At 59.5% G+C, this 55,804-nt stretch carries 56 protein-coding genes and 2 tRNA genes (2 of these 58 cut by a window edge); 40 read left to right on the plus strand and 18 right to left on the minus strand.

Annotated elements, in window-relative coordinates:
* Window positions 1-2,040 carry the 3' portion of a translocation/assembly module TamB domain-containing protein gene (locus HK26_RS04060; RefSeq protein WP_086638568.1) on the plus strand. Its footprint begins 2,172 nt before the window's first position, so the window shows 2,040 of its 4,212 coding nt (coding positions 2,173-4,212); the start codon falls outside the window, past its left edge; it ends in the stop codon at window positions 2,038-2,040.
* Window positions 2,041-2,061: 21 nt separating this feature from the next.
* Here HK26_RS04060 and HK26_RS04065 read toward each other — a convergent pair whose 3' ends face one another.
* The gene (locus HK26_RS04065; RefSeq protein ID WP_086638569.1) at window positions 2,062-2,862 is read right to left on the minus strand and encodes an exodeoxyribonuclease III; all 801 of its coding nucleotides are present in this window, start codon (window positions 2,860-2,862) and stop codon (window positions 2,062-2,064) included.
* A 116-nt stretch (window positions 2,863-2,978) separates the two neighbouring features.
* Here HK26_RS04065 and HK26_RS04070 point away from each other — a divergent pair, with 116 nt between their 5' ends.
* From HK26_RS04070 to HK26_RS04095, 6 genes are all read left to right on the plus strand, one after another.
* Complete coding sequence (locus HK26_RS04070; protein ID WP_086638734.1) at window positions 2,979-4,061, plus strand: dipeptidase; 1,083 nt, start codon at window positions 2,979-2,981, stop codon at window positions 4,059-4,061.
* 295 nt (window positions 4,062-4,356) lie between these two features.
* Complete coding sequence (gene uvrC, locus HK26_RS04075; protein ID WP_257640858.1) at window positions 4,357-6,222, plus strand: excinuclease ABC subunit UvrC; 1,866 nt, start codon at window positions 4,357-4,359, stop codon at window positions 6,220-6,222.
* A gap of 124 nt (window positions 6,223-6,346) precedes the next feature.
* A complete protein-coding gene (pgsA, locus tag HK26_RS04080) occupies window positions 6,347-6,916 on the plus strand; it encodes a CDP-diacylglycerol--glycerol-3-phosphate 3-phosphatidyltransferase (RefSeq protein WP_086638571.1) in 570 nt (189 codons plus the stop codon).
* Between the two features lie 139 nt (window positions 6,917-7,055).
* On the plus strand, window positions 7,056-7,589 hold the full coding sequence (locus HK26_RS04085; RefSeq protein ID WP_086638572.1) for a hypothetical protein: 534 nt from the start codon (window positions 7,056-7,058) through the stop codon (window positions 7,587-7,589).
* Between the two features lie 79 nt (window positions 7,590-7,668).
* The gene (moaD, locus tag HK26_RS04090; protein WP_086638573.1) at window positions 7,669-7,932 is read left to right on the plus strand and encodes a molybdopterin converting factor subunit 1; all 264 of its coding nucleotides are present in this window, start codon (window positions 7,669-7,671) and stop codon (window positions 7,930-7,932) included.
* A gap of 7 nt (window positions 7,933-7,939) precedes the next feature.
* Window positions 7,940-8,401, plus strand: a complete 462-nt coding sequence (locus HK26_RS04095; RefSeq protein ID WP_086638574.1) for a molybdenum cofactor biosynthesis protein MoaE — start codon at window positions 7,940-7,942, stop codon at window positions 8,399-8,401.
* A gap of 90 nt (window positions 8,402-8,491) precedes the next feature.
* On the opposite strand, the gene HK26_RS04100 is transcribed toward HK26_RS04095, so the two are convergent.
* A complete protein-coding gene (locus tag HK26_RS04100) occupies window positions 8,492-9,769 on the minus strand; it encodes an adenosylmethionine--8-amino-7-oxononanoate transaminase (protein ID WP_086638735.1) in 1,278 nt (425 codons plus the stop codon).
* A gap of 58 nt (window positions 9,770-9,827) precedes the next feature.
* Here HK26_RS04100 and HK26_RS04105 point away from each other — a divergent pair, with 58 nt between their 5' ends.
* From HK26_RS04105 to bioD, 3 genes are read left to right on the plus strand one after another with little or no spacing between them, the layout of a single operon-like run.
* Window positions 9,828-11,027, plus strand: coding sequence for an aminotransferase class I/II-fold pyridoxal phosphate-dependent enzyme (locus HK26_RS04105; RefSeq protein ID WP_086638575.1), 1,200 nt, complete (start codon window positions 9,828-9,830; stop codon window positions 11,025-11,027).
* A gap of 5 nt (window positions 11,028-11,032) precedes the next feature.
* Window positions 11,033-11,719, plus strand: a complete 687-nt coding sequence (locus tag HK26_RS04110; RefSeq protein ID WP_374188213.1) for an alpha/beta fold hydrolase — start codon at window positions 11,033-11,035, stop codon at window positions 11,717-11,719.
* A complete protein-coding gene (gene bioD / locus HK26_RS04115; RefSeq protein ID WP_086638577.1) occupies window positions 11,716-13,134 on the plus strand; it encodes a dethiobiotin synthase in 1,419 nt (472 codons plus the stop codon). Before HK26_RS04110 ends, bioD begins: the two co-directional genes overlap by 4 nt.
* A gap of 57 nt (window positions 13,135-13,191) precedes the next feature.
* On the opposite strand, the gene lexA is transcribed toward bioD, so the two are convergent.
* Together lexA and HK26_RS04125 are read right to left on the minus strand one after the other, a co-directional pair.
* Window positions 13,192-13,845 carry a transcriptional repressor LexA gene (gene lexA / locus HK26_RS04120; RefSeq protein ID WP_086638578.1) on the minus strand — a complete coding sequence of 218 codons (654 nt, stop codon included), beginning with the start codon at window positions 13,843-13,845 and terminating at the stop codon, window positions 13,192-13,194.
* 85 nt (window positions 13,846-13,930) lie between these two features.
* Window positions 13,931-15,202 (minus strand): molybdopterin molybdotransferase MoeA, encoded by a 1,272-nt coding sequence (locus tag HK26_RS04125; protein WP_086638579.1) that lies wholly within the window; start codon window positions 15,200-15,202, stop codon window positions 13,931-13,933.
* Window positions 15,203-15,271: 69 nt separating this feature from the next.
* Here HK26_RS04125 and rpmG point away from each other — a divergent pair, with 69 nt between their 5' ends.
* Entirely contained in the window at window positions 15,272-15,439 is a 168-nt protein-coding gene (rpmG, locus tag HK26_RS04130; protein WP_003623017.1) for a 50S ribosomal protein L33, read from the plus strand.
* Between the two features lie 109 nt (window positions 15,440-15,548).
* Here rpmG and HK26_RS04135 read toward each other — a convergent pair whose 3' ends face one another.
* Both HK26_RS04135 and eno read right to left on the minus strand, forming a co-directional pair.
* Window positions 15,549-15,878, minus strand: a complete 330-nt coding sequence (locus tag HK26_RS04135; protein WP_086638580.1) for an FtsB family cell division protein — start codon at window positions 15,876-15,878, stop codon at window positions 15,549-15,551.
* A 183-nt stretch (window positions 15,879-16,061) separates the two neighbouring features.
* On the minus strand, window positions 16,062-17,342 hold the full coding sequence (gene eno, locus HK26_RS04140; RefSeq protein ID WP_086638581.1) for a phosphopyruvate hydratase: 1,281 nt from the start codon (window positions 17,340-17,342) through the stop codon (window positions 16,062-16,064).
* Between the two features lie 183 nt (window positions 17,343-17,525).
* On the opposite strand from eno, the gene HK26_RS04145 reads away from it, so the two are divergent.
* The 5 genes from HK26_RS04145 to HK26_RS04165 all read left to right on the plus strand — a co-directional run bounded on the left by HK26_RS04145 (window position 17,526) and on the right by HK26_RS04165 (window position 20,678).
* On the plus strand, window positions 17,526-18,002 hold the full coding sequence (locus HK26_RS04145) for a DUF3429 domain-containing protein (RefSeq protein WP_086638582.1): 477 nt from the start codon (window positions 17,526-17,528) through the stop codon (window positions 18,000-18,002).
* 104 nt (window positions 18,003-18,106) lie between these two features.
* Entirely contained in the window at window positions 18,107-19,090 is a 984-nt protein-coding gene (locus HK26_RS04150) for an FAD-dependent oxidoreductase (protein ID WP_086638583.1), read from the plus strand.
* Window positions 19,091-19,096: 6 nt separating this feature from the next.
* A complete protein-coding gene (gene thiS, locus HK26_RS04155) occupies window positions 19,097-19,294 on the plus strand; it encodes a sulfur carrier protein ThiS (RefSeq protein ID WP_086638584.1) in 198 nt (65 codons plus the stop codon).
* A 5-nt stretch (window positions 19,295-19,299) separates the two neighbouring features.
* Complete coding sequence (locus tag HK26_RS04160; protein WP_086638585.1) at window positions 19,300-20,076, plus strand: thiazole synthase; 777 nt, start codon at window positions 19,300-19,302, stop codon at window positions 20,074-20,076.
* A complete protein-coding gene (locus tag HK26_RS04165; protein WP_086638586.1) occupies window positions 20,073-20,678 on the plus strand; it encodes a thiamine phosphate synthase in 606 nt (201 codons plus the stop codon). The genes HK26_RS04160 and HK26_RS04165 overlap by 4 nt, the downstream gene beginning before the upstream one ends.
* A 27-nt stretch (window positions 20,679-20,705) precedes the next feature.
* Here the strand turns inward: HK26_RS04165 and recG are convergent, their stop codons facing one another.
* The gene (recG, locus tag HK26_RS04170; protein ID WP_086638736.1) at window positions 20,706-22,853 is read right to left on the minus strand and encodes an ATP-dependent DNA helicase RecG; all 2,148 of its coding nucleotides are present in this window, start codon (window positions 22,851-22,853) and stop codon (window positions 20,706-20,708) included.
* 68 nt (window positions 22,854-22,921) lie between these two features.
* On the opposite strand from recG, the gene HK26_RS04175 reads away from it, so the two are divergent.
* Together HK26_RS04175 and mfd are read left to right on the plus strand one after the other, a co-directional pair.
* Complete coding sequence (locus HK26_RS04175; RefSeq protein WP_086638587.1) at window positions 22,922-23,251, plus strand: FAD assembly factor SdhE; 330 nt, start codon at window positions 22,922-22,924, stop codon at window positions 23,249-23,251.
* Between the two features lie 49 nt (window positions 23,252-23,300).
* Window positions 23,301-26,777, plus strand: coding sequence for a transcription-repair coupling factor (gene mfd, locus HK26_RS04180; RefSeq protein ID WP_086638588.1), 3,477 nt, complete (start codon window positions 23,301-23,303; stop codon window positions 26,775-26,777).
* Window positions 26,778-26,854: 77 nt separating this feature from the next.
* Here the strand turns inward: mfd and HK26_RS04185 are convergent, their stop codons facing one another.
* Window positions 26,855-27,781 (minus strand): hypothetical protein, encoded by a 927-nt coding sequence (locus HK26_RS04185; RefSeq protein ID WP_180539305.1) that lies wholly within the window; start codon window positions 27,779-27,781, stop codon window positions 26,855-26,857.
* 67 nt (window positions 27,782-27,848) lie between these two features.
* Between HK26_RS04185 and HK26_RS04190 the strand changes: the two genes are divergently transcribed.
* Together HK26_RS04190 and HK26_RS04195 are read left to right on the plus strand one after the other, a co-directional pair.
* Complete coding sequence (locus HK26_RS04190; RefSeq protein WP_086638590.1) at window positions 27,849-28,841, plus strand: bile acid:sodium symporter family protein; 993 nt, start codon at window positions 27,849-27,851, stop codon at window positions 28,839-28,841.
* A 40-nt stretch (window positions 28,842-28,881) separates the two neighbouring features.
* A complete protein-coding gene (locus HK26_RS04195; protein ID WP_180539307.1) occupies window positions 28,882-30,357 on the plus strand; it encodes a pyridoxal phosphate-dependent decarboxylase family protein in 1,476 nt (491 codons plus the stop codon).
* Here the strand turns inward: HK26_RS04195 and HK26_RS04200 are convergent.
* The 3 genes from HK26_RS04200 to HK26_RS04210 all read right to left on the minus strand — a co-directional run bounded on the left by HK26_RS04200 (window position 30,354) and on the right by HK26_RS04210 (window position 33,980).
* Complete coding sequence (locus HK26_RS04200) at window positions 30,354-32,264, minus strand: cobaltochelatase CobT-related protein (protein ID WP_086638591.1); 1,911 nt, start codon at window positions 32,262-32,264, stop codon at window positions 30,354-30,356. The two genes, HK26_RS04195 and HK26_RS04200, sit on opposite strands and share 4 nt — an antisense overlap.
* 29 nt (window positions 32,265-32,293) lie before the next feature.
* Window positions 32,294-33,301, minus strand: coding sequence for an AAA family ATPase (locus tag HK26_RS04205; RefSeq protein WP_025825065.1), 1,008 nt, complete (start codon window positions 33,299-33,301; stop codon window positions 32,294-32,296).
* A gap of 67 nt (window positions 33,302-33,368) precedes the next feature.
* Window positions 33,369-33,980 (minus strand): J domain-containing protein, encoded by a 612-nt coding sequence (locus tag HK26_RS04210; protein ID WP_086638592.1) that lies wholly within the window; start codon window positions 33,978-33,980, stop codon window positions 33,369-33,371.
* A gap of 51 nt (window positions 33,981-34,031) precedes the next feature.
* Between HK26_RS04210 and HK26_RS04215 the strand changes: the two genes are divergently transcribed.
* Both HK26_RS04215 and HK26_RS04220 read left to right on the plus strand, forming a co-directional pair.
* Window positions 34,032-34,370, plus strand: a complete 339-nt coding sequence (locus tag HK26_RS04215; protein ID WP_086638593.1) for a BolA family protein — start codon at window positions 34,032-34,034, stop codon at window positions 34,368-34,370.
* Window positions 34,367-34,933, plus strand: a complete 567-nt coding sequence (locus HK26_RS04220; RefSeq protein WP_086638594.1) for a LolA family protein — start codon at window positions 34,367-34,369, stop codon at window positions 34,931-34,933. Before HK26_RS04215 ends, HK26_RS04220 begins: the two co-directional genes overlap by 4 nt.
* On the opposite strand, the gene lipB is transcribed toward HK26_RS04220, so the two are convergent.
* Complete coding sequence (gene lipB / locus HK26_RS04225) at window positions 34,905-35,615, minus strand: lipoyl(octanoyl) transferase LipB (protein ID WP_086638595.1); 711 nt, start codon at window positions 35,613-35,615, stop codon at window positions 34,905-34,907. The genes HK26_RS04220 and lipB overlap by 29 nt on opposite strands.
* Before the next feature lie 74 nt (window positions 35,616-35,689).
* Between lipB and HK26_RS04230 the strand changes: the two genes are divergently transcribed.
* From HK26_RS04230 to moaA, 4 genes are all read left to right on the plus strand, one after another.
* Window positions 35,690-35,775, plus strand: a tRNA-Leu gene (locus HK26_RS04230).
* Between the two features lie 332 nt (window positions 35,776-36,107).
* Entirely contained in the window at window positions 36,108-36,992 is an 885-nt protein-coding gene (galU, locus tag HK26_RS04235; protein WP_086638596.1) for a UTP--glucose-1-phosphate uridylyltransferase GalU, read from the plus strand.
* Entirely contained in the window at window positions 36,992-38,401 is a 1,410-nt protein-coding gene (gene pgmG / locus HK26_RS04240) for a phosphoglucomutase/phosphomannomutase PgmG (RefSeq protein ID WP_086638597.1), read from the plus strand. The genes galU and pgmG overlap by 1 nt, the downstream gene beginning before the upstream one ends.
* A gap of 140 nt (window positions 38,402-38,541) precedes the next feature.
* The gene (moaA, locus tag HK26_RS04245) at window positions 38,542-39,558 is read left to right on the plus strand and encodes a GTP 3',8-cyclase MoaA (protein ID WP_086638598.1); all 1,017 of its coding nucleotides are present in this window, start codon (window positions 38,542-38,544) and stop codon (window positions 39,556-39,558) included.
* A gap of 33 nt (window positions 39,559-39,591) precedes the next feature.
* On the opposite strand, the gene HK26_RS04250 is transcribed toward moaA, so the two are convergent.
* Window positions 39,592-40,458 (minus strand): class I SAM-dependent methyltransferase, encoded by an 867-nt coding sequence (locus tag HK26_RS04250; protein WP_086638738.1) that lies wholly within the window; start codon window positions 40,456-40,458, stop codon window positions 39,592-39,594.
* 57 nt (window positions 40,459-40,515) lie between these two features.
* On the opposite strand from HK26_RS04250, the gene HK26_RS04255 reads away from it, so the two are divergent.
* The 4 genes from HK26_RS04255 to HK26_RS04270 all read left to right on the plus strand — a co-directional run bounded on the left by HK26_RS04255 (window position 40,516) and on the right by HK26_RS04270 (window position 42,796).
* Window positions 40,516-41,304: a ComF family protein gene (locus HK26_RS04255; RefSeq protein WP_257640846.1), complete on the plus strand. Its 789-nt coding sequence runs from the start codon at window positions 40,516-40,518 to the stop codon at window positions 41,302-41,304.
* 78 nt (window positions 41,305-41,382) lie between these two features.
* A complete protein-coding gene (gene grxC, locus HK26_RS04260) occupies window positions 41,383-41,643 on the plus strand; it encodes a glutaredoxin 3 (protein ID WP_086638600.1) in 261 nt (86 codons plus the stop codon).
* Window positions 41,644-41,685: 42 nt separating this feature from the next.
* On the plus strand, window positions 41,686-42,168 hold the full coding sequence (locus HK26_RS04265) for a DUF1178 family protein (protein ID WP_086638601.1): 483 nt from the start codon (window positions 41,686-41,688) through the stop codon (window positions 42,166-42,168).
* A gap of 115 nt (window positions 42,169-42,283) precedes the next feature.
* The gene (locus HK26_RS04270) at window positions 42,284-42,796 is read left to right on the plus strand and encodes a DUF2147 domain-containing protein (RefSeq protein WP_257640847.1); all 513 of its coding nucleotides are present in this window, start codon (window positions 42,284-42,286) and stop codon (window positions 42,794-42,796) included.
* 56 nt (window positions 42,797-42,852) lie between these two features.
* On the opposite strand, the gene ubiG is transcribed toward HK26_RS04270, so the two are convergent.
* A complete protein-coding gene (gene ubiG / locus HK26_RS04275) occupies window positions 42,853-43,593 on the minus strand; it encodes a bifunctional 2-polyprenyl-6-hydroxyphenol methylase/3-demethylubiquinol 3-O-methyltransferase UbiG (RefSeq protein ID WP_086638603.1) in 741 nt (246 codons plus the stop codon).
* Between the two features lie 168 nt (window positions 43,594-43,761).
* Here ubiG and HK26_RS04280 point away from each other — a divergent pair, with 168 nt between their 5' ends.
* The 6 genes from HK26_RS04280 to prfA all read left to right on the plus strand — a co-directional run bounded on the left by HK26_RS04280 (window position 43,762) and on the right by prfA (window position 51,140).
* Entirely contained in the window at window positions 43,762-45,015 is a 1,254-nt protein-coding gene (locus HK26_RS04280) for an aspartate kinase (RefSeq protein ID WP_025825090.1), read from the plus strand.
* The gene (locus HK26_RS04285) at window positions 45,008-46,096 is read left to right on the plus strand and encodes an NAD(P)H-dependent flavin oxidoreductase (protein WP_086638604.1); all 1,089 of its coding nucleotides are present in this window, start codon (window positions 45,008-45,010) and stop codon (window positions 46,094-46,096) included. The genes HK26_RS04280 and HK26_RS04285 overlap by 8 nt, the downstream gene beginning before the upstream one ends.
* Window positions 46,089-47,405: a helix-turn-helix domain-containing protein gene (locus tag HK26_RS04290; RefSeq protein WP_180539309.1), complete on the plus strand. Its 1,317-nt coding sequence runs from the start codon at window positions 46,089-46,091 to the stop codon at window positions 47,403-47,405. The genes HK26_RS04285 and HK26_RS04290 overlap by 8 nt, the downstream gene beginning before the upstream one ends.
* Window positions 47,406-47,543: 138 nt before the next feature.
* Window positions 47,544-48,704 (plus strand): flavodoxin-dependent (E)-4-hydroxy-3-methylbut-2-enyl-diphosphate synthase, encoded by a 1,161-nt coding sequence (gene ispG / locus HK26_RS04295; RefSeq protein ID WP_086638606.1) that lies wholly within the window; start codon window positions 47,544-47,546, stop codon window positions 48,702-48,704.
* 130 nt (window positions 48,705-48,834) lie between these two features.
* Complete coding sequence (gene hisS / locus HK26_RS04300; RefSeq protein ID WP_086638739.1) at window positions 48,835-50,085, plus strand: histidine--tRNA ligase; 1,251 nt, start codon at window positions 48,835-48,837, stop codon at window positions 50,083-50,085.
* Window positions 50,082-51,140 (plus strand): peptide chain release factor 1, encoded by a 1,059-nt coding sequence (prfA, locus tag HK26_RS04305; RefSeq protein ID WP_086638607.1) that lies wholly within the window; start codon window positions 50,082-50,084, stop codon window positions 51,138-51,140. The genes hisS and prfA overlap by 4 nt, the downstream gene beginning before the upstream one ends.
* A 5-nt stretch (window positions 51,141-51,145) precedes the next feature.
* Here the strand turns inward: prfA and HK26_RS04310 are convergent, their stop codons facing one another.
* Complete coding sequence (locus tag HK26_RS04310; protein ID WP_307772205.1) at window positions 51,146-51,529, minus strand: hypothetical protein; 384 nt, start codon at window positions 51,527-51,529, stop codon at window positions 51,146-51,148.
* A 115-nt stretch (window positions 51,530-51,644) separates the two neighbouring features.
* On the opposite strand from HK26_RS04310, the gene prmC reads away from it, so the two are divergent.
* Window positions 51,645-52,547 (plus strand): peptide chain release factor N(5)-glutamine methyltransferase, encoded by a 903-nt coding sequence (prmC, locus tag HK26_RS04315; RefSeq protein WP_086638608.1) that lies wholly within the window; start codon window positions 51,645-51,647, stop codon window positions 52,545-52,547.
* A gap of 69 nt (window positions 52,548-52,616) precedes the next feature.
* Here prmC and HK26_RS13415 read toward each other — a convergent pair whose 3' ends face one another.
* A complete protein-coding gene (locus tag HK26_RS13415) occupies window positions 52,617-52,757 on the minus strand; it encodes a hypothetical protein (RefSeq protein ID WP_180539312.1) in 141 nt (46 codons plus the stop codon).
* Window positions 52,758-52,795: 38 nt separating this feature from the next.
* On the opposite strand from HK26_RS13415, the gene HK26_RS04320 reads away from it, so the two are divergent.
* Window positions 52,796-53,239: a DUF4167 domain-containing protein gene (locus tag HK26_RS04320; protein ID WP_086638609.1), complete on the plus strand. Its 444-nt coding sequence runs from the start codon at window positions 52,796-52,798 to the stop codon at window positions 53,237-53,239.
* A gap of 155 nt (window positions 53,240-53,394) precedes the next feature.
* Here the strand turns inward: HK26_RS04320 and HK26_RS04325 are convergent.
* Window positions 53,395-53,469 (minus strand) — tRNA-Met (locus tag HK26_RS04325).
* 95 nt (window positions 53,470-53,564) lie between these two features.
* Window positions 53,565-54,023 carry an MlaD family protein gene (locus HK26_RS04330; RefSeq protein WP_086638610.1) on the minus strand — a complete coding sequence of 153 codons (459 nt, stop codon included), beginning with the start codon at window positions 54,021-54,023 and terminating at the stop codon, window positions 53,565-53,567.
* Window positions 54,024-54,154: 131 nt separating this feature from the next.
* Between HK26_RS04330 and HK26_RS04335 the strand changes: the two genes are divergently transcribed.
* Window positions 54,155-55,003 carry an undecaprenyl-diphosphate phosphatase gene (locus HK26_RS04335; RefSeq protein WP_086638611.1) on the plus strand — a complete coding sequence of 283 codons (849 nt, stop codon included), beginning with the start codon at window positions 54,155-54,157 and terminating at the stop codon, window positions 55,001-55,003.
* Between the two features lie 12 nt (window positions 55,004-55,015).
* On the plus strand, window positions 55,016-55,804 hold the 5' portion of the coding sequence (locus tag HK26_RS04340; protein ID WP_086638612.1) for an APC family permease. Its footprint extends 756 nt past the window's final position; 789 of the gene's 1,545 nt are visible here — the first part of the coding sequence; it begins with the start codon at window positions 55,016-55,018; its stop codon lies beyond the right edge, outside the window.

Genomic DNA, 55,804 nt, shown 5'->3' on the forward strand with positions numbered 1-55,804 from the left:
CTGGCGGGCACGATTACAGACCCTGCGGCCCACCCCACGCCAGACCTGAGCCTGCGCCTTGGTGGTCTTTCGGTCGCCGGGGTTGGCGGGCAGGCGCTCCTGAGTGCCAAAGGGCCGGATACAGCTATGGTGCTGAACGCGCAGGTAGGGCCTGCAAGCTGGTCGGGCAGCCCCCTGATGCTGAATACGCAGGCTGTCCTGAACCTGCCGGACAAACAGCTCAGACTCCAGAAGCTGACAGTCACGGCAAAGCAGGAAACCTTGCGTTTGCAGGCACCTGTGCTGTTTTCGTTTGGGGATACGCTGGGCATGGACCGGCTGCGCGCCGTGCTGAGCACACCGGGCAGCCAGCCTGCTACGCTGGATGTGGCAGGGCGGCTGAAGCCAAGCCTGTCGGTTACGGCTGATATCCGTAACGTAACACCGGCGCTGGCGCACCCGTTTATGCCAGACCTGCACGCCACGGGGGTTGTGTCGCTGGCTGCCAAACTCTCTGGCACGCTGGATAATCCTGAAGGCCGGGTGCAGATCAATGGTAACAACCTGCGTATGGCCGACAGTTCCGCCGTGGCGTCTGTTCCGCCATTGCAGGTGGCTGCCACAGCCAATCTGGCCCATACCCGCGCGCAGGTGCAGGTGGATGCGTCAGCAGGGGAAAGGCTGGGGCTACAACTGCGCGGCAGTGCCCCCCTCTCCCGTACCGGAGCACTGGACCTGCGCAGCAATGGTCACCTTGACCTGAGCATTGCCAATGGTGTGCTCGGCGCGCAGGCACGGCAGGCGCAGGGGCAGGTGCGGATGCTCGTGCAGATCAAAGGTACGCCTGCGGCCCCAGCCGTTACCGGTGGGATAGACCTGATCGATGCGGATTTTCAGGATTTTGCTCAGGGTTTGCACATCAGCGCGATCAACGGTCGTGTGGTGGGCGCGCAGGACCGGATTGTTATCCAGAACCTGAGCGCCAAGGCCGGGGCAGGCACACTCGGTGTGGCCGGGTTTGTGGGGGTGGCCATGCCCGGCATGCCCATTGACCTGCACGTGGTGGCCAAGGATGCACGCCCCGTGACCAGCGACCTGCTGACTGCCGTGCTCAATGCCGACATAGCCGTGCGTGGGCAGGTGCAGACCCGCATGGACGTAACTGGCGGCATTGACTTGCGGCGGGTGGAAATCAACATTCCCAATTCGCTCCCGGCTTCTGTCGCGCGTCTTGATGTTATTCGACCGGGGGAGGAAAAACAACGCGCGGAGGAGGCAAAGGCCGCCAGTGCGCATCAGTCTGTTATCGGACTGGACCTCCGTCTGGTCTCCCCCGGCAAATTTTTTGTGCGTGGGCATGGGCTTGATGCGGAAATGGCAGGCCGGCTGAATGTAACAGGGACCACACAGGCCCCTGTGGTTATGGGTGGGTTTGACCTCAAGCGCGGGAACTTTGATCTGGCGGGTATTTCGCTCAACTTCACCAAGGGGCGGGTGGGCTTTAATGGCTCGGGTGTTGGGCACAAGCTTGATCCAACACTGGATTTTGAGGCCGACCGTGCAGTGGACGGGCAGACGGCCATGCTCAAGGTCGGGGGGTATGCCAGTGCCCCCAAGATCAGTTTTGATTCCATTCCCGCGCTGCCGCAGGATCAGGTTCTGGCCATGCTGCTGTTTGGTACCGATGCGCGCTCCCTGTCCTCCACCCAGATGGTGGAGGTCGGTGCGGCTCTGGCGACCCTGACAGGCCTAACCTCCTTTGACCCAATGGGCACCTTACGCAAAACCCTGCATCTGGACAGGCTGGCCGTAGGGGGCGGCTCGGGGGTCGGTAATGGGGGCACCAGTGTGGAAGCGGGCAAGTATGTCATGAAAGGGGTTTATGTGGGGGCCAAGCAGGCCACCTCGGGCTCCGGCACGCAAGCGCAGGTTCAGGTTGACCTGACCAGCCACCTCAAACTCAACACAACAGTGGGCACGGGTGGCTCTGTGACCGGCTTTACCACGCCGGAAAATGATCCGGGGAGCAGTGTCGGGCTTGTCTGGCAGTATCGCTACTAGCTCTTCGCTGCCAGAGTGTGCTCAGTCCTGCTGGCCTATGTCCATGACCACGGGCACATGGTCGGAGGGGGAGGGCCAGTCCCGCATATCTTCCAGCACGGACATGCTGGCAAGGTCAGGCACCAGGTCGGGGGTGACCCATATGTGGTCCAGCCTGCGGCCCCGGTTGGACTTGCGCCAGTCCCGGTTACGGTAAGACCACCACGTATAAAGCTTGTCCGCAGGCGGCACAAAATGGCGCATGGCGTCCACAAAGCCGGTCTGCTGCCAGCGGTTCAGGCGCTCGGTCTCTGGTGGTGTGTGGCTGACAATCTTGAGCAGTTGTTTGTGGTTCCACACATCATGCTCAAGAGGTGCGATGTTAAAGTCCCCGACCAGCACCGTTCGCGCGGGTTTCTGCCCGGCAAACCACGTGGTCACTTCTTCCACAAAGGCAAGTTTGTGGGCAAATTTGGGGTTGATGGCAGGGTCTGGCTCGTCCCCTCCGGCGGGGACGTAAAAATCATGCACGGCTATATCCCCCCCCGGAGCATGAATGGTGGCGGCCACATGGCGGCAATCTTCCTGCCCATACCAGACCGGGGTATTCACGGCAGGTGTGAGTGGCAGGCGGGATAGAATGGCCACGCCGTTATAGCCCTTCATCCCCTTGTAGTGCAGGTGCTCAAAACCGAGCGCACGCACGCCGTCTTGCGGAAAAAGCGCATCAGGCACCTTTGTTTCCTGCAGGCAGACAACGTCTGGCTGCACGGTGGCACACAGCTTTTCCAGCAGTGGCAGACGCAGGCGGAGGGAATTGATGTTCCATGTCACAAGTCGCATGCGCAGGGCATGGCGTATTGCACCGGGCAGGGCAAGTAAAAAGAGGGCCCACTTCCCTGATGGAAACGGGGGAGGAGTCTTGCAATTTTCTGCGCCGCCCCCATGATATTAAAAGAATGGATACCCAACGCACCCCGCCCGCCCCACCGCAGGCTGCCATAGACCTGCACCGTGCTCTCCTGACGCTGGATAGCCATATTGACATTCCATGGCCCGACAGGGCCGATGCGTTTGAAGATACGCCCCTACGCAAGGTGGATATGCCCAAAATGCAGCGCGGCGGCATGTCTGCCGGCTGCTTTGTGGCTTATACCGCACAGGGGGCGGTTACGGCGCAGGCGCATGCACAGGTCCAGCAGGAGTGTCTGGCCATGCTGGACGCCATTAACACCATGCAGGGTACGCATAACGGGGTAACAGCGGCCGTGTGTTCGCGCGTTGCCGATATACGTGCAGCCCATGCAAAGGGCGTGATTGCAGTTATTCCCGCAGTGGAAAATGGCTATGGCATGGGGGATGACCCGGCCATGCTGGACGCGTTTGCACAGCGCGGGGCGCGGTATGTCACGCTGACCCATAACGGCCATAATGCGCTGGCCGATGCAGCCATCCATCGCCCCAGCCTTGGGGATACGCCACAAAAACACGGTGGCCTTTCCGCCCTTGGGCGGGAGGCGGTGCAAAGGATGAACCGGCTGGGCCTGCTGGTGGATGTGTCCCACGCATCCAAACAGACCATGTTGCAGGCGGTTGCCGCATCCGCCACGCCAATTGTCGCCAGTCATTCCTGCGTGCGCACATTGTGCGACCATCCGCGTAATCTGGATGATGAGCAGCTGGACGCGCTGGGGGCCAGCGGCGGGTTGATCCAGATTACCGCCATGCCCGCATTCCTCAAACCAAAACCCGAGGAGGGTAGGCGCTCAGCCGGGGTGGCCGACCTTGTGGACCACATAGACTACGTTGTGCGCAGGCTGGGGCCTGCTTACGTGGGCATATCCTCCGACTTTGATGGCGGTGGCGCTCTGGAGGACTGGCAGGATGCCACGCAGGGGGCGAACATTACGGCCGAGCTGCTCCGCCGGGGGTATGACAGAAGCGAGATTGCAGCCTTTTGGGGAGAAAACTTTTTGCGGCTTCTGCAAAAGGCGGAGCAGGTTGCAGAACAAAGCGAGATTGCAGCCCATGTCGCGGACTGAAAATTTTGTCCACTATTCCTCTTGACACGCCCTATTTTTAACAAAGAGTTCGAAAAAGCAAAGATGGGTTTAGAGTGCTAAAGAGTAAAACCCTTTTAAATCAAGGGCCTGGGTTGTTTGATTAAAAACTATGCAATCCGTTGGAAGGGCTGAAAATCTGCGGTTTGCACCCTTTCGGCCCCCCATCGTCCACAGAGTTATCCACAAAAACGGTGGATGAAATTGATCGCCCCCCACAGAGCGCCAGATGACTGCACAAAATTCGACACAGGATAACACGCCCGCACAGCCCGGCATGCCCTTGGATGCGCCGCTCAAGGGGGTGGAGGTCATACGCTTTGCCCTGCGCACAATGCCTTTTGCCCCCGGTGTTTACCGTATGCTCGGCAGCAAGGGGGAGGTGCTCTACGTCGGCAAGGCGCTCTCGCTCAAAAAGCGGGTGACATCCTACACGCAGGTCGCCCGCCTGCCCGAGCGCCTGCGCCGCATGGTGTCGGAAACGGCTTCCATGGAAATCGTGACCACCCACACAGAGGCCGAGGCCCTGCTGCTGGAGGCCAACTACATCAAGCGGATGAAGCCCCGCTTCAATATTCTGCTACGTGATGACAAGAGCTACCCGTGGCTGATGCTGACCGATGGGCAGGCCTTCCCCCAGATTGCCAAGCACCGTGGCAAGGCGATCAAAGGAGCCAGCCTGTGGGGGCCTTTTGCCTCCGCATGGGCGGTTAACCAGACGCTTAACCTGATCCAGCGCGTGTTTTTGCTCCGCTCGTGCGCGGACTCCGTTTTTAACAGCCGTACGCGCCCGTGCCTTCTGTTCCAGATCAAACGCTGCTCCGCCCCCTGTGTGGAGCGTATAAGCCAGCAGGACTACGGGCAACTGGTTGAACAGGCGCGGGATTTTCTCTCAGGCAAGGATTCGGCCCTGCGGGAGACATTGGGGGCCGATATGAACCGGGCGTCCGAGGCGCTGGATTTTGAGCGTGCGGCTGTCCTGCGTGACCGTATTCGCGCACTGGCGCAAATGCAGGAGTCCAGTGTGATCAACCCGGCCTCTTTGCCCGAGGCAGATGTGTTTGGCCTGTGGCAGGAGGCGGGGCAGACCTGCATTCAGGTCTTTTTTGTGCGTGGCGGGCGTAACAATGGCAGCCGCTCGTTTTTTCCCGCTCATGCGCAGGATGAGACGCCGGGGGATATTCTGGGTGCGTTTATTGCCCAGTTTTATGACGACAAACCCTGTCCTGCCCAGATTCTGGTGAACCATGCCCTGACCGAAAGCCCGTTGATGGCCGAAGCGCTTACGCTCAGGCGGGGCAGAAAGGTGGAAATTCTCAACCCCCAGCGGGGGGAGAAAAAGCAGGTGGTGGACCACGCCGTAAGCAATGCGCGCGATGCGCTCAACCGCAGGCTGGCCGAAACGGCAGGACAGGCCAGGCTGCTCCAGGGTGTTGCAGATGTGTTGGGCCTGGACCTCCCACCCGAGCGGATAGAAGTTTACGATAACAGCCACATTCAGGGTGCTCACGCCTACGGGGTCATGATTGTGGGCGGACCAGAGGGTTTTAACCGCAAGGCATACCGTAAATTCCGCATTAAAGGCCCCATTACGCCGGGGGATGACTTTGCCATGATGCGTGAGGTGCTGGAGCGTCGCTTTGGCCGCGCCCTGCGCGAGGCAGAGGAGGGGGATACCTCCAACTGGCCCGATGTACTGCTGATTGATGGTGGGGCAGGGCAGTATTCCGCCGTGCGCGCGGTTCTGGATGATCTGGGTGTCACCGGCGTCAAACTTGTGGGGATTGCCAAAGGGCCAGACCGGGACGCAGGGCGGGAGTGGTTCCATACCGACCACAGGGAGCCTTTTCAGCTCGAACCGCGTGATCCGGTTCTGTATTACCTGCAAAGGCTGCGTGATGAGGCACACCGTTTTGCCATTACCACCCACCGTTCAGGCCGCTCCAAGGCACTGGTTACGTCTGAGCTGGATGATATTCCCGGTATTGGGCCAGCACGCAAAAAAATGCTGCTCAATACGTTTGGTTCAGCCCGCGCAGTCAAGCAGGCCGGGCTGGAGGCGCTGGAGGCTGCACCGGGCGTAAGCCGCGAGATTGCACGGGCGGTTTATGGGCATTTTCATCCCGACTGGACGGCTGACTGAGTGCCGCCATTTTTTGTGTGTTGCAGATGGATGGCAGCCCTGCAGCGGAATTGTGCGCCAGTGACGACTTTGCGATAGGTCAAACCATTTCAGTCTGGCGGGAAATGCGCTAGAATGCGTGGCAATGTTAACAGACCTGCCCAACGTCCTGACCCTTTCGCGCATTGTGGCTATTCCCATTGTGGTTGGATTTGCCGCATGGGGAACGCCGCAAACAGACGCGCTTGCGTGTTTTTTGTTCATACTGGCAGGTATTACCGATTATTTTGATGGCAAGCTGGCGCGTTCACGCCACCAGCTATCCGACTTCGGGCGTATGTTTGACTCCATAGCCGACAAGCTGCTGGTCGGGGCCTGCCTTATGGTGCTGGCGGGCTTTGTGCGCCTTCCGTACCAGAGTTTATGGCCCGCCATTATCATCCTGTGCCGGGAAATTCTGGTGTCGGGCATGCGCGAGTATCTGGCCGAGCGGCGTGCAAGCCTGCCCGTAACCCGACTGGCAAAGTGGAAAACCGGGTTCCAGATGACTGCCATCGGCTTTTTGCTGGCAGGGGATGGTACAAGTGCTCTGCTGGGTATTGGCTGGTTGCCCGTTGCCCTGATCGGGGCTGTGCTGCTCTGGATTGCAGGCGTGCTGACAATCATTACCGGGTGGGACTACCTGAGCAAGGGTTTGCAGCACGTCGATCTTTAGCCACATCTGCCTTGAGCCGCATACCCTGCGCGACTGACCGGTTCCTCCGTGCTATGGGCGTACCCATACTGGTGGTGGGGCATGGGGCCAGCGTCATGGCTGGGCTTGCAGCACCTGTGGCGTAATGCGGAGTCTGGGTATGAGAAAAGCCGCTCTTCTTGGAGTGTGCGTGCTGATGAGCGGATGCGCAGGCTTTGAGAAAGTCCTGTCCGACACACACACCTTCCCCGGAGAAAACCCCAACGCTCCAACTGGTGCGGACCTGAACATGCGGCGCGTACAGGGGCAGGCTGTCAGGGAGGTGCCCATATTGCCCCAAGGTGGCAACATATGGCCCGGCCCGCCCGACCCGCTACCAACGCTGGAAGATGTGGCCAGAGGCCGCGCTGGCAAACCAGCAGATGCGCAACTCCCCCCCACAGGGCCGCAACTCCCCGATGGGCAGGAAATGAGTATTGGCGAGCGCGCGAACATTCACAAAGGCGTTGTGGGCAACGGCCTGTATGGCGCGCCAGAACCGGGCCACGCCAGCACCCTGCCCACAGGGGGCGGCAAGCTTGCTGCCGCACCCATTGAAATTCCCAATGGTGATGGCACCACAACGCTGGTCAATGCGGATGGCTCGCTCAGCACCATAGGCACCCCCAACCGCCGGCCTCTGCCATCGCATTAACATGCGACAGAACCATAGGGCGTATTCTATAAGGCAGGCTCCATAAGGGGCGCGTTAAGTCGGGGGTGATGGGGCGATTATGGCAGAGCAGGTCACAGTCTTGTTTTTTGCAGCATTGCGCGAGCAGATCGGTCAGGAGAGCCTGAGCGTGAGCATTGCTCCGGGCGGTTTGTCCGTTAGGGCTCTACGTGCGCAGATTGAAGGGGCAAACCCCGCCATAGCGCAGGCGCTGGCCGAACAGCCCCGGTTGCGTGTTGCGGTCAACCAGACGCTCAGCACCTTTGAACATATGGTCAAACCGGGGGACGAAGTGGCTTTCTTCCCTCCCATGACGGGGGGGTGAGCGGGTTATGCCAGTCCATGTCCGTGTACAGGCCGCCCCTTTTGACGTGGGGCAGCAGACTGAACGCCTGAGTACCCTGTCTCCCCATACAGGTGGTGTTGGGGTGTTTGTGGGGCAGGTCCGTGGCGGGCAGGGCCTTCGGGCGATGACCTTGGAGCACTACCCGGGCATGACCGAGGCCAGCTTGCAGGCTCTGGCGCAGGAGGCCCTTGTTCGTTTTGAACTCACCGGCTGCACCGTTATTCATCGTATCGGGCGGCTGGAGATCGGTGCAGGCATTGTATTTGTCGGGGCCGCCGCAGCACATAGGGGTGCTGCCCTGACAGCAACCACCTTCCTTATCGACAGGCTTAAAACTGGCGCACCGTTCTGGAAGCGTGAAGAGTATGAAGATGGCCGCGCCATCTGGGTTGATGCGCGTGAAACGGATGAGGAAGCAGCACGTGCGTGGTTGACCCGTACCCCATAGGTCTGTTGCCCACGCACGCCCTATAAAGGCAGGTGCCCCCGCCTAAAACCCCTGTCTTATGTAGCGCGCCGCATGAAGCGTGCAGCCAGATTAAGCCTGATTGCCCAGCACGGTGTGGATTGTACGGCACAAAAAGGCCAGATCGTGCTCGCTTATGGTGAAGGCGGGGGTCAGATACACAATATTGCGGAAAGGCCGTATCCATGCGCCATGGGCTACCAGTTGCTGGCGGAGCGCATCGGGGTTGGCAATGCGGTCCAGTTCCACAACGCCAATGGCGCCCAATGTCCGTACATCACGCACACCCGGCAGGGACCGGCATGGCTCCAGCCACGTACTCATGCGTGCACTGATTGTAGCCACCTGCTCCAGTCTTGGTTCTGCCTCAAACAGGTCGAGCGATGCATTGGCGCAGGCGCAGGCCAGTGGGTTGGCCATAAAGGTTGGCCCATGCATGAGTGCGTGCTCGGGGTTGTCGGACAAAAAAGCGTCAAAGACGTGTTTGCGCGCAATTGTGGCGGCAAGGGCCATGGTGCCCCCGGTCAGGGCTTTGGACAGGGTGATGATGTCCGGCGTAATGCCAGCCTGCTCGCAGGCGAACATGGTCCCTGTGCGGCCAAAACCCGTAAAAATTTCATCCAGAATGAGCAAGGTATCATAGCGGTCGGCTGCGGCGCGGACCGTGCGCAGGACCTCGGGGGTATGGAAGAGCATTCCCCCCGCCCCCTGCACCAGTGGCTCCATGATAATGCCTGCCAGTTCATGGGCATGGCTGGCAAGCAGGGACAAAAACGCCTGCGTGCTCGCGACATCTACCGGCAGCGGGGCAATGACATGCTCTGTCAGCGCAGGGCCGTACAGGTGGTGCATGCCTTCTTCAGGGTCGCAAATGGCCATGGTGGCCAGCGTGTCCCCATGGTAGCCACCATGGAAAGCCAGCATTTTGGTACGCTGGCGTTCCCCTTTGTTCAGTCGGTACTGGATAGCCATTTTCATGGCGACTTCCACCGCAACCGAACCCGAATCTGTAAAAAAGACGCGCTCCAAATCTCCGGGCAGCAGGGCGCACAAACGGCTGGCAAGGCGCAGGGCGGGCTCATGCACCATGCCGCCAAACATGACATGCGGCATCACCTCAAGCTGGCGTGCAACGGCCTGTCGGATATGGGGGTGGTTATAACCGTGGCAGGCTGTCCACCATGCGGCAACGCCATCTACAAGTGTGCGTCCGTCTGTCAGGGTCAGGTGGCTCCCCTGTGTGCTTTGTGCTGCCAGTGGCGGGGGTGCACTTTGCATCTGGCTATATGGGAGCCAGATATGGGGCAGGCCTTTCTGGTACCAGTCGGGCATGGAGGCAGGTGCGGGCATGCGGTGGTGTTCCTGTAGATGATTGACCCGGAGAGCAGGCTCCGGCACCACAGATGTCATGACGCGGTTTGATAATCTTTTCCAGCAGGGACTGGCTGGTTTTGCAGCACAGGGGCGCATGCGCGCATGCAAACAGTGGCATGCGGCAGGGCCGGGGCTGTTGCAACATCCCGATACGGGGGCAGTTCTGGTCGATTTTTCGTCCAATGATTATTTGGGGCTACGTACCAACCCCCTGCTGAGTGCGCGGGGTATGGCATGGGCGCAGGCAGAAGGCAGCGGAAGTGGGGCCTCGCGGCTGGTCACAGGCACGCCGCCCCAGACCATGGCGCTGGAGCAGCGGCTGGCGAGCCTGAAAGGGATGGAGGCCGCCCGCATTTTTTCATCCGGCTGGCAGGCCAATGCCTCTGTTGTACCAGCCCTTGCCCGGCTTTCTGCTCAGGTTACGGGGGCTCCAGCCATTATTGTGGCGGACAGGTTCATCCATGCCAGCCTCTACCATGGGTGTGCTGCGGCAGGCGTGCGGCCAAAGCGCTTCCGCCATAATGATCTGGCACACTTGGATACGCTGTTGGGGCAGGAGAGTGGCGACGGCCTTAAAATCGTGCTGACCGAGAGCGTGTTCAGTATGGATGGTGACCGGGCGGACATAGAGCAACTGCGCGCCATAACCTTGCGGCACAATGCGTTTTTGTGTGTGGACGAGGCACACGCCACAGGCATTCTGGGTACGCAGGGCAAGGGGCTGGTCAACGGGCAGGCGGACCTTGTGGTTGCCACCTTCAGCAAAGCGCTGGGGGGGATGGGCGCTTTTGTGGCTGCGTCCGAAGCGGTGTGCCGCTGGCTGGATAATACGGCATCGGGCTTTATCTATTCTACCGCACCATCACCCATGGTGTTGGGGGCGGTGGACGCCGCACTGGACCTGTTACCCGGCATGGCCGACCAGCGCGCGCATGTGGCAGGCCTTGCCAGCGCGTTCAGGCAGCGCATGGCGTGTGCCGGGCTGGATGTGGGGCTGTCTGCCACCCAGATTGTACCTGTGGTGGTCGGGGCCGAGCATACGGCACTGGCGTTGGCGCGGCTTGTGGAGCAGGCGGGCTTTCTGGCTGTTGCCATTCGTCCGCCAACGGTGCCTCCCGGTGGGTGCCGCCTGCGGGTGGTGTTCCATGCGCACCATACTGAAGCGCAGATGGAAGGGCTGGCAGCGGCCATTATTGAGGGCGTGGGTGCGTGTGCCGCGGAGATGAAGGGATGAGGCCCGTGCAGCCCGTTTTTGTGCATGGCTGGGGGTTTGGTCCGGATTTCTGGGCGCCGGTGCAGGCTGAGTTGGGGTGGGATGATGCGTTGACGCTGGATCTGGGGTTTGTGGGGCAGGCCCGTCCCGCGTCTTGCGCACTTGCCGCACAGCAGATGCAGGCTGCGCAGGCGCAGGGCGCGGCTCTTCTGGGGGTAGGGCACTCGCTGGGTTTTTTATGGCTGGCGCAGCATATGGACCTTTCTTGTGCAAACCGGTTGGTGGGGATTAACGCTTTTGCGGCCTTTGCTGCGCGTGAGACGTTTGCCAGTGGTGTGCCGGTGCGTGTTTTGCAGCGCATGCTCAAAGGGCTTGCCAATGCGCCAGAAAAGGTTCTGGCCGATTTTCGTGGTCTCTGTGGTGCAGAAGAGACTACCCGGTGCGGGCCTAATGTCCCCAACCTGCGTATCGGGCTTGACCTGCTGCTCACGGGCGATGTCCGGAGCAGGCTGGCCCATGCGGCGGAACCCTGCTGCGTGCTGGCAGCTCGGCAGGACCCCGTTGTTTCCACCGCCATGACGGAGGACAGTTTTGCGCAAGGTGAGGACATTCACTGGGTAGCAGGGGGGCATCTTCTGCCACAAACCCATGTGCAGGCCTGTGCGGCGTTCTTGCAATCGGCACGTAAGACAATGGAACAGGATGCGACATGACTCAAAAGCCGCACAAAGAGCGCATACGCCACAGCTTTGACCGAGCCTCGGGGTACGATGGTGCAGCAACCGTACAGCGCCTTGCGGCCCGCCAGCTTGTGACCCGGCTTGCCAGTAGCCTGAACGGTCACTCCCCCAAGCGGATTCTGGAGATCGGGTGTGGCACGGGTCTGCTGACCGAGCAACTGGCCCGGCGCTGGCCTGACGCGCAGATTGTTGCGACCGATTTTGCGCCGCATATGCTTGAGCGCGCCAAAAAGAACGGTACGCCCAACACAGTGTTTGCATGGATGGATGCGGCCAGTCCTACTGTTGAAGGGCCGTTTGATGTGGTCTGCGGCAATCTGATCATGCAGTGGCTGGAGCAGCCCGCAGCCGTGCTGGAGCGCCTTGGCGGGCTTTTGGCTCCCGGCGGCGTGCTGGCTGTTTCGGCCCTGCTGGATGGGACTTTTGCTGAGTGGAAAGCCGCCTGCGCGCAGGAGGGCGTGCAGCCCGCAACCCCATGCTACCCCGAAGCTGCAAGCATACAGCAGTGGGTACCATGGCTCTTTTCCGGCGTGTGGGAGGCGGAACGCTGCGTACAGGTTTTTGACTCCGGTCTGGCATTTGTACGCCACCTCAAAGCCACGGGAGCTTCGGTCCCTCAGCCGGGTAGCCAGCCTATGGGGGCAGGGGCGCTCCAGCGTGTGGCCCGCCGTCTGGAGCAGGGCGGAGGTGCTGTTACGTGGGAACTGGTTTATGGCTGTTTTCGCAAACCTGCCGTGGCGGGTGTGTTTGTGACCGGCACGGATACGGGAGTAGGCAAAACACTGGTTTCGACCTGTCTGGTCCAGCGGTGGCAGGCGGCATACTGGAAGCCCCTGCAAAGCGGACTGGCGGATGAGGCCGGGGATACCACAACTGTGACCGATCTGGTGTCACAGGCAGAGTGCTACCCACCTGCGGGGGCATTTCAGGCGTCACTTTCGCCGCAGGCGGCCGCATTGGCGGAAGGGGTGGTTATTGACCCCGCGCACCTTGCCCTGCCCCAAACAGAGGCAGGCCGGGTGCTGGTGGTGGAAGGGGCTGGCGGGCTGATGGTCCCGGCAACCGACAGATTGATGATGCTGGATTTGGCAGCACTCTGGGGTCTGCCCGTGGTGCTGGTGGCCCGCAGCGGGCTTGGCACACTCAACCACACATTGCTGAGTTTGCAGGCTTTACGTAGCCGGGGTGTGGCGGTTGCCGGGGTTGTGCTCAATGGCCCGCGTAATCCGGCCAACAGCCAGACCATTGCGCAAAAAGGTGCGGTGCGGATTCTGGCTGAAGTGGAACACCTGCCCCAGATCACACCTGCTACGGTAGCGGAGCAGGCGGCTCTTTTTCCCTCATGGGCCGAGGTATGCGCTCAGGGCACTGGGTGCGAAACGCGATAAAAAACAGGGCAGGTGGTGTGCCTGCGCAAAAAGCAGGCGCACAACTGGCCCATGCTTTTAGTAATGGCGGATCAGGCCTGCCAGATGTCCCTGAATTTGCAGGCGTTCGGCAGGGACAATCCGTGTTTCGTACCGAGTGTTTGCAGGTTCAAGTGCGATCATGTTGCCTTTGCGGCGCAGGCGTTTGAGCGTGACTTCCTGCCCGTCAATCAGAGCGACAACAATCTGCCCGTTTTCCGCCTGATCGGTTCTTTTTATAATCACCTGATCTCCGTCCAGAATTCCGGCTTCGATCATGGAATCGCCAGCAACTTCCAGCGCGTAGTAATCTCCGCTTCCCAGCATGTCAGCCGGGATGGAAAGGGAGCTGGACGTATCCGCCATTGCCTCAATCGGCAGGCCAGCGGCTATGCGGCCGTATAGCGGAATTCTGGTCGTGTCCTGCTTTTGCCGTGCAAAGCTGCCACGAATGACGTTGGTGGGGAGTTCCTCTTCCATTTCGGGGAGCTGGATCACCTCCAGCGCACGGGCGCGGTGGTGGTGGCGGCGCAGAAAGCCCCGTTCCTCCAGCCCCGAGATCAGGCGGTGGATGCCCGACTTGGAGCGCAGGCCCATGGCCTCACGCATTTCATCAAAAGAGGGGGAAAAGCCGGTCTGCTTGAGGTGCGAATCAATGAAAAGAAGAAGCTTGTGCTGTTTTCTGGTCAGCATGTCGCACCTCGGCCTGTCTGTTCGGAATGGAAGATAAAACTCACGATTTGTTCTATGTAAGTTCTTGTTTTTGTCAATATAAAATTCAGGGCAGGAGGAGGATACGGCAAGGTGTGCCCGCTTTTTGGGCACTGGCATGGGGGGCGCGCACGATTAGCGCCTGACTGTGGGCCAGACTGTTCAACTGTCCCGACCCCTGTAGCCCAAAAGGTGTCGCAAACAGGTGTCCTTCGTCATCGGTATGGAGCGTGGCGCGCAGGAAGTCCTGCCGCTCGTCATTCTCCTCCACATCCGCACCCAAAAGTGCGGGCTGTGTTTGCAGGGTGTCTGCTACCGGGCGGCCCATGAGTTTATGCAGGGCAGGGAGCACAAACACCATGCCGCAGACCAGTGCCGCAACCGGATTGCCCGGCAGGCCGAGCACGGGCATGCCGTTGAGTGTGCCGGACATGAGTGGCTTGCCCGGACGCATGGCTATTTTCCAGAAATTCTGGATAAGCCCCGCCTTTTCCAATGTCGGGCGGACCAGGTCGTAGGTGCCGACACTGGCCCCACCAATGGTGACAAGCATGTCCAGATCACGGATATGGGCAAATGCAGCCGACAGGGATGCCGCGTTGTCGCGTGCAACAGGCAGGATATGGGCCTCTGCGCCTTCCTGCCCCAGCAGGGCTGCGAGCATGAAGGAGGCGGAATTAAAAATGCCGTCCGGCGGTGCCGTATCCCCCGGGAGCAGAATTTCATCCCCTGTGGCTAAAATACCCACCCGTGGGCGACGGACGACAGGGAGCCAGACCAGCCCGCCTGCGGCTGCCAGCCCGATGTCCCTTGCGCCGAGTCTGCTGCCAGCCCGGAGCAGCACATCCCCTTGGGCAAAGTCCTGCCCCTGTGTGCGGATGTTCTGCCCCACGCTGGCGGTGCGGGTCAGGGTAACCTGCGCGCCCGCCCGCTCTGTGTTCTCCTGTATGACAATGCAATCCGCCCCGTTTGGTACCTGACTGCCAGTAAAAAGGCGGATACATTCGCCCGCACCCACAGTGCGGCTGGAGGGCCTGCCCGCAGGAGCCTCGTCTATAACCCGCAATATTGCGCCCTGTTGGGCATCTGCTGCCCTTACGGCATAACCATCCATGGCAGAAACATGAACCGGCGGGTTCGCCCTGCGGGCCTGCACGTCCTGTGCCAGAATGCGGCCGCATGCTGCGGTCAGGGCTACGGTTTCCTGCCCGCAGGAGGGCAGGTTTTCCAGAATTCTGGCCCGTGCGGTTGCCACATCCAGCATGAATTCGTCTCCTTTTGGCGTTCGTGGCGCCATATTGATGTAAGAAAGCTTGACCTTTTGCCTTTGTATGCGCATTTTGCCGGCACTTGAACACCGCCGGAGCCGTATGGACCGGCTCTGTAAATATGTTCTGCTGAGGAAGTCATGGCCAAGACCAACGTCATCAAGATCCGTCTCGTCTCGACGGCTGACACGGGTTACTTCTATGTGACCAAGAAAAATGCCCGCGCCCACACGGGTAAAATGGAACTGAAGAAGTACGACCCGGTTGCACGCAAGCACGTCGTATTCCGTGAAGCCAAAATTAAGTAATTCTGGCGGCATCGGTAAAATAAAAAAACGGCGCTTTCGGGCGCCGTTTTTTTATGCCTGATGGCCAGTATGGGAAGTGTGCCATGCGCAAAACGCATGGGGCAAAGCCTTAAAAAAGAGGGTCGCGCCGGTCGTAGGGAATAACCACGTCGTTGCGGTTGGCCATGTTCAGCATGGCGCGGGCGCGTTCGTCCAGAATGTCCGTATCCAGCGTATTCTCGCGCAGGCCGTTTACGCGGCGCTTCCATGCATTCTGCTCGGCCAGTGCGTCGGTCCGTGCCTGCTTTGCCTGCTCAAGCAGCCCAAGCTGCTGCTGGTAGGCCTGCATGCCATGGTCGCCCTGTGTGGCGTTCCAGCCAAAATAACCGGAAATGCTCAAAAATGCCAAGGGGGGCACCACAGCCCGCACCACGCGACGAAAGAAACGGCCAATCTGCACTTTTGGTCAGCTCCTTGCCAGAGTCCGTGGTTACCAAGAGACATGAATACAGAGTAATGTCTAACCCATATTGCCCTGTGTGGGAAAGTGCGTTGCATACAAAAAAAGCCGGTCCCCTGCATTTAGGGACCGGCCATGCTTAACTTTGCAAACAGGTGGGCAATGCCCCCCTGACTGCGGTTTTTAGCTGTTTTTAAGTATCGTGCGCCCGGCATACTGGGCCGCGGTCACCAGCTCTTGCTCAATGCGGATCAACTGGTTGTATTTGGCTGTCCGGTCAGAGCGGGAGAGCGAGCCGGTTTTGATCTGCCCGCAGTTGGTTGCCACGGCCAGATCGGCAATGGTGGAATCTTCCGTCTCGCCCGAGCGGTGGCTCATCACGGCCGTGTAACCGGCACGGTGGGCCATTTCCACGGCCTGAAGTGTTTCGGTCAGCGTGCCAATCTGGTTGACCTTGACCAGCAGGGAGTTGGCAATGCCAGCCTTGATCCCGCGGTTAAGGCGTTCGGGGTTGGTCACAAACAGGTCGTCGCCAACGAGCTGCACTTTTTTGCCCAGAATCTGGGTCAGCAGGGCCCAGCCTTCCCAGTCATCTTCGGCCATCCCATCTTCAATGGAGACAATCGGATAACGGTTGACCAGATCTTCCAGGTAGGCAGCCATGCCAGCGGAATCCAGGCTCTTGCCTTCCCCTTCCATGACGTACTGACCGTTCTTGAAGAACTCCGTGCTCGCACAGTCCAGCGCGTAAGTGACGTCCAGCCCCGGGCGGTAGCCTGCGGCTTCTACTGCGCGGGTGATAAAGCCCAGTGCTTCATCGGCAGATTTAAGGGCAGGGGCAAAGCCGCCTTCATCCCCCACATTGGTGTTCAGGCCCGCAGCACTCAGGGCTTTTTTAAGCTGGGCAAAAATTTCCGAACCCCAGCGAATGCCGTCCGCAACGGTAGGCGCACCCACCGGCTGGATCATGAATTCCTGAATATCAATCGGGTTGTCCGCGTGCTGGCCACCGTTGACAATGTTCATCATCGGAACAGGCAGAATATGGGCGAATGCGCCGCCAATATAGCGGTACAGGGGGACTTCCAGCTCAACAGCCGTTGCCTTGGCCACGGCGAGCGAGACCCCCAGAATGGCATTGGCCCCCATGCGGCTTTTATTGGGTGTGCCATCCAGATCGATCATGGCGTTGTCAATGTCGATCTGGTCGGACGATTCTGCACCTTGCAGCGTGGGCAGGATTTCGTTCTCAATGTTTTCAACGGCTTTGAGAACACCTTTGCCGCCATAACGCCGGGCGTCTCCATCCCGCAGTTCTACAGCTTCATGCGCACCGGTTGAAGCACCGGAGGGAACAGCCGCGCGACCTTTGGCGCCAGATGCCAGTTCCACGTCCACTTCCACGGTGGGGTTACCACGACTGTCCAGAATTTCGCGGGCGATGATGTCAACAATGGCGCTCATGGTGTGTTTGTTCCTGCTTGTCCGTGGGCACGGGCTGGGGCCTGTGCCGTCGTTTCTTATTCTTGGTCTGTGACGAAACTCGCATGGGGCCTTTTTCCCATGCGGTTGCTAGTGGCAGCGTCTTGGGCTTTTCTGTCAACACTGCGTGTAAGAAAATACAGAGAAAAGGGTGTCTGTTCCCCTATGAAGAAGCTTCCATTTCTGGGTGTGGTGCTGATGCTGGCGGGGGTTCTGCCCTATGTTTTATGCACATGCGCCATTGTGTTCTACGATTCCCGCGTGCCGGTGCCCAACCTGCTTATGGTCGATGTGCTGTACGGGGCAATCTGCCTTGCTTTTATTGGGGCGGTTCATTGGGGGCAGGCGCTGGAGCCCGAGCGCACCATTATTGTGGCATCTGCCGCCCGCACCGACCAGTTGCGCCTTATCCTTGGGGTTATCCCTGCGCTGGCGGGTTGGGTTGCGGCCTGCGTGGGGCAGATATGGCACCCCCTTGGCGGGGTTGCGGTGCTGGCTGTTGCGTTCCCTCTGGTCGCATTGGGGGAGCGGGCGGCGTGGCGGCGCGGATGGGTGCCTCCGGGTTATATGGGGGTGCGCTGGATTGTGACTGCGATTACAGAATGTTGTCTGCTTATGGTGCTGCTGGTTCGTTTTTTGTGAATGGCAGACAAGGAGCCGGTGCGGTAAAGAGTGTGCCGGGGATGTTATAACACGCAGGGGCGCGCAAGACGCGCATACCCGTGAGGAAGTGGAAAGCAGGACTCATGAACGGCAAACCCCACATTCTGGTTAAAGGGGCAGGTGTGGCAGGGTTGACCGCCGCCGTAACGCTTGCAGAGCGTGGCGGGGTTGTGACCCTGTATGACTGTGCGGACAGGGTAGGGGCCGGGGCATCGTGGATGGCGGGCGGCATGCTGGCCCCTTGGTGCGAGGCGGAGTCTGCCCCGGCGGAAGTCACGGCCCAGTCGGTCGATTCGGTGGATTGGTGGGCAAGCCACGTGCCCGGCGTTGTGCGTGAGGGCAGTCTGGTGCTGGCCCCCGCGCGTGACGTGGGGGAACTGGCGCGCTTTGGGCGGCGTACCTCTCATTTTCAGAACGTGGGAGAGGCTGATATTGCGCGCTTGGAGCCAGACCTTGCGGGGCGGTTTCAAAAAGGTCTGTTTTTTGCGGATGAAGGGCATGTAGACCCGCGCAAGGCACTGCCCGCTCTGGCAGAGTCTCTGGCGCGCTTTGGGGGGCAGGTGGTTGTGGCCCCAGCGCAGGCCCAGGATGAGGCGGCATTTGACTGGGTGGTGGACTGCACGGGGCTGAACGTGCGTGACCAGCTTGACCACCTGCGCGGTGTGCGGGGCGAAATGCTGCTGCTACGCTGCGAGGACGTTATTCTGCACCGGCCTGTGCGCATGTTGCATCCGCGCATTCCGGTTTACATTGTCCCGCGTGATAACCATGTGTTCATGGTTGGCGCCACCATGGTGGAAAGCGAGAATGCAGGCGGCATGACCGTGCGCTCCATGATGGAGCTTCTGAATTCCGCATGGACCCTGCACCCCGGCTTTGCCGAGGCTGAAATTCTGGAAATGGGGACAGGTCTGCGCCCCTCCTACCCGGATAATATGCCCCGTGTGGTGCAGCAGGGGCGGCATGTGTATGTTAATGGCATGTACCGCCACGGTTTTTTGCTCTCTCCCGCACGGGCAAGGGAGGCCGCAGACCTTGTTTTCGGGCCATCAAAGCCCAAGGAGTGATGCCCGATGAAAATAACCGTCAATGATGAGACACAGGAGGTGTCCGCCACGACCCTTGCCGGGTTGATTGATGAGCTGGGGTACGGCGGTGCGCGCATTGCCACCGCGCTTGACGGGCATTTTGTACCTAAGACCGAACGGTTGCGGGCCACGCTGGCAGCCGGTGCACGGGTGGAAATTGTTGCCCCTATGCAGGGGGGATAAGGGATATGGCGGCATTGTTTTACGGGCAGGAACTCTCCTCCGCTCTTATGCTGGGTACGGCGCAGTACCCATCCCCCGAAATTCTGCGCGATGCGGTTCTGGCCGCACAGCCGGGCGTGCTGACCGTCTCGCTCCGCCGCGAATCTGCGGGGGAGCGGGCAGGGCAGGCGTTCTGGTCACTTGTGCAGGAGCTTGGTGTGCCGGTTCTGCCCAACACGGCAGGCTGCCACACAGTCAGGGAGGCTGTAACAACAGCCCACATGGCGCGTGAGGTCTTTGGGACAGACTGGATCAAACTGGAAGTGATTGGCGAGCTGGATACGCTCCAGCCCGATGTGTTCGGGCTGGTCGAGGCTGCGCGGATTCTGACGGAGGAAGGGTTCAAGGTGTTCCCTTACACAACGGAGGATCTGGTAGTGGCCGAGCGCCTGCTTGCCGCCGGGTGTGAGGTGCTTATGCCTTGGGGTGCTCCCATAGGGTCGGGCAAGGGGCTGAACAACCTGTTTGGCCTGCGGGCCATGCGCGCGCATTTTCCGTCCGTGCCGTTGGTGGTGGATGCGGGCATTGGTGTGCCCTCCCACGCAGCACAGGCGCTGGAATTGGGGTATGATGCGGTGCTGATCAATACCGCCGTGGCCAAGGCGGGCGACCCGGTTGCCATGGCGCGGGCTTTTGGGCTGGCGGTGCAGGCCGGCACGCTCGCACGGCAGGCAGACCCGATGGAGGCGCGGGATATGGCAGCCCCTTCCACCCCCGTTGCGGGAAAGGCATTTTTGGGATGAGCGCATTACCGCAAAAATTCTATCCGGTTGTGGATAGTGCTCTGTGGGTTGACCGGCTAGGCGCGGCTGGGGCCCGTTTTATCCAGCTCCGGGTCAAGGACCTGCCAGAAGCCGAGTTGCGTGCACAGGTGCGTCAGGCGCGCGATTATGCGGCGCGGCATGGGGTTTGCCTTGTGCTCAATGACTTCTGGCAACTCGCGCTGGAAGAGGGCGTGTCCTACATCCACCTTGGGCAGGAAGACCTGGATACAGCGGATATGTCTGCCATTCGCAAAGGCGGATTGCGCGTTGGCATCAGCACCCATTGTCATGAGGAACTGGAGCGCGCCCTGAGCTTTAACCCCGATTACGTGGCGCTGGGACCCATATGGGAAACCCGGCTTAAAAAAATGGCCTTTGGTCCGCAAGGCGTGGAAAAACTGCGGGACTGGAAGCAGCGGATCGGGGACATGCCTCTGGTGGCCATTGGTGGCATTACACTCCAGCGCGCACCTTTGTGCCTGAATGCCGGGGCAGATTGCGTATCCGCCGTATCCGCCTTTACCCAGCATGCAGACCCCGAAGGGCAGGTCAGGGCATGGCAGGCGGCAACCGGGGGTTGATCTGCTACGGGTCGCGGGCCTGCTCTGTTAGCCGCCACTAAAAATGCGGGCGGCATCGGCCTTGCCAAAAAAGGTTAAAAGCACGCGGGCAGAGGTGGGCAGGCGGTAGGTGCCCGCAGGGCTTGTCTGCATATCTGGCAGAATACGCTGTGCTTCGGCATGGGCGGTGTCCAGTAGTAGATCAACCAGAATTTCCGGCGCCATACGGTATTCGGGCAGGCCGGACTGCCTGCGTCCCGTGGCTTCCCCCCCACCGCGCAGGCGGAAGTCCTCATCGGCAATTAAAAAACCATCTTCGGTCTCGCGCAGGCAGGCCAGCCGCCTGCGGGCTGTCTGGCCTAGTCCTGCGTCATGGAGCATCAGGCAGAATGATGCCTTGGAGCCACGGCCTACGCGCCCACGCAACTGGTGGAGCTGGGCCAGCCCAAACCGTTCGGCATGCTCAATGACCATAATGGTGGCGCTGGGTACGTCCACGCCAACCTCGATCACGGTCGTGGCGACCAGAATACGGGTCCGGCCTTGGGCAAAGTCCTGCAAGGCCTGCTCACGCGCGTTTGTGTCCTGCCGTCCGTGGGCAAGGCCCACCAGATCACCAAACCGGTCTATGAGCACGGCCTGTCGGGCCTCGGCTGCGGCAATGTCGAGAGCCTCACTCTCAGAGACAAGGGGGCAGACCCAGAATATCTGCGCCCCGGACTCAAGGGCGCGGGCAATCCCGTCGAGAATATCGTCCATGGTGTTCAGGCTGTGCAAGGACGTGCGGATGGGCTTGCGTCCTGATGGTTTGCCCTCCAGTCGGCTGACCTGCATATCCCCGAACTGGGTCAGGAGCAGGGTGCGCGGGATGGGGGTTGCCGTCATGACCAGCATGTCTGCCCGGTGGCCTTTTTCCACTAGTGCCAACCTCTGGTCCACGCCAAAACGGTGTTGTTCATCCACCACCGCCAGTCCCAGATCGGCAAATTTTACGCTCTCCTGCACCAGCGCGTGGGTCCCCACCACCAGCCGTGCCGTGCCATCCGCCATGTCTGCAAGTGCCTGCTTGCGGGCCTTGCCTTTGACCGAGCTGCACAAAAAGGCCACTGGCACGGGCGAGAGGCGGGTAAATGTTGCAGCATGCTGGCGGGCCAGAATTTCGGTCGGGGCCATAATGGCCGCCTGTGCACCAGCTTCTGCCGCACGGAGCATGGCCAGCAGGGCGACAAGAGTTTTACCTGCTCCCACATCCCCTTGCAGGAGCCTGCTCATACGGTGGGGGGCGGCCATGTCTGCCTCAATCTGGCGCAGCACATGGGCCTGCCCGGACGTAAGGGGGTGACCAAAGGCGGCCAGAGCCTGCTTTTGCAAGGAACCGTTGCCTTGCAGGCTGCGGCCGGGGCGTTTGCGGCTGGCCTGCTGGGCTATGCGCATGGCGAGCTGGTCGGCCAGAAGTTCATCACAGGCCAGCCGGGCCTGCGCACGGGCGCGCGCAGCCTGCCAGTCCTGCCCGCTGTGGCTGTCGGGGATGCTGTCTGGCCTGTGCATCCATGCGAGTGCGGTTGCAAAATCTGGCCAGTCTTTTTGTGTAATCAGGGCAGGGTCATGCCATTCGGGCAGGTCGGGGGGCAGCAGGGCCAGCGCTGCGGTCATGGCTTGGCGGACCTGCCCGGCAAACAGCCCAGCCGTTAAGGGCCATACCGGGTCCAGCAATGGAATACGCTCCATCTGGCGTGCGGGGAGCAGGTAGTCGGGGGAGGTCATGCATAGCTTGTCCCCAAACCGTTCTATTTTGCCCGAAACGGCAATCTGCGCCCCGCAGGTGGCCTGTTTGGCCTGCCATGGAGAAAAAAAGGCGATCTCCAGCAACCCGCTTTCATCCGAGAGGGTCGCCCGCCATGGCTGGCGGGTGCGTGGCGCGGGGGCGCGTACATCCAGCACCGTGCCGCAAACTGTTGCAATTGTGTCAGCCCTGAGTTGTGCAAGAGAGGGGCGCAGGCGCCGGTCCGTTACACTTTCTGGCAGGCAGAACAACAGGTCGATGACCCGTGACCCACCGGCAACTTTGGCCAAAAGGCGCGCGCGTGTCACATTAACGCAGCCCAGACTGTCCATCGGGGCCAGCAGGGCAGCAAGGGCAGGCGCATTTGCCCATTGCGGAACCGAAGCGGATGTGAAGGATGGGGGGCTGGACACGGACGGTAGACAGGCCTCTGTTTGCAGGCTGACAGACAGGAACAGCACCGGTATAGGACAGCAACGCCATGCAACACAATTTTACAACGCCTTCCGACACACTTTCTTCCCATGCCGCCGACGGATCGGAAGATACCCTTGCCGCCCGCCGCCGCCGGCTCAAATTCCGCGCCAATCATCGTGGGACGTTTGAGACCGATATTCTGATCGGTGGTTTTGTAGAGGATACGGCAGACAGCCTGAGCGCCACGGAACTGGCGGATATGGAAGCCATACTCGAAATGCCCGACCCCGACCTGACGGACTGGCTGTTCGGCCGCCTGCCTCTGCCGGAGGAAAAAGCGACCCCCATGCTGCGGCGCATGGTTGAGGCATGCCGCGCAAAATGCGGAAAATAAACCATTTTTGCATGCTAAAAAATCAGGCAAAACAAGAGAAACAGGGCAGATGACAGCAGACACAGGCGCCGTATCAGATCGTCGGATCGCCACCATTTGGGGTGTGCCGGAGGGGTATGACGCCCTTTTGCTTGCGCGGCGCGCGCGTGAGCACTCAGGGCCCTTGCTGCACATAGCCCGTAATGATGCGTCCATGGCCCGGCTGACGGACATGCTGGCGTTTGTTGCGACCGATGTGGAGGTACTGCGTTTTCCCGCATGGGACTGCCTGCCATACGACCGGGTTTCTCCCAACCCCACCATTGTTGCCGAGCGGGTGGCAACCCTGACCCGCCTGCTTGAAGCATCGGGCGGTAAACCGCGCCTTGTGCTGACCACGGTCAATGCCGCGCTCCAGCGCGTGGCCCCGCGCAAGACGTTTGAGGGGCAATCCCTGAGCATTCGCACGGGGGAAAGCCTTGACCAGTCCCTGCTGATCGACCTGCTGATCGCCAATGGTTACACCCGCACCGATACGGTGATGGAGGCCGGGGAGTTTGCCACCCGTGGGGGTATTTTTGACCTGTACCCCGCAGGTGCGCCCGAGCCCGTGCGCCTCGACCTGTTTGGGGACGAGGTGGAGAATATCCGTGCGTTTGACCCCGGCACCCAGCGCTCGACCGATAAGCGCGATGGGCTGGTGCTCTGCCCCGTGTCCGAGTTTTCGCTCGATAGTGCGAGTATCTCCCTGTTCCGCACGGGCTGGCGTGATGCATTTGGCCCTGCTGCGGCCTCCGACCCGTTGTACGAACATATTTCCGATGGTCGCCGCTACCCCGGTATCGAGCACTGGCTGCCTCTGTTCCATGATCATTTGGAAACACTGTTCGATTACCTGCCCGGCGCCTCTCTCTCGCTCGATTATCAGGTCGAGGAGGTGCTGGCGGCGCGGCTGGATATGATTGCCGACCATTATCAGGCCCGCAAAATGCCGGTCCGGGAGGGGGAAACACCATATCGCCCCCTGCCGCCGCACCTGCTGTACATGGACCTCAAGGGGTGGGAGGCAGCTGTTGCACGCCTGCCTGCCGTGGCCTTTAGCCCTTACGCACAGCCCGATGGCGCAGGTGGTGTGGATGTTGGTGGCAGACCGGGCAAAATGTTTTCCAAGATCGTGCCCGGAGCCCAGCGCGAGCAGGTGTTCTCCCTGCTCGGTGAGCAGGTGCGTGAGTGGGCGCAGGTCAAGCGCCGGACTTTTGTAGCCGCATGGAGCAAGGGCTCGCGCGAGCGTATTGGGGTTCTGCTACGCGAGCACGGCGTGGCGACGGATACGTTCGAGACATGGGAGCAGGCGCGCAAGGCCAAGGCTGGCCCTGTGGGTTTGTTGACCCTTGGGCTGGAGCGCGGCTTTGTGGCGGAGGATCTGGCGTTTGTTTCCGAGCAGGACCTGCTGGGTGAGCGCATTGGCCGCCCGCCGCGCCGCCGCCGCCGGGCGGACGAACTGATTGCCGAGGCCAGCGAACTCTCAGCCGGGGACCTGATCGTACATCAGGACTACGGTATTGGTCGGTATGACGGGCTGGAGACGGTCAGCGTTGGTGTGGCCCCGCATGACTGCCTGCGTCTGCTGTACGATGGTGGGGAAAAACTCTACCTGCCAGTAGAAAACATAGAACTGCTCAGCCGCTTTGGCTCGGATCAGGCTGGTGTGTCGCTCGACCGGCTGGGCGGTGTCGCCTGGCAGAACCGTAAATCCCAGATGAAGAGCCGCATCCGCAATATGGCGGGTGAACTCATTCGTACCGCAGCGGCGCGCGCACTCAAGGAAGCACCAGAGCTGCTGCCGCCCGAAGGCCTGTGGGATGAATTCTGCGCCCGCTTCCCCTTTGTGGAAACGGAGGACCAGTCCCGCGCCATAGTTGACGTGCTGGAGGATATGGCCTCGGGCAGACCCATGGACCGGCTGGTCTGTGGTGATGTGGGCTTTGGCAAAACCGAGGTGGCACTGCGGGCCGCGTTTGTTGCGGCCATGTCTGGTGGTCAGGTGGCGGTTGTTGTGCCCACTACGCTGCTGGCCCGCCAGCATTACCGCACGTTTGCTGCCCGTTTTGAGGGCTTTCCCATAAAAGTGGCCCAGCTTTCGCGCATGGTTACCGGCAAGGATGCTACTGAGGTGCGTAAGGGGCTGGCCGATGGTAGCGTGAATGTGGTGATCGGCACCCATGCCCTGCTGGCCAAGACAGTCAGTTTTGCATCACTCGAACTGCTGATTATTGATGAAGAACAGCATTTTGGCGTGTCGCATAAGGAAAAGCTGAAAGCCCTGCGCGAGGATGTGCATGTGCTGACCCTGTCCGCCACACCCTTGCCCCGTACGCTCCAGCTTTCGCTCTCGGGTGTGCGGGAGATGAGCCTGATTGCAACCCCACCAACGGACCGCTTGGCCGTGCGGACGTTCATCATGCCGTTTGACAGCGTGGTGATCCGCGAGGCTATCCAGCGTGAGCGCTTCCGGGGTGGGCAGATTTTCTGCGTGGCTCCGCGCATTGAAGACCTGGACCAGATGGCCGAGCGTCTGGCCTCGATTGTACCCGATGCCCGGCTGGTGCAGGCACATGGGCGGCTGTCCCCCACGGAGCTTGAGCGGGTCATGACCGAGTTTTCCGATGGTCAGTATGACATCCTGCTCTCCACCAATATTGTGGAAAGCGGGCTGGACATGCCTGCGGTCAACACGCTTATCATCCACCGGGCCGACATGTTCGGTCTGGGGCAGCTCTACCAGCTGCGTGGTCGCGTGGGGCGTGGCAAACAGCGTGGTTACGCGTATCTCACATGGCCGCAGACACACGTACTGTCCCCTTCGGCTGAAAAACGGCTGGAGATCATGCAGACGCTGGATACGCTGGGGGCGGGCTTTACGCTGGCATCGCACGACCTTGACCTGCGTGGTGCGGGCAACCTGCTGGGTGACCAGCAATCCGGCCATGTGCGTGAGGTGGGGATAGAACTGTACCAGCAGATGCTGGAAGATGCCGTGGCGGACCTGCGCTCCGATACAGGGCGGAATGCGGAGGATGACCGGGGCTGGACCCCCAATATTGTTATGGGTCTGCCAGTCCTTATTCCCGATGCATACGTGCCGGACCTGCCGGTGCGTCTGGGTCTTTACCGTAGAATCAGCGCGTTGGCCTCGGATGCTGAGCTTGAAGCTATGGAGGCGGAACTGGTTGACCGCTTTGGCTCAGTGCCGGATGAGGTCAAAAACCTGCTGAATATCGTTGATCTTAAAAGACTTTGCCGTCAGGCTGGGGTGGAGCGGGTGGAGGCAGGCCCCAAAGGCATGGTGCTCCAGTTTCGCAACAACAGCTTTGCCAACCCGGCAGGGCTGGTGCAGTGGATGGGACGCTGGAAAGATGGCGTGGTACGCCTGCGCCCGGACCACAAAATGGCCGTTGTGCGGGAGTTGACCAACGTGCAGCGCATAGATCTGGCCCGCAAGGTGCTCCGGGAACTTGCCAACATGTGCACGCGTGAAATGGCCTGAATAGCAGGCCGCACGGCTCTGTTTTTAAAATATAAAAACCCCTGCGCATGTTTGAGTTACATGCGCAGGGGGGGCAGTTATTTTATGGGGAGCGGAAAGCCGTTCACGGTCAGCACGCCACCCGTCCATGTGGTGTCCCACGTATTCTGCTCGCCAGAGCGGTGGCTGACCAGCCTGCCCAGAACAAGGCCCGCAGCCAGCTTCATCTGGCGGGCAGTTCGTGCTTTTTCTATCAGCTCTTCCAGATTGGTGATTTCCAAATGTCCGGAGGCGGACGTGGCGGCGACATCCCCGGTTAGCGTTGCCTGACCATGCCCCTGTAGTCGCACTGTGCCCTCAGAGGCTTCAAAATTGCTAATGGTGGCATGCACGGCAGGGGCTGCGGTACTGCGCCCGCCCACGGCGCTGATAAGTGCCGGAATTTCCGCCGTGGGGAGTGAGAAGGTCGCCTGAGCCGCAGAAGGCAGGAGTTGCTGGTTGGCCACGTTGTGGAAGGACAGGCCGCTCATGCTCAGCGAGGCCGAACTGGTGTGTGGGCCTGCCGCGCCCTGCATCTGGTAGCGCGCGGTTGCCACGTTAACGTGGGCGGCACCGTGGTCGATGGTCGCGTTGTTCCATGTCAGATCGTAAGCCGCACCGGACTGCAAGCCCGCGACAACCTGTTTGCCCTGTTCCGTCAGCCACTGGGTGCATGCGGCGTTGTGCAGGCCGGTCATGGCGGACACCAGCAGCAGGGATGCGGCCTGCGCCAGATCCTGTGTAGCCTGCGCGCTGGATGCCCGGCCAGCAAAGACCAGTTTTTTGACATGCAGGCTGGTGGTCCCGTTGGGAGCACTCACACTCAGGTCATGGTAGATCAGGCCTTTGGGCGTGTCTTCCTCAGAACTTGCGTGAACAGTCGCGCAGCCCGCTGGCGGGGCGGCAAGGGCGGTTTCTGCCGGGGCGATGGCGCACAGACTCACGACCCCGAGAAGATGGAGGGAAAAAGGAGAGTTCTGCTTCATTTCGCAAGGAAGGTGCCGTAAGTAAAAATTGCAGGCAACACAAGATTATCATGGAAGAGCCACAACCGTGCGGTTTTTGAAGATTGACCCCTTTTTGCTGGGGCTGCTGACCTCTGTTCTGCTGGCAACTGTTGTGCCGTGCCATGGGGCGGCGGTGCCGGTTTTTCACTGGTTGTCGGTCGGGCTGATTGCCTTGATGTTTTTTTTGCAAGGTGCCCGCCTGTCGCGCAAGGCAGTGCTGGACGGGGTGGTGGCATGGAAGCTGCACCTGCTTATTCTGGCATGCACGTTTGTTTTGTTCCCGCTACTGGGGCTTGCAGCGCACGCCCTGTTCCCCGGCCTGTTGCAGCCTGACATCTGGATGGGGGTGCTCTTTTTGTGCTGCCTGCCTTCCACGGTGCAGTCCTCCATCGCCTTTACTTCCATTGGTGGGGGCAATGTGCCTGCGGCGGTGTGTGCGGCTACCGCCTCCAACGTATTTGGTATTTTTATTACGCCGGTGCTGGTGGGGCTGGTGCTGAGCCAGCACGGGCAGGCAACGGGTAACCCGCTGGATATTGTGTACCAGTTGCTGCTCCCCTTCATTCTGGGGCAGGTGTTGCAGCCGTGGCTTGGGGCATGGGCACACCGGAACAAGAAAATCCTTTCTTTTTCTGACCGTGGTTCGGTTCTGGTCGTTGTGTACGCAGCATTCAGCGATGCGGTTATGCAGGGGTTGTGGCATCGCCTGCCTCTGGCAGAGCTGGGGCTGATCGCGGTGGTTGACAGCGCATTGCTGTTTGCTGTGCTGGGGCTGACCATTTTTGGTGGCCGCCTGATTGGCCTGCCGCTCAAGGACGAAATTGCCGTTGTGTTCTGTGGCTCCAAAAAAACGCTGGCCTCTGGCGTGCCTATGGCCAATGTCCTGTTCCCGCCTGCCTCTGTGGGGGTTATTGTTCTGCCGCTCATGCTGTATCACCAGATCCAGCTTTTTGTCTGTGCTGTGCTGGCCCGCAGGTTTGCGCGGCTGAGCGCAGCACAGGAAAATACCCCTGCAATGCCAGTGCGCAAGGCGGGTTAAGGGGTATCTGTTTTGACTGTATGCAAGGGGGAGTGTGGTTGTGGCGGGTCTGGATCCTGAAGACTGGGAAGAACTGAAAGCTCAGGGACACCAGATGCTTGATGAGATGCTGGAGAACATCCGCCACGTATCTCAGGGGCCAGTCTGGCAACCCATGCCTGCTTCGGTGCGGGATGCTTTTAAAACAGCCCCTCTGCCCGATGCAGGGCAGGAACTGGGGGATCTGTACCAACAGTTCACGACCATGGTGCAACCCTATGCGGTGGGGAACCGGCACCCGCGCTTTATGGGGTGGGTGCATGGGGGCGGCACGGCGCAGGGCATGCTGGCTGACATGCTGGCCGCAGGGCTGAACGCCAATCTGGGTGGGCGCGACCATGCACCGGTGGAAGTCGAGCGTATGGTTGTCCGCTGGGCGGCGGAGATGTTTGGCTTCCCCCCCGATGCAACCGGGGTACTGGTAACCGGCTCATCCATGGCCAATTTTATTGCCATACTGACCGCGACCCGTAATGTGGTGGATGGGCAGGATATGCGCCTCCACGGCATTGGGGGGCGCAGGCTGGTCGGATATGCGGGCGAGAGTGCGCATGGCTGCGTGGCCCGTGCGTTTGATATGGCTGGACTGGGTGAGCACGCCCTGCGCCGCGTCCCGCTGAATGCGGCGTGCCAGATGGATACTGTCGCCCTGGAGCAGCTGATTGCACAGGATAGGGCAGATGGTTTTGAGCCTTTTCTGGTCGTAGGTACGGCTGGTACGGTCGATACCGGCAGCATTGACCCGTTGAACGCGCTGGCTGATCTGGCCGGGCGCGAGGGGCTGTGGTTCCATGTTGATGGTGCGTTTGGCGCGCTGGCAAGGCTGGCGCCTGATCTGGCGCCTTTGCTTGCGGGCCTTGAGCGGGCCGACAGTCTGGCCTTTGATTTTCATAAATGGGCACAGGTCCCCTACGATGCGGGCTGTGTGCTGGTGCGCGAGCCGGGCAGGCAGGCCGCAGCGTTTGCGCAATCGCTCGCCTACCTCTCGCGCGAGGATAGGGGGCTTGCCGCCGGGGCTCCTTGGTTCTGTGACCTTGGGCCAGACCTCTCCCGCGGGTTTCGTGCTCTCAAGGTCTGGTTTGCATTGGCCGGATTCGGAACGGACAGGCTGGGGCAGGTTGTCACCCAGAGTTGTGCGCTGGCACGTGGGTTGGCCGGGCAGGTGCAAACCAGTGTGCACCTGCAACTGCTTGCCCCCGTTACGCTGAATGTCGTCTGCTTCAGGGTGGTTACGCCCGAAGTGGAGGATCTGGACTGGCTGAATGGTGAACTGGTGAAGGATCTACAGGTCAGCGGCATTGTTGCTCCATCCACCACGCGGATCGGTGGTGTGCTGGCAATCCGCGTGGCTCTGGTCAACCACCGCACGACCGAGACGGATGTGACCATTCTGCTTGATACCCTGCACTCCTTCATGGAAGTGCGTCTGGCGCAGGTGAGGATGATGAAGCTGGTGGAAGAACAGATGCAGGCTTAAGCGCGCCTGTGCGTACGTTTTTCATCAAACAGGGCAGAAAGGGACTGAAGCATGGTGCCGCCCAGTTCCTCTGCATCGGTAATGGTCACTGCGCGCTGGTAATAGCGGGTCACGTCATGACCAATGCCAATGGCTGTCAGTTCCACCGGGCTGCGGTTTTCAATCATATGGATGACCTCGCGCAGGTGGTCCTCAAGGTATGAGGCGGGGTTGACCGACAGCGTACTGTCATCCACCGGAGCGCCATCCGAGATAACCATCAGAATCTTGCGGGCCTCGGGGCGGCTCTTCACCCTGCGCCATGCCCAGAGCAGGGCCTCGCCGTCTATGTTTTCCTTCAGCAGCCCCTCGCGCAGCATCAGGCCCAGATTGGTGCGTGCGCGCCGCCACGGTGTGTCTGCACCCTTGTAAACAATATGGCGCAGGTCATTCAGGCGGCCGGGGTTTTCGGGCTTGTTGTTCTGCACCCAGAGTTCGCGGCTTTGGCCACCTTTCCATGCGCGGGTGGTAAAGCCCAGAATTTCCACCTTGACGCCACAGCGCTCCAGCGTGCGGGCCAGAATATCCCCGCAGGATGCAGCAACGGAAATGGGGCGCCCGCGCATGGAGCCGGAATTGTCGATCAGCAGGGTGACAACCGTGTCGCGGAACTCCGTGTCTTTCTCCTGCTTGTAGGAAAGGGAGAGGCGGGGGTTGACCACAATGCGTGACAGCCTGCCAGCATCCAGCATGCCCTCTTCAAGGTCAAACGACCACGAGCGGGTCTGCTGTGCCATCAGGCGGCGCTGGAGCCGGTTGGCAAGGCGGGAGACAACCCCGTGCAGTGTGGCAAGCTGAAGGTCCAACTGGTGCCGCAGGCGCGAAAGTTCGTCAGGGTCACACAGGTTTTCGGCCAGAATTTCTTCATCAAAACTGGTGGTGTAGGCGTGGTAGCCCTTTGCTGTCTGCCCTGCTTCGATATCCTTGCGGTTGCCCGGCCCTGCGGCGTCTCCTGTTCCTTCGGCCGAACCCGATTCCTGCTCTACTTCTGGGGTGTTGTCAGCCGCATCTGCGCTCCCAGCCATAAGCTGGGGCTCGGAGACTGCGTCCGACAGGTCGGGGGCGGCACCAGATGTGTCATCTTGCTGTTCGGGTGGGGGCTGGTCGCTTTCGTCATCATTGGAATCAGGGGCTGTACCGGATGTGTCCTCCTCATCCTCCTGATCGGAGAGGGAGTCGTCATCAGTCAGGGCGCAGGCCGCCAGCAGTTTGCGTGCCGCGCGGGAATAGGCCTTCTGGCTGTCCTGATCGGCGGCCAGTGTGTCCAATGCGTCCAGCGCATCCTGCGGTAATGTGCGCTTCCACTGCTCCATAATGGTGCGTGCGGAGTCGGGCAGAGGGATGCCGGTCAGCTTTTCACGCGCAAGCAGTTCAAGCCCGACAATGGGGGAAAGCTGGGCCGCATCGGTCATGTGTTCCAGACCGGCGGCATGGATTTCCTGTTCAAGCCTCTGGCGCAGGTTGGCGGCAACGCCCTTCATGTGGCGTGCCCCTACGGCCTCCACGCGGGCCTGCTCCAGTGCGTCATACACCTCACGCGCAATGGTATCTGCCGGACGGCGGGCGGCATGCAGGTCAAAGTCATGGTGCTTCAGGCGCAGGGCCTGTGCATCGGCAGCCCCGCGTAGGCGCTGGGCTTCTTCCTCGTTTAAATTCAGGGAGGGGGAGGAGAGGCGGATTTTCTCCCCCAGACTGATCGGGGCCATGGGCATGTTGCCGCTATGGAACGAGACATCCGCCTCCTTGCGGCCACCAAGGGCGCGCAGGGTTGCCTCCGTTGCCTGTTTGAAGGCATCTGCCCGTTTTTCCGCTTCCTCGCGTGAGAGGCGGATGGGGCTGTTGCCCCTGTCTTTTGCCGGATCAGCCATAACGCCCCCTGTCTGTTTTTACCGTTTTTTCAGGCTGCGTGTTTGGGCAGGGGGCTGCTGTTGAAGCAGCGCTGATAATACTCGGCCACCATGCCGCGTTCTGCCTCATCACATTTATTGAGGAATGTGACGCGGAAGGCGAAGGCGATGTCTTTGAAAATACGGTCATTTTCGGCCCACGCAATAACAGAGCGCGGGGACATGACAGTGGACAGGTCACCGGCCATAAACCCGGCCCGTGTCAGCCCGGCCAGTGCAACCATGTTGTCAATTTTTTCGCGCCCGGCCTTGTCATCCTCAGCAATGCCCAGACGGGAGCAGACAATGCCCACCTCCTGTTTGTGGGGCAGGTAGTTGAGCGAGGTCACGATGTTCCACCGGTCCATCTGCCCCTGATTGATCTGCTGGGTGCCGTGGTACAGGCCGGTTGTGTCCCCCAGACCGACCGTGTTGGCGGTGGAAAACAGACGGAACCACGGGTTGGGGGTAATGACGCGGTTCTGGTCCAGCAGGGTCAGCTTGCCTTCCACTTCCAGAATACGCTGGATGACGAACATAACGTCCGGGCGCCCTGCATCATATTCATCAAACACCAGCGCGCAGGGGCGTTGCAGGCACCATGGCAGCAACCCTTCCTGAAACTCGGTAACCTGCTGGCCGTCCTTGACCACAATGGCGTCCTTGCCCACCAGATCAATGCGCGAGACATGGCTGTCCAGATTGATGCGGATGCACGGCCAGTTCAGGCGTGCGGCAACCTGCTCCACATGGGAGGATTTGCCCGTGCCATGGAAGCCCTGCACCATAACGCGGCGGTTAAAGGCAAAGCCTGCCAGAATGGCCAGTGTTGTATCATGGTCAAACAGATAGGCCGTATCAACCGGGGGGACGTGCTCGGTACGGAGGGAGAAGGCAGGCACCATCAGATCGGATTCGATCCCGAACACATCGCGGACGCTGACTTGCACATCCGGTACGGAAACCGCCGAAATGGGCGGAAGATCAAGAGCTGCTGTCTGGGGGCTGGAATCCGTCATGATTATCCGTCTGATCGTAAGGGGTTCAAAACAAAACCGGCAGGGCGCACCGGAGCAGGATACATGATCAGCCTGCTTTTTCGAGTTCTTCTGTCTGTAGGTGTGCCTTCACAATAGTGAAGGCAACATTGATTTTTTTCAGCCGTTCCTCGGATGCCAGATCGCCCTGATTGGTGTCCGGGTGGTGTTTGCGGGCCAGTGCGCGGTAATGCGCCTTGGCGTCCACCATTGTTACGGGCCAGTCCAGCCCAAGAATGGCCAGCGGCTCGCGCAGGTGTGCGGGTATGCGTGGTTCGGCCTGTGCACGGGCACGCTCGGCACGGGCACGGCGATTCTGGCCCAGAATGTCCAGCGGGTCCAGAATGTCTTCCTCGTTTGGCATGGTGCGTTTGCCCGGACCGGGGCCCTGCCCGAACGTCCATGTCGGCCGGTCCCAGCTGATGTCTGCGCGCAGGTGGGCTTCGATCTGGCCGGGGGACATGCCTTTGTAGTAGTCCCAGCGCGCATTATATTCACGGACATGCTCAAGGCAGAACCAATAATACTGGTTCAGGCTATCGCGCGAACGAGGCGCACGGTATCCTGCCGGCTTTGTGCAGTCCGGCATGTCGCAGCAGCGCTGCGGCGCGTTGGGATCGGGATCAAACGCGCGGGGACGGGTGTTCCTTCGCTTCATCATTCATCGTTATTTGCGTTGCAAATGCTTTGGTCGCAAGAGGTGAGTTGCCATATGAGCAGTCTTTCGCAGTCCGCATCAGCCCCGGTATCGGCCGCTCCACGCGCGCAGCGGGTGCGCAAAGTGCTGGAAACAGCGCTTTTTCCCACCCGGCTGGACATTCAGGACGAGAGCGCACGCCATGCCCACCATGTGGAGCAGACACGTGGCCCCAACGCCGGAGCAACGGAGACCCACTTCCGTCTTTATATTGTATCGCCCGTTTTTGAGGGCATGAATCGCGTTGCGCGTTCGCGCAAGGTGCATGACCTGCTGGCGGTCGAACTGGCGGATGGCCTGCATGCTCTGGCCCTGACCCTGCGGACCCCGGCGGAAGAAGAGGCTGTTGTATGAGTGCGGGTCTGCTCCGGCGGCGTAACCTGCTTGCTCTGGCACCTTTGCTACTGGCGGCCTGCGCCACCACGGCGGGGGTGGAGAGCCCCCCCAATGCTGCGGCAGTCAGCCGGGTAGAGGCCTATTTTAGAACCGTTAACCTGCACGATGCGCCGTTTACGCAGGTCTGGCCCAATGGCTCTGTAGGGAGCGGGCTGATTACCTACCGCCCCGGCGCGCTGGATATGCGCTTTACCACCCCGCATGAGATGGAACTCAGGGCATCTGAACGCTCTGCCGTGTTCACGGATGCGCAGAATGGGTCCGAGACCCATATAGGTCTGGCACACAGCGCGCTGGGCCTGCTGCTGGGTAACCCTGTGCGCCTGTCCGGTCCTGTTATGGTTACGGATGTGCAGCAGCCCCCCGGTATGCTCCAGCTCTCGCTCACCAGAGCGGAAAACCCCTCCCAAGGGCTGGTGACCCTGCGATTTAAGGACGCGGGAGGGCGTTTAACACTTTATGATGTGCGCATTCTGGATGCGCAGCGCAAACTTACGCAAATTCGACTGGACCCGGCGTAAGCTCTACGGGACTTAGGGCGGAGGGCGTGCTGCCAAACACGGTACGCCACGCTGCCTCCAGCGCGTGGTCCAGATCAGCCATGCTGGCGTTGATGCCCAGCTTTGCAAAGCTGGTCACGCCGTATTCCCGAATCCCGCAAGGGACGATTCCTTCAAAGTCTGGCAGGGCAGGGGCCAGATTGATCGCCACCCCGTGCCAGCTCACCCAGCGTGAGACACGCACGCCAATGGCGGCAATTTTTTCCTCCCCACCCGTTTGCGGATTGATGACCCAGACACCTACCCTGCCTTCGCGGACCTCCCCACGCAGACCAAAACTGGCGAGCGCGGTAATAATCCATGCCTCAAGGGCCTGCACATATGCGCGCAGGTCGCGCGCTGGCGCAGAGCCGTGCTGGCGTTGCAGGTCAAGCATGACATAGGCCGTACGCTGGCCCGGACCATGATAGGTCCATTGTCCGCCCCGCCCCGCATGGTAGGTGGGGTAGCCTGACGGGTTGAACAGGTCCTCCGCTCTGGCTGATGTACCGGACGTATAAAGGGGGGGGTGCTCAAGCAGCCATACGCGCTCCGCCGCCTCACCTGCGCGTATGGATTTGGCAATCTGCTCCATTCTGCTCAGTGCAGCAGGGTAGGGCACCAGTTTTTTGCTTATTTCCCATAAAATTTGTTCTTTGGTCATTGCCGCCTGCTCATGGTTCGGTTATAGGGCTTCCTAACACACGGTATCGCCTTTTTTGATACCGTTTGTCACGTGCGGTCGTGGCGGAATGGTAGACGCGCAAGCTTGAGGTGCTTGTGGGGGAAACCTCGTGGAAGTTCGAGTCTTCTCGACCGCACCATTTTTTTTCATGACAAAATATACTGTTATGAACGGCAAAAGGCTGGTGCCTTGAGCCGTTTTTTTTGTTCATAGCTGATTTTCTGTAATTTGGGCGCGCTTTGTCATATTCGCGCCGTTCTTTTGCTGTCTGTTACAGTGTAGAAGCATGGTTGTTGTTATGTAAAAAAAGACCATGCCCGTCGGCTGTGGATATAAGGCAGGATGCCAGATAACATGGGCAGTTGCCTTAGTCTTTTTTCCGGTGCTGGTGCATGGGGCTTATGACCTTGTGTTTGGGGTAAACCAGCTCGGATGGTCGTAGGTTTAACTTGATTTAAAGGTGTTTCATTCGTGTCCAATCCCAAGCCTTTACGTAAAGCAGTCCTGCCAGTTGCGGGGCTGGGAACGCGCTTTTTGCCAGCGACCAAGGCCATGCCAAAAGAAATGCTGCCGGTCGTGGACAAACCCCTTATTCAATACGCCATTGATGAAGCACGGGCCGCAGGTATTGAGGAATTCTGCCTGATTACCGGCCGTGGCAAAGACTCCCTGATCGATTATTTTGATATTGCCTATGAGCTGGAAAGCACGCTCAAGGAACGCAATAAGGTAGATTGTCTGGAGGCGCTGGAGCCGAGCACCATTCAGGCTGGTTCGCTCATGGCTGTGCGTCAGCAAGAACCCCTTGGACTTGGCCACGCCATCTGGTGTGCGCGTTCATTTATCGGGAATGACCCGTTCGCCATCCTGTTGCCCGATGATATGGTGATGTCGCAGAAAGGCTGCCTGAAGCAGCTGGCCGAAGCGTATTACGAAACCGGGGGCAACGTGGTTGCCGTGTCCGAAGTGCCGCGTGAGCATACCAACCGTTATGGTATTCTCGATGTTGGCAAGGATGACGGCACCCTTGTGGAAGTGAAAGGGCTGGTTGAAAAGCCCAAGCCCGAGGAAGCACCTTCCAACCTGTCCATCATTGGTCGTTATATCCTTACCCCCGATGTGATGCCCCATCTTGCCAAGTTGGAAAAAGGTGCCGGGGGCGAAGTGCAGTTGACGGATGCCATGGCCAAGACGATCGGCCATGTGCCCTTCCATGGCCTGCGCTATGAAGGCACGCGCTACGATTGCGGCAACAAGCTCGGCTTCCTTGAGGCACAGATTGCCTTTGCGCTGGAACGGCCGGAACTGGCCGATGGCGTGCGGGCATTCCTTAAAAAATACGAGGGGCTGAACTGATGTCCTTTACGCATGATTTTGACGCCACAAGCCTGCGCGAATACGATATTCGCGGCATTGTTGGTACAACACTGAGTGCGGAAGACGCGTTTGCCATTGGCCGCACATTCGGCAGTCTTGTCCGCCGCAATGGCGGTAAAACGCTGGTTGTGGGCTACGATGGGCGTCTGTCTTCCCCCATGCTGGAAGAAGCCCTTGTAAAGGGTGCGCTTGAGTGTGGGCTGCACGTCACCCGTGTTGGACGTGGGCCAACACCCATGCTGTACTATGCCTCTGCAACGCTCAATGCAGATGGGGCCATTATGGTAACGGGGAGCCACAACCCGCCCAATTATAATGGCTTTAAAATGATGCTGGCAGGCAAGCCGTTCTTTGGTGCGCAGATTCGCGAACTGGGCGACCTTGCCGCCAGAGGGGATGTGGTCGCGGCGGAAGAGGGAACCGTCCGCACGATTGATCTGCGCGATGATTACGTCAAACGTCTTGTAAAGGATTATGACGGCGGCACGCGCAAGCTCAAGATCGTCTGGGACAACGGCAACAGCTCGGCTGGCGAAGTGCTTGAAAAAATGGTGGCCCTGCTGCCGGGTGAGCACATCGTCCTCAATGCCGCTATTGATGGTACGTTCCCGGCCCATCACCCCGACCCCACGGTGGCCAAAAACCTTGAGCAGCTGATTGCTGCCGTCAAGGACAACCATGCCGACCTTGGTATCGCCTTTGATGGCGATGCAGACCGGATCGGGCTTGTGGATAATAAGGGCGAGATTCTCTGGGGTGACCAGATTCTGGTTCTGCTCGCGCGTGACGTGCTTAAAAGCCATTCCGCAGCCACTATTATTGCAGACGTCAAAGCCAGTCAGGTGCTGTTTGACGAGGTTGCGCGCGCAGGCGGCAAGCCGTTGATGTGGCGCACAGGCCATTCGCTCATCAAATCCAAGATGGCGGAAACCGGCTCCCCGCTGGCGGGTGAAATGTCGGGGCATATCTTCTTTGCCGACAAATGGTACGGCTTTGATGATGCACTTTACGCCGGTGTGCGCGTGCTGGGCATTGTCGCCCGCTCGGACGAGACGCTCTCGGCTTTCCGTGAGGCGTTGCCGGCAACCCTTTCCACCCCCGAAGTGCGCTTTGACTGCGATGACCACCGCAAGTTCAAGGTGATCGAGGAGGTGGCTGAACGCCTGCGCAAATCTGGGGCCGATGTGTCCGAAATTGACGGTGTGCGTGTGAACACGACTGATGGCTGGTGGCTGCTGCGCGCTTCCAACACTCAGGCCGTGCTGGTTGCGCGTGCCGAAGGGCGTGATGATGCCGGGCTTGAGCGGCTTAAAGGCGCTCTGGTGGAGCAGCTTGAGCTGTCTGGCCTGTCCCGTCCGGATTTTTCGGGCAATAACGCCGGACATTAAAATCTGGTTTTCAGCTTGTCTGTTGCATACGGCCCGCCTAAAGCGGGCCGTATGTTTTTGCAGGGGAGGCGTTGCGTCCCCCGTGCCGGGGTGTTTTTTACATTTTGATGCTACACGGGTTTCTGATATAAAGTGTACCTATGCTGTCCTCTTTAACGGACCCCGCCGGAAGGCGGATTTCCTACCTCCGCCTTTCTGTGACTGACAGGTGCGACATGCGGTGTGTGTACTGCATGTCAGAACACATGTCGTTTTTACCGCGCGCGGATGTGCTGGACTTTGAGGAGCTTTTGCGCCTGAGCCGGGTTTTTGTGCGCCATGGTGTGCGCAGGCTGCGCATTACCGGGGGCGAGCCACTGGTCCGGCGTGATATTGGTTTTTTTTTCAAGGAGTTGGGGGCGTGGCTTCGCCTGCCAGAGCAGTCTGGCAGGCTGGATGAACTCACACTCACAACCAACGGCAGCCGTCTGGCCCATTATGCGCCCATTCTGGCGCAGGCCGGGGTCCGGCGTGTGAATGTCAGCCTGGATTCGTTGGATGAGGCACGTTTTACCCGCCTGACCCGCCGGGGTAAGCTCGCCACAACGCTGGAGGGCATACGTGCTGCCCGTGCGGAGGGCTTGGCCGTACGCATAAACACCGTGGCCATGGCGGGGGTGAATGACGATGAATTTGATGCGCTGCTGGCATGGTGCGGTGAAATTGGCGCGGACCTGTGCCTGATTGAGACCATGCCCATGGGGGACACGGGGGAAGACCGTGCAGCGCAGTATCTTTCGCTCGAGGCGGTGCGCAAGACATTGGCCCAGCGCTGGACGCTGGAGCCGTTGACCTACCAGACCAGTGGTCCTGCACGCTATGTGCGTGTGGCGCAAACGGGCAGGCGTCTGGGCTTTATTACGCCCATGAGCCACAATTTCTGCGCAACCTGCAACCGTGTGCGCCTTTCCTGCACCGGGCAGCTCTATACCTGTCTGGGGCAGGAGGATGGGGTTGATTTGCGCCATCTTATGCGGGGGGGCGCGACGGATGCAGCGTTGGAGGTTGCCATACAGCAGGCCATAGCCCGTAAACCCACTGGGCATGATTTTTTGCTGGATGCGCAGGCAGGCATTGTCTCCGGCCCGCAAAGACATATGAGTGTAACCGGCGGCTGAGCCGGTTGTTGAGCGCGTAAAAGCCCGGTGCTGTTATTCGGGCACGTCAGACTGGTGCAGTGCGTCATGCAAGGAGTGCTGGAACTGTCCCGGTTGTAAGGGGACGGGCTGGGTGGGGGCCGGAGCCCAGCCAGATAAAACAGCTATGTGCAGGGGCATGGCAAAACTCTCCTGTCCCGGTTTTTCCAGTTCTGCGGCTGCGGCGGGGATCAGCATACGCGGGAGTGCGGTGCGTGTACGCTGGTGCAGCGCGTTGGTCTCCCCTGCGGCGCGCAGGTCGGTCAGGAGTGCTCCAAGGGAGCGGTAGCGCAGGTCCAATCGTTCGGTATCCACGACGGGCAAAGCAAAACCGGCGCGCTGCATGAGTTGCGCACAGCTCTGCTGGGTTGGAAATGGTGATACGCGGGGGGAGACCCCATCACACACAGCCAGTTCAGCCGCCTCCAGCGCCGTGCGCAGGGGGCGTAACGTAGGCAGAATGGGCATACTGGCCAGAAAAAGCCCATCTGGTCGGAGCACATGCCTGATTTGGCTGAACACGCCGGGCAGGTCATTGACCCAGTGCAGGGACAGGTTGGCAATGACCAGATCAAAGCTGTGCGGCGCAAAGGGCAGCCACTCCTCATCCGCGCAGACGCGCAGCCCGGTTGAGTGGGCAAGCAGCCCGGCGGACAGGTCGGTGCTGACGGTACGGATACCCCGTGCGGCAAGGTGCTGGCTGGTTATGCCCCGCCCACCAATGTCCAACGCCATGGAAAATTTTTGGACCATGTCATCCAGACGGTCGAGCAAAAGGTCCGTGGCAATGCGCAGGACTGGCATCACCTCATCTTGCAGGTGCGCGGCGCGCTCCCGGTGGTGTCTGACGGCTTTGCGGTCAAAAATAACAGGTGTATCCATACAGGCAGATGTGCGCGTATCCATGCTTTTTGCCAAGCGTTTGGCCATGACAAACCTGTGTTTGCACTAGCCGTGCGGGCTATGGCACGGGTGGGTTCGCTCGGGCGGCTCGCTCTTGGTGTGCTGTATCCGCCTGCCTGCCTGCATTGTGGCGCAGATGTTGTGCAGCATGGGCTGCTGTGTGCGGCCTGCTTTGGGCGTTTGCGGCCAGTGGTTGTGCCTTTTTGCAAAGCCTGCGCGGTACCACAGGTAAGCTCTGCCATGCTTGGCGTAACGGGCCTGTGCCCCGCGTGTGAGCGGCACCACCCGCAGTGGGGGCAGGCCCGTGCGGCCTTTGTTTACGAAAGCGTGGCCAGAGAGCTGATTCTAAAGCTTAAATATGCTGACCAGATTGATAACGCTGCTTTTCTGGCCCCACAGATGGTGCGGATCGGGCAGGATGTTCTGGTCCCCAACGCTCTGGTCGTGCCTGTGCCTGTCCATCGTTGGCGGTTGTTCAGGCGGCGTTATAATCAGGCAGCCGTGCTGGCGCATGGCGTGGCAAAACTGAGTGGTCTGCCCTGCCAGCCGGATGTGCTGGTGCGTGTCAGGCGAACGGTGCCTCTGGCGTCCTTTTCCCGTCAGGCGCGGTGGGATGAGGTGGCGCAGGCCATCACGCTGCGGCCATCGCGGCAGGGGCTGGTGCACGGGCGCGATGTTGTGCTGGTGGATGATGTGCTGACAACAGGGGCAACGGCTGCGGCCTGTACACGTGTGTTGCTGAACGCTGGTGCGCGCAGCGTCAGCCTTTTGGTTGCGGGGATGGTGCCCGCCCGTGCGGAGAGCGATCTGGACCGCGTTGATTAGACACACCATATAAAGTTCATGCCATGTTCTGCGGAAAGCAGATTGAAACCATGATTTATAACCAGTAAGGAAAAACGCATGCCAGAAATCAAAATTTATACCCAGCCCGGTTGCCCCTTTTGCAGGCGCGCTGTCGCCCTGCTTGAGAGCAAAAATATCCCCTTTACCGAAGTGAATGCCCCGCGTGGCACAGCCGAACGGGAAGAGGCCATTGCACTGTCTGGCGGGCAGACCACAGTGCCGCAGACATTTGTGGATGGCAGGCCGCTGGGTGGGTGTGATGATCTGATGCGTCTGGAACGTACAGGCCAGTTGAACGGCATACTTGGGCTGAGCTGAGCTTTGTTGCATCTGGTCAGGTTACGGCAGGGTTAAGCCACGATGATCTGCTACCGTCTACGCTGCGCCAATCATCATGAATTTGAAGGCTGGTACAAAGATAGCGCCACATTTGCCATGCTGGGGCAAAAAGGTCTTTTAAGTTGCCCCGAGTGCGGCACGGCGGATGTGGAGCAGGCCCCTATGGCTCCGGCCATTGTCAGGCGTGGTCGTGGCCGCAACGTGCCGCAAGAGCAGCCCGCGGTTGACGGGACACGGGCAGAAGCACCACCTGCACCCGTCCAGCCCACGCAACCGGTCCTGCCCGATGCCGTACTGAGTGCCCTGCGCGACGTTAGGCGCACGATTGAAGATAACTGCGAAAACATGGGCAAAAATTTTGCGGATGAAGCCTTGCGGATTCATCATGGCGAGGCCCCCGAGCGCGGGATTTATGGCGAGATGTCACAAACCCAGCGCGAGATGCTCGAAGATGAAGGGGTTGAGTTCCACAATATTCCATGGGTCCGTGACACGGACAGTTGAATGTCTGGCCTGACCCGATACAAATAGGGGTGGTGCATGTGGGCAAGGTTCCCCACATCCTTGCTGGTCGGGTATTGCTGGCCACAATGCCAGTCTGGTTGAGGGAGAGGCAGATATGAGAAAAAATACCAGATCAGGCTGGATGCGTAAGGTTGGTGTGGGTGTTGCTGCCCTGCTGGCCATTGTTGTGTCCGGTAAGCCTTCTGTCTCTCTGTCTGCTGAACCCCTTGCAACCGAGGCAGCGTTAACAGGGTACTGGCTTAGTCAGGACCACGATGGCGTGTTTAAAATTGATCGGTGCGGACAAAATCTGTGTGGTCACCTGATTGGCCTGCGTTACGATGGGACAGACGTACCCCATGGTCATGATGGAAAATCCGAGTGTGATCTGCTGATGCTCACGGACTTCCAACCCATGGAGGGCAGTAACAAAGGGCGCTGGGCAGGGCATATTCTGGACCCGGATACAGGCCACCTGTACGATTCCCAGATATGGACAACCCAACCTGACGTGCTCAAGCTGCGCGGTTACATCGGCCTGCCCATTTTTGGCGAAACCCAGACATGGACCCGCTATAAGGGGCCTGCCATGGGGCCTGTGTGCAAAATCCCCGATTCAGTCAAATAATGCGGCGTACAGACTGGTGCACGGTGTGTGCTCCAGCCTGCCAGAAAGCTTTATAATCAGTACTTTGTAAACGCTGCGATGTAGTTAACTCCTAGGTCTCGGGTTTCCTTCCAGCCCATGGGGCCGGGGGCCATGCCAGCCATGGCAATCATGCGCAGGCCTGCAGCACGGGCATACTGCCCCAACTCGGACGGCAGGATGAACTTGCGCCATTCGTGCGTGCCTATGGGCAGCAGGCGCAGGATGTATTCTGCGCCAATCTTGCCTACGGCCAGCGAGCGCAATGTGCGGTTCATGGTGGAGACAATGACCGTGCCATTGGGCTGCACAAGCTGGGCAAGCATGTCCATAAAGGCGGCAGGGTCGGTAACATGTTCTATAATTTCCAAAGCCACAACCGCGTCAAACTGGCTGCCTTCGGCCACCAGGTCTTCAGCGCTGCCATTGCGGTAGTGCAGGGGGCCTGCATGTTCGGGCAGAGGGTGCGTGCTCAGGTGTTCCTTGGCTGCGGCAATGCCATTGGCCGAGGCATCCAGCCCCAGTACATCATACCCTGCCTTGGCGAGAGCCTCGCTTGCCAGTCCGGCACCACAGCCGATATCCAGAATTTTTGCCCGACGTGATGTGCTGCCGCGCAAGGGCAGGTGGCGGCAGGCCCAATCGATGCGGAGCGCATTCATGGCGTGCAGTGGACGCATGGGGCCCGAAGGATTCCACCACTGCTCCGCAAGGGCGCTAAACCGGGCGATTTCTTCATCAGAGACCGAAGAGGCCGCGTGGGGGCTGGTGGCGTTCATGCAACAAATTCCTTTCCTGCGGCTCTCCCCGCTGGACGAAAGGGGGCCGGGAAGGTTATGTGACGCGCCTTGTAAAGCTGTGCAACCGTTCCAGCACGTCTTTTTGTCAAAGCCGTGGCACTGGGGCGTGTGGCATGATCTGCGGCTTGTCTGGTGGAGAATAAAGCTATGTCCGGTTCCGCACCCCGGATTGTCATGAAATTCGGCGGAACGTCTGTCGGCGACCTTGATCGTATTCGAGCCGTGGCCGAGCGCGTCAAAAAACAGAAAGACGCAGGATGTGATGTTCTGGTTGTTGTGTCCGCCATGGCGGGGGAAACAAACAGGCTCGTCGGTTTCTGCCAGTCTCTTTCCGCGCTGCATGACCCCAAGGAATACGATTCCATTGTGGCTACGGGTGAGCAGGTAACCAGCGGTCTGCTGGCCATTGCCCTGCAAAACCTTGGTGTGCCGTCCCGCTCGTTTGCCGGGTGGCAGGTGCCAATCCGCACCGATTCGGCGCATGGCAAGGCCAGTCTGGATTCGATTGACGGCGAAAAACTGCTCGGCTGCATGGCAGAGGGCATGGTGCCGGTTGTCGCGGGGTTTCAGGGCGTTGCGCCAGATGGGCGGGTGTCCACCCTTGGCCGTGGTGGCTCGGACACATCTGCCGTAGCTCTTGCCGCGGCCATCAAGGCAGACCGGTGCGACATCTACACGGATGTGGACGGTATCTATACGACCGACCCGCGCATTGTGCCCAAGGCGCGCAAGCTTGATAAAATTACCTATGAGGAAATGCTGGAACTGGCCTCGGTCGGCGCCAAGGTGCTGCAAACCCGCAGTGTAGGGCTTGCCATGCGCGAAGGGGTGCGGGTGCAGGTGCTTTCCAGCTTTGCGGATGGTCCGGCTGTTATGGAAGGGCATCTTCCCGGGTCTTTGGTGGTGGATGAGGACGAAATCGTGGAAAAAAAACTGGTTACCGGCATTGCCTACTCCCGTGATGAAGCCAAGCTGTCGGTTCGGCGCATTCCGGACCGGCCCGGTATTGCCGCCGCAATTTTTGGCCCCATGAGCGAAGCCCACGTGAACGTGGACATGATCGTGCAGAGCACAGGGGCGGACGGCACGACCAACATGACCTTCACAACCAGCAAGAGCGACCTGCCGCAGGCGATCAACGTGCTCGAAAGTGTGCGGGACTCCGTGCAGTACGAAGAGCTTGCGACCGACCCGGATATTGTAAAGGTCAGCGTTGTTGGCACGGGCATGCGCTCGCATGCCGGGGTGGCCAGCACCATGTTCCGCACGCTTTCCGAGCGCTCGATCAATATTCAGGCGATCTCCACCAGCGAGATCAAGATTTCCGTTCTGGTGGCAGCGGAATACGCGGAACTTGCCGTGCGTGCCCTGCACACCGCATACGGGTTGGATAATGTCTGAGCAAAGCAACGTGGTCTGCACGACAGAAGAACCTACTCCCGCAGAACTGGACCGGGCGCGCAGGCGGCTGGACGGGTTGTGGCGGCGTGGGACCGAGTTTTTGGGCACGCAATACGCCATTCTTGGCGGAGCGATGTCCTGGGTCAGCGAGCGTAATCTGGTTTCTGCCATTTCCAACGCTGGCGGGTTCGGGGTCATTGCCTGCGGGGCGATGGAACCAGCCCGTCTGGCGGAAGAAATTCAGGCAACCCGCGCCCTGACGGACCGCCCCTTTGGCGTGAACCTGATTACCATGCACCCCCAGCTCAATGAGTTGGTGCAGGTCTGCCTGGATGCGGGTGTGGGTCATATTGTGCTGGCCGGGGGTATTCCGCCGGGGGCTGCGATCAAGGCGATCAAGGAGGGGGGGGCAAAGGTCATTGCGTTTTCTCCCGCTCTGGTGCTGGCCAAGCGTCTGGTTAAAATGGGCGTGGACGCGCTGGTGATCGAGGGGGCAGAAGCCGGTGGCCATGTCGGCCCGGTTTCCCTGACTGTTCTGGCGCAGGAAATTCTGCCGCATATTCAGAGCGTTCCGGTTTTTGTGGCCGGTGGTCTGGGCCGGGGGGATGCTCTGCTATCCTATCTGGAACTGGGGGCATCTGGTGGGCAGTTGGGCACGCGCTTTGCTGCTGCCGAGGAAAGCATTGCTCACGAAAAGTTTAAAAAAGCTTTTGTCCGCGCCGCCGCGCGGGATGCCGTAACGTCCGTCCAGCTGGATGACCGCTTCCCGGTCATTCCCGTTCGCGCACTGGGTAACGAAGGTGGGCGGCAGTTTGTCAGCCATCAGGCCGATGTGATTCGTCGTTTTCAGTCCGGGGAACTCACGCGTGATGCTGCCCAGTTGGAAATCGAACATTTCTGGGCCGGTGCATTGCGCCGCGCAGTTATTGACGGCGACGTGGAACAGGGCTCTGTTATGGCAGGCCAGTCTGTTGGTATGGTAACGTCTGTTCAGCCTGTGGCGCAGATCATTGACGATCTGGTTGAGCAGGCTGTGGTGGCACTGGTGCGTCAACAACGTCGTATGGATGCGGATGGCTGAATACGCCCAAGGTTCCGAGCAGGATCAAGGCTCGTCTCTGCCCCCCCTCCCTGATGTGGAGGGTCTGGGGGTTGGCGAGGCTTTGCGTAAACGCCGGGAGCAACTTGGGTGGTCCATCGGGGATGTGGCCGCCTGGTTGCGGATTCGGGGCGTTTATCTGGAGGCGCTGGAGAATGGCAACGCCAGCGTTTTGCCAGCGGAAGTTTACGCTCTGGGTTTTCTGCGGACCTATGGGCAGGCTCTGGGCTTTGACCCCGAGCGGCTGTTAAAGCTTTATCGGCAGGAAGGGCGGTCGGGTGTGCGCAAGCCCGAGCTGGATTTTCCTGATCCACCGCCAGATCGCCGTCTGCCGCCTGCCGTCAGTATTTCGCTGGGGTTGGCTGTTATTCTGGCCAGCTACATAGGTTGGTACTGTTTTGTCGGGCACGTGCCCCCGGCGCCAGAACGTGTACCGCCTGTAGCAAGCCTTATGCCGGGTGAGAGTGCAAAAAATGCACCATCGCCACAGGTGGCGTCCATTCTGCCGGACCATAATATAGCGCAGGTTCCACCTGTGCCGGTGGCGGCATCTGTAGCCCCACCGCAGAGTGCGCCGCTTGCGCAGAGTGCGCCGCTTGCGCAGAGTGGTGCTCCAAGCGCTCCTGTGCCTCCTCCGGCGACACCTCAGGAGAGTGCGGCGCTCCCTCCGCCTGTTAATTCGGATGTTTCGGCACCGGTGCAGCCTGTGGCTGAACCTGCAGACCATACAGCACCCGATGTGGCGAGTGCCACGGAGGGTGCTCCCCTTGCGCTCAAGGCGCTTGCAGCAAGCTGGGTGCAGGTCAAGAATGCAGGCGGCAAGGTTGTGTACGACCATATTTTGCAGCCGGGCGATGCATGGACTGTGCCTGCCGATAATGGGCCTTACACCCTTACGGTGGGGAACGCGGGCGGCATAGCCCTTGCACAGGGCAGCACGACAACCCCGCCTTTGGGCAAAAATGGTGCCGTGCTGCGGCATATTGCCCTAACGCCGGACGCTGTGCGGCAAATACTGGCTGGCGGCAGCATCACCTCCGTTGCCACGCCTGCAGTGCCTGTTGTGGCGGCTCCGGTCACTGGTGGTGCAGCGTTGCCAGCGCGGGGCATAACTGCGGATACACCAAGGTCTGATGTCTCTGCCGCGCCTGTTGTCGGGGCGGGGGAGGGACGTGCTGCCATGCCTCCAGCCAGCGTGGTCAAACCACCGGTGCACAAGGCAGCACCTCCGGCCGAACCCAGCGCGGATGACCTGAATGCCCGCCAGCTTAATGGGCTTGGCGCGCACTGAATGGCTCTTTCCATGCTTTATGTGTAGCCAACCGGCCTTGATTTTGGCAGGAAAGCACCAAACCTAGAGCGGGAGACGCCGCAGCGCCGAAGCGCGGCAGACCCTCCCCCAACTGTCGTCTCGACAAAAGGATGCAAGATGAGCGGCTACCGGCCTTACCAGCATATCGAACGTCGGAAATCTCGGCAGATCCACGTCGGCAAGGTAGCCGTCGGTGGGGATGCCCCGATTTCCGTCCAGACCATGACCAACACACTGACCAGTGATGCACAGGCGACCATTGAGCAGATTCGCCGTGCCGAACTGGCTGGGGTGGATATTGTGCGTGTTTCCTGCCCCGATGAGGAGAGCACGGCAGCGCTGGCTGAAATTGTAAGGGAAGTGAATGTGCCCATCGTGGCTGATATTCATTTCCATTACAAACGCGCGATCGAGGCCGCCAAGGCCGGGGCTGCGTGCCTGCGTATTAACCCCGGCAATATCGGCAGTGCCGAGCGCGTGCGTGAGGTGGTGCAGGCCGCCAAGGATTATGGCTGTTCCATCCGCATTGGCGTGAACGCGGGTTCGCTGGAAAAGCATCTGCTGGAAAAATACGGCGAGCCTAACCCGGAAGCTCTGGTGGAAAGTGCTCTCGAACACGCTAAAATTCTGGAAGATCACGACTTCCGTGAATTCAAGATCAGCGTCAAGGCGTCTGACGTGTTCATGGCGGTTGCCGCGTACCAGCAACTGGCCGATGCATGCGATTACCCGCTGCACATTGGCATTACCGAAGCAGGCAGCAAGCGTGCCGGCACGGTCAAATCCTCCATCGGGCTTGGCAATCTGCTATGGGCCGGGGTGGGTGACACCATGCGTGTCTCCCTTTCCGCAGCTCCTGAGGAGGAAGTGCTGGTCGGCTGGGATATTCTTAAATCCCTTGGTCTGCGCCACCGTGGGGTCAAGATCATTTCCTGCCCGTCCTGCGCACGTCAGGGCTTTAATGTGGTGGAAACGGTCCAGACACTCGAAGACCGTCTGGCCCATATCAAAACCCCGCTTACCCTTTCCATCATCGGGTGCGTGGTCAATGGCCCGGGCGAAGCGCTTATGACCGATCTTGGGGTGACCGGGGGTGGTTCGGGCCGCCACATGGTCTATTCCGCAGGCAAGCAGGACCACACCATTGCTGCTGGTGACATGATCAACCATGTTGTCGAGCTGGTTGAAGAGCGTGTGGCAGCTATTGAAGCCGCAGAAGCGCTTGCCAAGCAGGAAGGGGTGACCCCCGAACTGCCGGATATGGCATCCGCTAAATAAATACGCGCAACCATCCACCTGCGACCGGGTATCTCAGGTCGTGGGTGGGGTTTGTTCGCCCATCATAAATTACACATGGATCAGGCCGCACAGCCCGCAGGGCGTGTGCGGCAATCAGGAAAAACAGGCCGTGAGCAGCATTCAGCCCGTAAGAGGAACGCACGATCTTATTGGAGAAGAGCAACGCCGCCATGCGCGCGTGGTCAGCACCGCGCGCCATATTGCCGGTCTTTACGGGTTTGATGAATGGTCCACCCCCATTTTTGAAGAAACCCGTGTTTTCTCCCGCTCTTTGGGCGATACCTCGGATGTTGTCTCTAAAGAGATGTATTCCTTCAACGACCGTGATGGGGAAAGCCTGACCCTGCGGCCAGAAGGCACGGCAGCTATCTGTCGGGCGCTGGTTACCAACGCGCTGACCCAGTCACTGCCGCAGAAGGTGTTTTATACCGGCCCCATGTTCCGCCACGAGCGGCCACAAAAAGGGCGCTACCGCCAGTTCCACCAGATTGGTGCGGAACTGCTGGGAGCGGCTGAGCCTTTGGCTGATGCGGAAGCCATAGCCCTTGGCTATGCCGTGCTGGAAGCGCTGGGGGTTGCCCAATACGTAACGCTTGAGCTGAACACCTTGGGCGACGCCGCCAGCCGGGATGCCTGGCGGCAGGCTCTGGTTGCGTATTTTTCTGCGCATGAGGGCAGGTTGTCGGAAGATAGCCGTATCAGGCTTGCAAAAAATCCGCTGCGTATTCTCGATAGTAAGGATGCAGGCGACCGCGAGCTAGTCGCCAATGCCCCCATGATGGAAGAATTCCTGACCACTGAGGCACGTACGTTCTGGGATGAGTTGCGCCTCAAGCTTGATCTGTTTGGCATTGCGTACACGGTTAATCCAGCCATTGTGCGCGGGCTTGATTACTACAACCACACCACATTTGAATTTGTGACCAACCGTCTGGGGTCGCAGGGGACAGTTCTGGCGGGTGGGCGTTATGATGGTCTGGTCAAGCAGATGGGTGGGCCGGAAGTGCCTGCCATTGGCTGGGCCGCCGGGGTTGAGCGTCTGGCCATGTTGCTGGAGAGCGCGCCAGAGGCTCCACGCTCTGTAGTGCTGATCCCTGTTGGTTCACCTGACGAAAAAGCCGTGTGCCAGATTTTGCAGGCCCTACGCCAGCAGGGGGTACGGACGGAAATAGGCTACAAAGGGTCGCTGCGTAAGCGGATGGAGCGGGCAGGCAAGCAGAATGCAAGCCATGTCCTGTTCTTGGGCGAAGATGAGCTGGCCCGTGGTGTGTTCCGTGTCAAAAGCATGGAAACCGGGCAGGAAGATGAAGTGGCGACAGATGCCCTGCTGTCTGATGCGCGGAGTATTTTTGCGCGATGAACCTTGATGAGCGGCTGGACCGTATTGCCAGTCGGGCGCTTGAGTTGGAAGCGCATCTGGCGAGCGGGTTAAGTGGGGATGCCTTTACGCAGGCATCCCGCGAGTATGCTGAAATTGAACCGGTTGTTGCCCGCATTAACGACCTGCGCGCAACCGAGTTAAGCATTGTGCAGGCAGAAGCCCTTCTGTCCGACCCTGAAATGCAGGAGCTTGCGGGCGAAGAGCTTGCGGAACTGCGTGAAAAACTGCCCCAATTGCAGCGTGAGGTCCGTCTGGCGCTTCTTCCCAAGGACGTGGCGGACGAGCGCAGCGCAATTCTGGAAGTGCGCCCCGCTGCCGGGGGGGACGAGGCAGCCCTGTTTGCCGCAGAACTGTTTGACCTGTACCGCCGTTATGCGGACCTTAAAGGCTGGCGCTTTACCGTTATGGATTATGACGAGAGCGAACTGGGCGGCCTGCGTGGTGGTATTGCCGAAATTAACGGCAAAAGCGTTTTTGCCCGCCTTAAATACGAATCTGGTGTGCACCGTGTGCAGCGCGTCCCTGCGACCGAGGCACAGGGGCGTATCCATACATCCACCGTTACTGTGGCCGTGCTACCAGAGGCGGAAGAGGTGGATGTCACGATTAACGAAGCCGAACTGCGTATAGATGTTTTTCGGGCTTCGGGTGCTGGTGGGCAGCATGTGAATAAAACCGAAAGCGCTGTGCGCATTACCCATCTGCCGACCAATATTGTCGTGTCCATGCAGGAAGAAAAAAGCCAGCATAAAAACCGTGCCAAGGCGATGAAGATCCTGCGGGCCCGTCTGTACGAACGTGAGCGCGAGCAGGCTCATGCGCATCGCGCTGCGGACAGGCGCTCACAGGTAGGAACGGGGGACAGGTCAGAGCGGATCAGGACCTATAATTTCCCGCAGGGGCGGGTGACGGACCACCGGATTAACCTGACGCTGTACAAGATCGATCGGGTCATGCTGGGTGAGCTGGACGAGTTTGTGGATGCGCTGACGCAGGAAGAGCAGGCCGCCCTTATGGCGGATGCGGGCTTTTAACCTGTTTAGCTGATCGGGGTGGAGCAGACCTCCCCCCGACCGGGGATGCGCTCGGCAGCTTCGGGGGCTTGTGGGTCAACCAGATAAAAATCGGTAAAGCCACCAGAGCCTAAAGCGTAAAAGTGGTGGCCATCGGGGTTGTGCAGAATACCACTACTGCTGACCTCATGCGTTTCTACCCGCCCGTCCACCGTGCGAATGGTAATTTCTCCGCACAATGTGTAGGTGTGGTCCAGACGCCCCTGTGGTGTGGGAATGCGCACGGTTTTGTACCGTGTACCATCATCAAGCCGAAAGACGGATGCCAGCTTGCCGTCCAGATAAATGCGTGAGACCTCGGAAATTTCCATGTCGGCTTTTTCGTCGGTGACCGAAAACTCGCCAGCCATGGCGGCATGCGCAGGCAACAGCAGACCCGCGCACGTTATGGCCGTAAAGGCTCCAAGGATTGAGAAAAAGCGGGAAGCAGGCATTTGATATGTGCAGATCGGACGATTTGTTGAAATGACAGTGCAAAGCAAAGCAGAAAACACACCGCATCACCAGCCTATACAGGAGTTGCTGGCAAACGGGGCGGCACTTTTGCGCGATGCGGGGGTGGAAAACCCCCGGCGGGAGGCGCGTCTGCTTTTGCAGCATGCTCTGGGCCTGACGCCGGAGGCCATGCTGGCTCTGTCCGTGCGTGATTGTGTGGCTGCTGAGCCTTTTCTGGCATGGGTGGCCCGCCGCGCACAGCATGAACCTTTTGCCTATATTACGGGCAGCAAGGGGTTCTGGAGTCTTGATCTGTCGGTCTCTTCAGCCTCTTTGGTGCCTAGGGGGGATACGGAAACCCTGATTGCAGCGCTGCTGGAGCACTGCCCCGACCACAATGCAGATTTGTCCTTCCTTGATCTGGGAACGGGGACAGGCTGCATATTGCTCGCAGCACTTGCGGAGTACCCGAAGGCATGGGGCGTGGGGGTGGATGTCAATCCGGCAGCGGCCACACTGGCCTATGGGAATGCCCGGCGCTGCAACATGTCCGCACGGGCATTGATTATGGCTGGCCAGTGGGTTGAGGCCCTGAGTGCTCAAAGCCGGTTTGACGTTGTTTTTAGCAACCCGCCCTACATTCCCACCACCGATCTGGATGGTCTGATGGAGGAGGTGCGCCGGCATGAACCTGTGCGGGCACTTGATGGTGGGCAGGATGGTCTGGATGCCTACCGGCACCTCTGCGCTTGTCTGCCCCGGCTCTTAAAGCACAATGGCGTTGGTATTTTTGAATTTGGCATAGGGCAGGAGCCTGCATTGCGTGACATAGCGGCGCAGAATGGGCTGGAAGTTGTGCAGGTTATGCCTGATCTGGCAGGCATAGCGCGCTGCATTGTGCTCCGCCAGGGGCAGCCATATGCCCGAAACTGAAAAAACCGGTTGGCTTTGTTGTTGAGCATTGTTATTATCATAACGCTCAGTCCTGCGGCAGAAAGCAGATTAATAAAATCTGCCACGGTGGATGAGCGGTAAGGGCTTTTCTTCCGGCAAAACGAACAGATTGCCGCCAAAAGCCCATTCCGAAAAAACAATTCGGCCTTCATTCAGGAACATGCCTTTTGTATCGGACTGTTTCTTCATGCAAAGTGCCATGAACAGGAAAGCACTGTGACAAACCCATGAATGTAAAACGGATGCGTACCAGACACCATCGTTCCAGCGGGAGCAATGGAGCGTCCAGGCAGTTGAATGGCCAGATTCCCATGAACCGGAATCATGTTTTTGACAGTCATGGCCCCGATGTGCGGGTCAGAGGCACAGCACAGCAGCTTTTTGAAAAATATCTTCAGCTCGGCCGCGATGCAACAGGCAGCGGTGACCGGGTGGCGGCGGAAGCTTACTTCCAGCATGCCGAACATTATTTCCGTATTCTGAACGCAATGGCGCAGGCGGCCCAGCAGAGCCAGCAGGAACGCGCGGAGCGTCAGGCCGCCCGGCAGCAGCGGGTTGCAGTCAACTCTTCCGAGGAAGAGGAAGAAGACCAGACGGAAATGGAGAGTGATAACGCGGGTGAGGTCAAGGACCTTTCCACCGAACCGCAGCCCGAACTCTCCGAAGGCTGATTATTTCCAGGCCATGATCCAGCCTTTGCCCTGTAGCCCACGCATGTGGGGCAGGGCGATGGCGAGGGTGTTTGTGCACAAAGCCAAAAAGATATGGCGAGTTATCCCACAGATATTGTGAGGATAAACACAACTACCTAAATTTTAAGGAAATTTGGTAGCGGCGGAAGGATTTGAACCTCCGACCAAGGGATTATGATTCCCCTGCTCTACCACTGAGCTACGCCGCCACTGGTTGGTGGCGGTTATGTATCTGTTCTGGATGGGGGCGTCAATCCATCTTGTCAGTTTTTTTTAAAAAACTGATTGGTTGGAAGGAATTGGCCTACTGCTCCAGATTGCCGGCGCCAAAAATATAATTACTGACCTGCTGCTCAAGGCTGGATGGCTCGAGTGTGTGGGTCATCATCTGGCCCGCCTGAGCAACGGTTGTGGCTTTGCCCGGCTCGATCATCAGGGCATTGTCGGAGGAGAGGGTGCTGCTGCCTATTGTCAGTGTGCTGTCAGTGGGGAGGCGGAGAGCACCATCAAGCCGGAAATGGACAATGGCCATCTGGGATGCGGGGTCCAGAATAATGCTGGAAACACGGCCAACCTTTACACCGGCAATATCGACATCCGCTCCGCGCGCCAGACCATTGGCTGAAACAAAGCGGGCCGAAAGTTCGTAGGATGTTTTGCCGGGTGTTTTCTGGGTGTTGGTCGCATATAGCCCAAACCCGGTTGCCGCAGCCAGAACCAGAGTGCTGCACATAATCGCGCCTATGTGGTTTTGTCGGCTCATGGTTGCTTTTGGCCCTTATTGCAAATGTGTGCTTGCGCAAAATGTTAAACAGGACGAAATCCTTGCAGCACTTGGGCGCATGGTGCAAGGACAGCGCTCAGATATCAGCCAGTTTGGAACCCTAAACGCACATGTCCCTTTTTCAGGCACTTATCATGGCGCTGCTTCAGGGCGCTACAGAGCTTTTTCCTGTTAGCAGTCTTGGGCATGCCGTTGTCCTGCCGTCATTGCTGCACTGGTCCTATGACCTGCATGACCCGACTTTTCTGCCTTTTCTGGTCATGCTGCATATGGGAACATCGGTGGCGCTGCTGATCTTTTTCTGGCAGGACTGGCTCGCACTGTGCAAGGGGGCATTCGGAGCGTTCGGGCACCGTATCCAGCTTGAGAGCCTGCATATTCTGTGGCTGATCTGCCTTGCGACCGTGCCTGCGGTGATTATTGGCGGTCTGTTTGAACACTGGTTGCGCAGCGTGTTCGGTTCCGCGTCTTCGGCAGCGCTGTTTTTGTTCCTCAACGGTGTCCTGCTGCTTGTGGTGGAAAAACTGCGCGGCAGCGTGGTCCGTAAGGATGTGCGCTACCTTGCCAGCCTGACATCGCGCGATGCCCTGTTTATTGGCGTTTTTCAATGTTTTGCGTTTTTTCCCGGTCTGTCGCGTTCGGGGGCAACAATCTGTGGTGGGCTGCTGCGCGGACTGCACCATGATGCGGCCGCGCGGTTTTCCTTCCTTATGGCCCAGCCTGTTATTATTGCGGCAACGGTGCGCGAGGCCTTTAAAATGCGCCACACGCCCATTGACCCGGGGCAGATGCATATTGCCCTGCTGGCGGCAGTTGTGTCCGGGGTAACGGCTCTTGCCAGCACGGCTTTACTCATGCGGTATTTCCGTCGACATGACAGTTGGGCCATGTCGCCTTTTGCTTGGTACTGCATGGTGGTTGGCGGATCGGCGTTTCTGATCTTCCACTTCGCCGGGTGAGTGGTGGAGAGGATGAAGCGTGCCCGCCGTCCCCAGCTCCGTAAGAGTCTGGCCAGAATTGAGCATGAAAACACACGGCAACGGCTGAAAAAAACACTTGGGCCGTGGCAGCTGACCATGCTGGGTGTGGGCTCAACCATTGGTGCTGGCATTTATGTCATGACCGGTACGGCCGCGGCTAATTATGCCGGACCATCCATTCTGCTGTCATTTGTTGTTGCAGGGATTGCATGCCTGTTTACGGCGCTGTCTTACGCGGAGCTGGCATCTGTTATGCCGGTGTCGGGGTCGGCTTATACCTATGCCTATGTGTCTATGGGAGAAGAGTGGGCGTGGGCTGTGGGCTGGCTGCTCCTGATGGAATACGGCATTTCATGCGCGGGGGTGGCGGCAGGTTTTTCGGGTTACGCGGCAAGTCTGCTGGAAGATCTGGGCGTACACGTTCCTGCTGCCCTGCACAGCACAACCCTTGAGGTCGTCTATCAGGGGGCTAACAGGCATATGGAGGCCCATTGGCAGTGTGACCTGCTGGGGGCCATGTCCATTCTGGTGGTAACATCCCTGCTGATCTTGGGCGTGCGTGAATCCTTTAAGATCAACTCTCTTATTGTTGTGCTTAAAGTGGGTGTGCTGGCGGTTTTTGTGGCTTTGGGCATCTGGCAGATGCATCCGGCGTACTGGACTCCGTTTATTCCGCCGTATCAGGGTGGGTTCCGTTATGGCGTTCCCGGTATTTTTCGGGCGGCATCGGTTATCTTTTTTGCCTATGTCGGGTTTGAGGCTGTTTCTACTGCGGCGGCA

The organism is Acetobacter okinawensis, assembly GCF_002153655.1.
Taxonomy (GTDB): Bacteria; Pseudomonadota; Alphaproteobacteria; order Acetobacterales; family Acetobacteraceae; genus Acetobacter; species Acetobacter okinawensis_A.

Coding starts and splice junctions, on each gene's coding strand:
- HK26_RS04065 (WP_086638569.1), bottom strand. CDS start 2,862: ATGCGACTTGTGACATGGAACATCAATTCCCTCCGCCTGCGTCTGCCA.
- HK26_RS04070 (WP_086638734.1), top strand. CDS start 2,979: ATGGATACCCAACGCACCCCGCCCGCCCCACCGCAGGCTGCCATAGAC.
- uvrC (WP_257640858.1), top strand. CDS start 4,357: ATGCCCTTGGATGCGCCGCTCAAGGGGGTGGAGGTCATACGCTTTGCC.
- pgsA (WP_086638571.1), top strand. CDS start 6,347: ATGTTAACAGACCTGCCCAACGTCCTGACCCTTTCGCGCATTGTGGCT.
- HK26_RS04085 (WP_086638572.1), top strand. CDS start 7,056: ATGAGAAAAGCCGCTCTTCTTGGAGTGTGCGTGCTGATGAGCGGATGC.
- moaD (WP_086638573.1), top strand. CDS start 7,669: ATGGCAGAGCAGGTCACAGTCTTGTTTTTTGCAGCATTGCGCGAGCAG.
- HK26_RS04095 (WP_086638574.1), top strand. CDS start 7,940: ATGCCAGTCCATGTCCGTGTACAGGCCGCCCCTTTTGACGTGGGGCAG.
- HK26_RS04100 (WP_086638735.1), bottom strand. CDS start 9,769: ATGCCCGCACCTGCCTCCATGCCCGACTGGTACCAGAAAGGCCTGCCC.
- HK26_RS04105 (WP_086638575.1), top strand. CDS start 9,828: ATGACGCGGTTTGATAATCTTTTCCAGCAGGGACTGGCTGGTTTTGCA.
- bioD (WP_086638577.1), top strand. CDS start 11,716: ATGACTCAAAAGCCGCACAAAGAGCGCATACGCCACAGCTTTGACCGA.
- lexA (WP_086638578.1), bottom strand. CDS start 13,845: ATGCTGACCAGAAAACAGCACAAGCTTCTTCTTTTCATTGATTCGCAC.
- HK26_RS04125 (WP_086638579.1), bottom strand. CDS start 15,202: ATGCGCATACAAAGGCAAAAGGTCAAGCTTTCTTACATCAATATGGCG.
- rpmG (WP_003623017.1), top strand. CDS start 15,272: ATGGCCAAGACCAACGTCATCAAGATCCGTCTCGTCTCGACGGCTGAC.
- eno (WP_086638581.1), bottom strand. CDS start 17,342: ATGAGCGCCATTGTTGACATCATCGCCCGCGAAATTCTGGACAGTCGT.
- HK26_RS04145 (WP_086638582.1), top strand. CDS start 17,526: ATGAAGAAGCTTCCATTTCTGGGTGTGGTGCTGATGCTGGCGGGGGTT.
- HK26_RS04150 (WP_086638583.1), top strand. CDS start 18,107: ATGAACGGCAAACCCCACATTCTGGTTAAAGGGGCAGGTGTGGCAGGG.
- thiS (WP_086638584.1), top strand. CDS start 19,097: ATGAAAATAACCGTCAATGATGAGACACAGGAGGTGTCCGCCACGACC.
- HK26_RS04160 (WP_086638585.1), top strand. CDS start 19,300: ATGGCGGCATTGTTTTACGGGCAGGAACTCTCCTCCGCTCTTATGCTG.
- HK26_RS04165 (WP_086638586.1), top strand. CDS start 20,073: ATGAGCGCATTACCGCAAAAATTCTATCCGGTTGTGGATAGTGCTCTG.
- HK26_RS04175 (WP_086638587.1), top strand. CDS start 22,922: ATGCAACACAATTTTACAACGCCTTCCGACACACTTTCTTCCCATGCC.
- mfd (WP_086638588.1), top strand. CDS start 23,301: ATGACAGCAGACACAGGCGCCGTATCAGATCGTCGGATCGCCACCATT.
- HK26_RS04185 (WP_180539305.1), bottom strand. CDS start 27,781: ATGAAGCAGAACTCTCCTTTTTCCCTCCATCTTCTCGGGGTCGTGAGT.
- HK26_RS04200 (WP_086638591.1), bottom strand. CDS start 32,264: ATGGCTGATCCGGCAAAAGACAGGGGCAACAGCCCCATCCGCCTCTCA.
- HK26_RS04205 (WP_025825065.1), bottom strand. CDS start 33,301: ATGACGGATTCCAGCCCCCAGACAGCAGCTCTTGATCTTCCGCCCATT.
- HK26_RS04210 (WP_086638592.1), bottom strand. CDS start 33,980: ATGATGAAGCGAAGGAACACCCGTCCCCGCGCGTTTGATCCCGATCCC.
- HK26_RS04215 (WP_086638593.1), top strand. CDS start 34,032: ATGAGCAGTCTTTCGCAGTCCGCATCAGCCCCGGTATCGGCCGCTCCA.
- HK26_RS04220 (WP_086638594.1), top strand. CDS start 34,367: ATGAGTGCGGGTCTGCTCCGGCGGCGTAACCTGCTTGCTCTGGCACCT.
- lipB (WP_086638595.1), bottom strand. CDS start 35,615: ATGACCAAAGAACAAATTTTATGGGAAATAAGCAAAAAACTGGTGCCC.
- pgmG (WP_086638597.1), top strand. CDS start 36,992: ATGTCCTTTACGCATGATTTTGACGCCACAAGCCTGCGCGAATACGAT.
- moaA (WP_086638598.1), top strand. CDS start 38,542: ATGCTGTCCTCTTTAACGGACCCCGCCGGAAGGCGGATTTCCTACCTC.
- HK26_RS04250 (WP_086638738.1), bottom strand. CDS start 40,458: ATGGATACACCTGTTATTTTTGACCGCAAAGCCGTCAGACACCACCGG.
- grxC (WP_086638600.1), top strand. CDS start 41,383: ATGCCAGAAATCAAAATTTATACCCAGCCCGGTTGCCCCTTTTGCAGG.
- HK26_RS04265 (WP_086638601.1), top strand. CDS start 41,686: ATGATCTGCTACCGTCTACGCTGCGCCAATCATCATGAATTTGAAGGC.
- HK26_RS04270 (WP_257640847.1), top strand. CDS start 42,284: ATGAGAAAAAATACCAGATCAGGCTGGATGCGTAAGGTTGGTGTGGGT.
- ubiG (WP_086638603.1), bottom strand. CDS start 43,593: ATGAACGCCACCAGCCCCCACGCGGCCTCTTCGGTCTCTGATGAAGAA.
- HK26_RS04280 (WP_025825090.1), top strand. CDS start 43,762: ATGTCCGGTTCCGCACCCCGGATTGTCATGAAATTCGGCGGAACGTCT.
- HK26_RS04285 (WP_086638604.1), top strand. CDS start 45,008: ATGTCTGAGCAAAGCAACGTGGTCTGCACGACAGAAGAACCTACTCCC.
- HK26_RS04290 (WP_180539309.1), top strand. CDS start 46,089: ATGGCTGAATACGCCCAAGGTTCCGAGCAGGATCAAGGCTCGTCTCTG.
- ispG (WP_086638606.1), top strand. CDS start 47,544: ATGAGCGGCTACCGGCCTTACCAGCATATCGAACGTCGGAAATCTCGG.
- prfA (WP_086638607.1), top strand. CDS start 50,082: ATGAACCTTGATGAGCGGCTGGACCGTATTGCCAGTCGGGCGCTTGAG.
- HK26_RS04310 (WP_307772205.1), bottom strand. CDS start 51,529: ATGGCTGGCGAGTTTTCGGTCACCGACGAAAAAGCCGACATGGAAATT.
- prmC (WP_086638608.1), top strand. CDS start 51,645: ATGACAGTGCAAAGCAAAGCAGAAAACACACCGCATCACCAGCCTATA.
- HK26_RS13415 (WP_180539312.1), bottom strand. CDS start 52,757: ATGAAGAAACAGTCCGATACAAAAGGCATGTTCCTGAATGAAGGCCGA.
- HK26_RS04320 (WP_086638609.1), top strand. CDS start 52,796: ATGAATGTAAAACGGATGCGTACCAGACACCATCGTTCCAGCGGGAGC.
- HK26_RS04330 (WP_086638610.1), bottom strand. CDS start 54,023: ATGAGCCGACAAAACCACATAGGCGCGATTATGTGCAGCACTCTGGTT.
- HK26_RS04335 (WP_086638611.1), top strand. CDS start 54,155: ATGTCCCTTTTTCAGGCACTTATCATGGCGCTGCTTCAGGGCGCTACA.